Origin of the sequence: Meiothermus sp. (genome assembly GCF_026004075.1) — a bacterium.
Lineage (GTDB): Bacteria > Deinococcota > Deinococci > Deinococcales > Thermaceae > Meiothermus.
Genome location: NZ_BPIK01000001.1, coordinates 2,335,104 through 2,387,621 on the forward strand (window position 1 = coordinate 2,335,104; position 52,518 = coordinate 2,387,621).

At 62.0% G+C, this 52,518-nt stretch carries 56 protein-coding genes and 3 pseudogenes (2 of these 59 running past the window's edge); 20 read left to right on the forward strand and 39 right to left on the reverse strand.

Translation table 11 applies throughout. From position 1 onward, the window contains the following. Positions 1 to 509: the 5' portion of an alpha/beta hydrolase gene (locus Q0X18_RS11255; protein WP_297562437.1), read on the reverse strand. 319 nt of this gene lie to the left of the window's left edge; the window shows 509 of its 828 coding nt (coding positions 1-509); the start codon lies at positions 507 to 509; the stop codon falls past the left edge of the window. Positions 510 to 632: 123 nt separating this feature from the next. Between Q0X18_RS11255 and Q0X18_RS11260 the strand changes: the two genes are divergently transcribed. Beyond that, positions 633 to 1,259: a hypothetical protein gene (locus Q0X18_RS11260; RefSeq protein WP_297562440.1), complete on the forward strand. Its 627-nt coding sequence runs from the start codon at positions 633 to 635 to the stop codon at positions 1,257 to 1,259. Positions 1,260 to 1,289: 30 nt separating this feature from the next. Here Q0X18_RS11260 and Q0X18_RS11265 read toward each other — a convergent pair whose 3' ends face one another. The 8 genes from Q0X18_RS11265 to Q0X18_RS11300 all read right to left on the reverse strand — a co-directional run bounded on the left by Q0X18_RS11265 (position 1,290) and on the right by Q0X18_RS11300 (position 8,085). Beyond that, positions 1,290 to 1,730 (reverse strand): nucleotidyltransferase family protein, encoded by a 441-nt coding sequence (locus Q0X18_RS11265; RefSeq protein WP_308446050.1) that lies wholly within the window; start codon positions 1,728 to 1,730, stop codon positions 1,290 to 1,292. Further along, positions 1,727 to 1,870, reverse strand: a complete 144-nt coding sequence (locus tag Q0X18_RS11270) for a hypothetical protein (RefSeq protein WP_297562446.1) — start codon at positions 1,868 to 1,870, stop codon at positions 1,727 to 1,729. The genes Q0X18_RS11265 and Q0X18_RS11270 overlap by 4 nt, the downstream gene beginning before the upstream one ends. Before the next feature lie 106 nt (positions 1,871 to 1,976). Then, positions 1,977 to 3,143 (reverse strand): glutamine-hydrolyzing carbamoyl-phosphate synthase small subunit, encoded by a 1,167-nt coding sequence (gene carA, locus Q0X18_RS11275; RefSeq protein ID WP_297562450.1) that lies wholly within the window; start codon positions 3,141 to 3,143, stop codon positions 1,977 to 1,979. A gap of 103 nt (positions 3,144 to 3,246) precedes the next feature. Beyond that, on the reverse strand, positions 3,247 to 4,341 hold the full coding sequence (locus Q0X18_RS11280; RefSeq protein ID WP_297562453.1) for a type II toxin-antitoxin system HicB family antitoxin: 1,095 nt from the start codon (positions 4,339 to 4,341) through the stop codon (positions 3,247 to 3,249). A gap of 59 nt (positions 4,342 to 4,400) precedes the next feature. Then, entirely contained in the window at positions 4,401 to 4,946 is a 546-nt protein-coding gene (locus Q0X18_RS11285) for an N-acetyltransferase (protein WP_297562456.1), read from the reverse strand. Positions 4,947 to 4,974: 28 nt separating this feature from the next. Then, the gene (argH, locus tag Q0X18_RS11290; protein WP_297562467.1) at positions 4,975 to 6,369 is read right to left on the reverse strand and encodes an argininosuccinate lyase; all 1,395 of its coding nucleotides are present in this window, start codon (positions 6,367 to 6,369) and stop codon (positions 4,975 to 4,977) included. A 13-nt stretch (positions 6,370 to 6,382) separates the two neighbouring features. Further along, positions 6,383 to 6,880 carry a GNAT family N-acetyltransferase gene (locus Q0X18_RS11295; protein WP_297562470.1) on the reverse strand — a complete coding sequence of 166 codons (498 nt, stop codon included), beginning with the start codon at positions 6,878 to 6,880 and terminating at the stop codon, positions 6,383 to 6,385. Positions 6,881 to 6,891: 11 nt separating this feature from the next. After that, positions 6,892 to 8,085 (reverse strand): argininosuccinate synthase, encoded by a 1,194-nt coding sequence (locus tag Q0X18_RS11300; protein WP_297562472.1) that lies wholly within the window; start codon positions 8,083 to 8,085, stop codon positions 6,892 to 6,894. A gap of 287 nt (positions 8,086 to 8,372) precedes the next feature. Here Q0X18_RS11300 and Q0X18_RS11305 point away from each other — a divergent pair, with 287 nt between their 5' ends. After that, a complete protein-coding gene (locus tag Q0X18_RS11305) occupies positions 8,373 to 8,960 on the forward strand; it encodes a glycerol-3-phosphate acyltransferase (RefSeq protein ID WP_297562476.1) in 588 nt (195 codons plus the stop codon). On the opposite strand, the gene Q0X18_RS11310 is transcribed toward Q0X18_RS11305, so the two are convergent. From Q0X18_RS11310 to Q0X18_RS11340, 8 genes and pseudogenes are all read right to left on the reverse strand, one after another. Further along, entirely contained in the window at positions 8,923 to 9,060 is a 138-nt protein-coding gene (locus tag Q0X18_RS11310; RefSeq protein ID WP_297562480.1) for a hypothetical protein, read from the reverse strand. The two genes, Q0X18_RS11305 and Q0X18_RS11310, sit on opposite strands and share 38 nt — an antisense overlap. A gap of 30 nt (positions 9,061 to 9,090) precedes the next feature. Next, positions 9,091 to 9,478: pseudogene (locus tag Q0X18_RS11315) on the reverse strand (ATP-binding protein); the annotation flags it as partial. 11 nt (positions 9,479 to 9,489) lie between these two features. Further along, positions 9,490 to 10,008 (reverse strand): GNAT family N-acetyltransferase, encoded by a 519-nt coding sequence (locus Q0X18_RS11320; RefSeq protein WP_297562482.1) that lies wholly within the window; start codon positions 10,006 to 10,008, stop codon positions 9,490 to 9,492. Beyond that, on the reverse strand, positions 10,005 to 11,249 hold the full coding sequence (locus Q0X18_RS11325) for an MFS transporter (protein WP_297562484.1): 1,245 nt from the start codon (positions 11,247 to 11,249) through the stop codon (positions 10,005 to 10,007). Before Q0X18_RS11325 ends, Q0X18_RS11320 begins: the two co-directional genes overlap by 4 nt. 294 nt (positions 11,250 to 11,543) lie before the next feature. Next, positions 11,544 to 12,197, reverse strand: coding sequence for an ABC transporter ATP-binding protein (locus Q0X18_RS11330; protein WP_297562493.1), 654 nt, complete (start codon positions 12,195 to 12,197; stop codon positions 11,544 to 11,546). A 771-nt stretch (positions 12,198 to 12,968) separates the two neighbouring features. Further along, positions 12,969 to 13,166, reverse strand: a complete 198-nt coding sequence (locus Q0X18_RS16185; RefSeq protein WP_374707530.1) for an ATP-binding cassette domain-containing protein — start codon at positions 13,164 to 13,166, stop codon at positions 12,969 to 12,971. Between the two features lie 6 nt (positions 13,167 to 13,172). Continuing rightward, the gene (locus Q0X18_RS11335) at positions 13,173 to 13,943 is read right to left on the reverse strand and encodes an ABC transporter permease (RefSeq protein ID WP_297562496.1); all 771 of its coding nucleotides are present in this window, start codon (positions 13,941 to 13,943) and stop codon (positions 13,173 to 13,175) included. Continuing rightward, positions 13,922 to 14,128 carry a hypothetical protein gene (locus Q0X18_RS11340; protein WP_297562498.1) on the reverse strand — a complete coding sequence of 69 codons (207 nt, stop codon included), beginning with the start codon at positions 14,126 to 14,128 and terminating at the stop codon, positions 13,922 to 13,924. Before Q0X18_RS11340 ends, Q0X18_RS11335 begins: the two co-directional genes overlap by 22 nt. 137 nt (positions 14,129 to 14,265) lie before the next feature. Between Q0X18_RS11340 and Q0X18_RS11345 the strand changes: the two genes are divergently transcribed. Then, a complete protein-coding gene (locus tag Q0X18_RS11345; protein ID WP_297562500.1) occupies positions 14,266 to 15,030 on the forward strand; it encodes an IS5 family transposase in 765 nt (254 codons plus the stop codon). Positions 15,031 to 15,063: 33 nt separating this feature from the next. On the opposite strand, the gene Q0X18_RS11350 is transcribed toward Q0X18_RS11345, so the two are convergent. Beyond that, on the reverse strand, positions 15,064 to 15,747 hold the full coding sequence (locus Q0X18_RS11350; protein WP_297562502.1) for an ABC transporter ATP-binding protein: 684 nt from the start codon (positions 15,745 to 15,747) through the stop codon (positions 15,064 to 15,066). A gap of 10 nt (positions 15,748 to 15,757) precedes the next feature. Next, complete coding sequence (locus Q0X18_RS11355; protein ID WP_297562504.1) at positions 15,758 to 16,738, reverse strand: hypothetical protein; 981 nt, start codon at positions 16,736 to 16,738, stop codon at positions 15,758 to 15,760. A gap of 462 nt (positions 16,739 to 17,200) precedes the next feature. Here Q0X18_RS11355 and Q0X18_RS11360 point away from each other — a divergent pair, with 462 nt between their 5' ends. Then, complete coding sequence (locus Q0X18_RS11360; protein WP_156113836.1) at positions 17,201 to 17,341, forward strand: hypothetical protein; 141 nt, start codon at positions 17,201 to 17,203, stop codon at positions 17,339 to 17,341. Here Q0X18_RS11360 and Q0X18_RS11365 read toward each other — a convergent pair. Continuing rightward, positions 17,322 to 18,911: a hypothetical protein gene (locus Q0X18_RS11365; protein ID WP_297562511.1), complete on the reverse strand. Its 1,590-nt coding sequence runs from the start codon at positions 18,909 to 18,911 to the stop codon at positions 17,322 to 17,324. The two genes, Q0X18_RS11360 and Q0X18_RS11365, sit on opposite strands and share 20 nt — an antisense overlap. 135 nt (positions 18,912 to 19,046) lie before the next feature. Here Q0X18_RS11365 and Q0X18_RS11370 point away from each other — a divergent pair, with 135 nt between their 5' ends. Then, positions 19,047 to 19,316, forward strand: coding sequence for an AbrB/MazE/SpoVT family DNA-binding domain-containing protein (locus tag Q0X18_RS11370; protein WP_297562518.1), 270 nt, complete (start codon positions 19,047 to 19,049; stop codon positions 19,314 to 19,316). Continuing rightward, positions 19,313 to 19,711, forward strand: coding sequence for a type II toxin-antitoxin system VapC family toxin (locus Q0X18_RS11375; RefSeq protein WP_297562520.1), 399 nt, complete (start codon positions 19,313 to 19,315; stop codon positions 19,709 to 19,711). Before Q0X18_RS11370 ends, Q0X18_RS11375 begins: the two co-directional genes overlap by 4 nt. On the opposite strand, the pseudogene Q0X18_RS11380 reads toward Q0X18_RS11375, so the two are convergent. From Q0X18_RS11380 to Q0X18_RS11400, 5 genes and pseudogenes are all read right to left on the reverse strand, one after another. Beyond that, a pseudogene (locus Q0X18_RS11380) lies at positions 19,708 to 19,794 on the reverse strand (ATP-binding protein); the annotation flags it as partial. The gene Q0X18_RS11375 and the pseudogene Q0X18_RS11380 overlap by 4 nt on opposite strands. 22 nt (positions 19,795 to 19,816) lie before the next feature. Continuing rightward, on the reverse strand, positions 19,817 to 21,508 hold the full coding sequence (locus Q0X18_RS11385; RefSeq protein WP_297562525.1) for a hypothetical protein: 1,692 nt from the start codon (positions 21,506 to 21,508) through the stop codon (positions 19,817 to 19,819). A gap of 80 nt (positions 21,509 to 21,588) precedes the next feature. After that, the gene (locus Q0X18_RS11390; RefSeq protein WP_297562528.1) at positions 21,589 to 22,293 is read right to left on the reverse strand and encodes an ABC transporter permease; all 705 of its coding nucleotides are present in this window, start codon (positions 22,291 to 22,293) and stop codon (positions 21,589 to 21,591) included. Next, positions 22,283 to 23,212, reverse strand: coding sequence for an ABC transporter ATP-binding protein (locus Q0X18_RS11395; protein ID WP_297562531.1), 930 nt, complete (start codon positions 23,210 to 23,212; stop codon positions 22,283 to 22,285). The genes Q0X18_RS11390 and Q0X18_RS11395 overlap by 11 nt, the downstream gene beginning before the upstream one ends. A 298-nt stretch (positions 23,213 to 23,510) precedes the next feature. Next, positions 23,511 to 23,966 (reverse strand): annotated as a pseudogene (locus Q0X18_RS11400) (ATP-binding protein); the annotation flags it as partial. A 35-nt stretch (positions 23,967 to 24,001) separates the two neighbouring features. On the opposite strand from Q0X18_RS11400, the gene Q0X18_RS11410 reads away from it, so the two are divergent. Continuing rightward, a complete protein-coding gene (locus Q0X18_RS11410; RefSeq protein WP_297562533.1) occupies positions 24,002 to 24,514 on the forward strand; it encodes a transposase in 513 nt (170 codons plus the stop codon). A gap of 21 nt (positions 24,515 to 24,535) precedes the next feature. Here Q0X18_RS11410 and Q0X18_RS11415 read toward each other — a convergent pair whose 3' ends face one another. Both Q0X18_RS11415 and Q0X18_RS11420 read right to left on the reverse strand, forming a co-directional pair. Next, entirely contained in the window at positions 24,536 to 24,823 is a 288-nt protein-coding gene (locus Q0X18_RS11415) for a cytoskeletal protein beta 5 (RefSeq protein ID WP_297562536.1), read from the reverse strand. Continuing rightward, positions 24,813 to 25,463 carry an excalibur calcium-binding domain-containing protein gene (locus tag Q0X18_RS11420; protein ID WP_297562539.1) on the reverse strand — a complete coding sequence of 217 codons (651 nt, stop codon included), beginning with the start codon at positions 25,461 to 25,463 and terminating at the stop codon, positions 24,813 to 24,815. Before Q0X18_RS11420 ends, Q0X18_RS11415 begins: the two co-directional genes overlap by 11 nt. A 209-nt stretch (positions 25,464 to 25,672) precedes the next feature. Between Q0X18_RS11420 and Q0X18_RS11425 the strand changes: the two genes are divergently transcribed. The 5 genes from Q0X18_RS11425 (at position 25,673) to Q0X18_RS11445 (ending at position 37,145) form a co-directional block, all read left to right on the forward strand. After that, entirely contained in the window at positions 25,673 to 26,200 is a 528-nt protein-coding gene (locus Q0X18_RS11425; protein ID WP_013012882.1) for a hypothetical protein, read from the forward strand. Positions 26,201 to 26,556: 356 nt separating this feature from the next. Continuing rightward, positions 26,557 to 30,672, forward strand: coding sequence for a DEAD/DEAH box helicase (locus Q0X18_RS11430; protein WP_297562546.1), 4,116 nt, complete (start codon positions 26,557 to 26,559; stop codon positions 30,670 to 30,672). Beyond that, the gene (locus Q0X18_RS11435; RefSeq protein WP_297562549.1) at positions 30,669 to 34,214 is read left to right on the forward strand and encodes a DEAD/DEAH box helicase; all 3,546 of its coding nucleotides are present in this window, start codon (positions 30,669 to 30,671) and stop codon (positions 34,212 to 34,214) included. Before Q0X18_RS11430 ends, Q0X18_RS11435 begins: the two co-directional genes overlap by 4 nt. After that, positions 34,207 to 35,154, forward strand: coding sequence for a hypothetical protein (locus Q0X18_RS11440; protein WP_013012879.1), 948 nt, complete (start codon positions 34,207 to 34,209; stop codon positions 35,152 to 35,154). The genes Q0X18_RS11435 and Q0X18_RS11440 overlap by 8 nt, the downstream gene beginning before the upstream one ends. Next, positions 35,154 to 37,145 carry a 3'-5' exonuclease gene (locus Q0X18_RS11445; protein ID WP_297562551.1) on the forward strand — a complete coding sequence of 664 codons (1,992 nt, stop codon included), beginning with the start codon at positions 35,154 to 35,156 and terminating at the stop codon, positions 37,143 to 37,145. The genes Q0X18_RS11440 and Q0X18_RS11445 overlap by 1 nt, the downstream gene beginning before the upstream one ends. A 350-nt stretch (positions 37,146 to 37,495) precedes the next feature. On the opposite strand, the gene Q0X18_RS11450 is transcribed toward Q0X18_RS11445, so the two are convergent. Next, positions 37,496 to 38,431 (reverse strand): transcriptional regulator, encoded by a 936-nt coding sequence (locus tag Q0X18_RS11450; RefSeq protein WP_297562553.1) that lies wholly within the window; start codon positions 38,429 to 38,431, stop codon positions 37,496 to 37,498. Between the two features lie 593 nt (positions 38,432 to 39,024). On the opposite strand from Q0X18_RS11450, the gene Q0X18_RS11455 reads away from it, so the two are divergent. The 4 genes from Q0X18_RS11455 to Q0X18_RS11470 all read left to right on the forward strand — a co-directional run bounded on the left by Q0X18_RS11455 (position 39,025) and on the right by Q0X18_RS11470 (position 43,388). Continuing rightward, positions 39,025 to 39,291, forward strand: a complete 267-nt coding sequence (locus Q0X18_RS11455) for a hypothetical protein (RefSeq protein ID WP_297562555.1) — start codon at positions 39,025 to 39,027, stop codon at positions 39,289 to 39,291. A 386-nt stretch (positions 39,292 to 39,677) separates the two neighbouring features. After that, positions 39,678 to 40,991 (forward strand): HAD hydrolase-like protein, encoded by a 1,314-nt coding sequence (locus Q0X18_RS11460; RefSeq protein ID WP_297562557.1) that lies wholly within the window; start codon positions 39,678 to 39,680, stop codon positions 40,989 to 40,991. 43 nt (positions 40,992 to 41,034) lie between these two features. Continuing rightward, a complete protein-coding gene (locus Q0X18_RS11465) occupies positions 41,035 to 42,018 on the forward strand; it encodes a DNA-processing protein DprA (protein WP_297562559.1) in 984 nt (327 codons plus the stop codon). A 626-nt stretch (positions 42,019 to 42,644) separates the two neighbouring features. Continuing rightward, positions 42,645 to 43,388 carry a tyrosine-type recombinase/integrase gene (locus Q0X18_RS11470; RefSeq protein WP_297562561.1) on the forward strand — a complete coding sequence of 248 codons (744 nt, stop codon included), beginning with the start codon at positions 42,645 to 42,647 and terminating at the stop codon, positions 43,386 to 43,388. A gap of 12 nt (positions 43,389 to 43,400) precedes the next feature. On the opposite strand, the gene Q0X18_RS11475 is transcribed toward Q0X18_RS11470, so the two are convergent. Next, positions 43,401 to 44,207 carry an IS5 family transposase gene (locus Q0X18_RS11475; RefSeq protein WP_297562563.1) on the reverse strand — a complete coding sequence of 269 codons (807 nt, stop codon included), beginning with the start codon at positions 44,205 to 44,207 and terminating at the stop codon, positions 43,401 to 43,403. Between the two features lie 111 nt (positions 44,208 to 44,318). On the opposite strand from Q0X18_RS11475, the gene Q0X18_RS11480 reads away from it, so the two are divergent. Genes Q0X18_RS11480 through Q0X18_RS11495 form a run of 4 tightly spaced genes read left to right on the forward strand, consistent with a single transcriptional unit; the run spans position 44,319 to position 48,231 of the window. After that, a complete protein-coding gene (locus tag Q0X18_RS11480; protein ID WP_297562565.1) occupies positions 44,319 to 44,654 on the forward strand; it encodes a DUF5131 family protein in 336 nt (111 codons plus the stop codon). Beyond that, positions 44,641 to 45,915 (forward strand): hypothetical protein, encoded by a 1,275-nt coding sequence (locus Q0X18_RS11485; protein WP_297562567.1) that lies wholly within the window; start codon positions 44,641 to 44,643, stop codon positions 45,913 to 45,915. The genes Q0X18_RS11480 and Q0X18_RS11485 overlap by 14 nt, the downstream gene beginning before the upstream one ends. Beyond that, a complete protein-coding gene (locus Q0X18_RS11490) occupies positions 45,897 to 47,654 on the forward strand; it encodes a hypothetical protein (protein WP_297562569.1) in 1,758 nt (585 codons plus the stop codon). The genes Q0X18_RS11485 and Q0X18_RS11490 overlap by 19 nt, the downstream gene beginning before the upstream one ends. Before the next feature lie 25 nt (positions 47,655 to 47,679). Continuing rightward, entirely contained in the window at positions 47,680 to 48,231 is a 552-nt protein-coding gene (locus tag Q0X18_RS11495; protein ID WP_297562571.1) for a hypothetical protein, read from the forward strand. 59 nt (positions 48,232 to 48,290) lie between these two features. Here the strand turns inward: Q0X18_RS11495 and Q0X18_RS11500 are convergent, their stop codons facing one another. From Q0X18_RS11500 to Q0X18_RS11545, 10 genes are all read right to left on the reverse strand, one after another. Beyond that, complete coding sequence (locus Q0X18_RS11500) at positions 48,291 to 48,800, reverse strand: Rad52/Rad22 family DNA repair protein (RefSeq protein ID WP_297562573.1); 510 nt, start codon at positions 48,798 to 48,800, stop codon at positions 48,291 to 48,293. Positions 48,801 to 48,967: 167 nt separating this feature from the next. Further along, complete coding sequence (locus Q0X18_RS11505; RefSeq protein WP_297562575.1) at positions 48,968 to 49,243, reverse strand: SWIM zinc finger family protein; 276 nt, start codon at positions 49,241 to 49,243, stop codon at positions 48,968 to 48,970. Between the two features lie 48 nt (positions 49,244 to 49,291). After that, positions 49,292 to 49,753, reverse strand: a complete 462-nt coding sequence (locus Q0X18_RS11510) for a hypothetical protein (protein ID WP_297562577.1) — start codon at positions 49,751 to 49,753, stop codon at positions 49,292 to 49,294. After that, positions 49,750 to 50,121, reverse strand: coding sequence for a hypothetical protein (locus Q0X18_RS11515; protein WP_297562579.1), 372 nt, complete (start codon positions 50,119 to 50,121; stop codon positions 49,750 to 49,752). Before Q0X18_RS11515 ends, Q0X18_RS11510 begins: the two co-directional genes overlap by 4 nt. A 78-nt stretch (positions 50,122 to 50,199) precedes the next feature. Further along, positions 50,200 to 50,406 carry a hypothetical protein gene (locus tag Q0X18_RS11520; protein ID WP_297562585.1) on the reverse strand — a complete coding sequence of 69 codons (207 nt, stop codon included), beginning with the start codon at positions 50,404 to 50,406 and terminating at the stop codon, positions 50,200 to 50,202. 51 nt (positions 50,407 to 50,457) lie between these two features. Continuing rightward, positions 50,458 to 51,219, reverse strand: a complete 762-nt coding sequence (locus Q0X18_RS11525) for an ATP-binding protein (RefSeq protein WP_297562587.1) — start codon at positions 51,217 to 51,219, stop codon at positions 50,458 to 50,460. Continuing rightward, the gene (locus tag Q0X18_RS11530; protein ID WP_297562589.1) at positions 51,192 to 51,602 is read right to left on the reverse strand and encodes a hypothetical protein; all 411 of its coding nucleotides are present in this window, start codon (positions 51,600 to 51,602) and stop codon (positions 51,192 to 51,194) included. Before Q0X18_RS11530 ends, Q0X18_RS11525 begins: the two co-directional genes overlap by 28 nt. A 250-nt stretch (positions 51,603 to 51,852) precedes the next feature. Then, positions 51,853 to 52,080: a hypothetical protein gene (locus Q0X18_RS11535; RefSeq protein ID WP_147075232.1), complete on the reverse strand. Its 228-nt coding sequence runs from the start codon at positions 52,078 to 52,080 to the stop codon at positions 51,853 to 51,855. Positions 52,081 to 52,282: 202 nt separating this feature from the next. Then, a complete protein-coding gene (locus Q0X18_RS11540; protein WP_147075233.1) occupies positions 52,283 to 52,492 on the reverse strand; it encodes a hypothetical protein in 210 nt (69 codons plus the stop codon). Further along, positions 52,489 to 52,518 carry the final stretch of a hypothetical protein gene (locus Q0X18_RS11545; protein WP_036198178.1) on the reverse strand. The gene runs 255 nt beyond the window's last position, so the window shows 30 of its 285 coding nt (coding positions 256-285); its start codon lies beyond the right edge, outside the window — the gene reads right to left on this strand; the stop codon is at positions 52,489 to 52,491. Before Q0X18_RS11545 ends, Q0X18_RS11540 begins: the two co-directional genes overlap by 4 nt.

Consider the following 52,518-nt stretch of genomic DNA (forward strand, 5'->3'; position numbering starts at 1 on the left):
AGGTAATAGGCACACAAGCTGATAAAGCCGCCCATCGAAGAGCCCATCACGCCGGTATGCTCGCGGCCCGGCAGGGTGCGAAACTCGTCGTCTATAAAGGGCTTAACGGTCTCGATTAGGAATTTGAGGTACTTCTCGCCCTTGCCGCCGCCGTGCTTGGGGTCGCGGAAGGGGCTGTATTCGTTTAGGCGCTCCACCCCCATGTTGGGAATGCCCACCACAATGGCTTCTATCCCCTCTCGAGCCAGCATTTCCATGCTCTCGTCTACCTGCCACTCGCCCACATAGCTGGTGGCCTCGTCGAAGATGTTCTGCCCATCGTGCATATAGAGCACCGGGTAGCGGCGGCTGCTCTTACGGTAGGAAGGCGGCAGGTAGACCAGGATGTCGCGCTGGTTGCCCAGTTGTGGGCTGCGCAGGCCCTCGTACACCAGTACCTCTCCTATCACAGTGTGGCCGGGGCCGGTGGGGTACGGTTTCCATACTTGTGCCTGAGCGGAATAGCCCATTGGCGTATTGTACGGGCTTACCGCCAAAAGTCGAGCTCAAGCGAACAGGCGCACCTGAACGATTTTTTGAGCAATGTCAGATGCTTCCACATTTCCCTGAAGCTAAAAGCTCACATTGGTGGTATGAAAGCCTGGGTTTTTGGCCTGGTGCTATGGTTGGGCGGTCTGGCGCTGGGCAATCTTTGCTCGAGCCCCTTCTATCCCACCGACCCCAGCCTGCGCTGGCGCTACCGCGACCTGAGCAGCAACCAAACCTATCTCCAAACCTTTACACCCACCGGCCCCAGCACCCTGCTCGAGCAACGCCGCTACCCCGACCGCACCGAGACCACCCAGTGGGTGTGCACCCCCCAGGGTTTGCGCACCTTGCCAGAGGGCGAGCGGGCCATTCCGGGGGGTAGCCTGCGGTTCACCAGGTTGACGGGGGTGATCATCCCCAGTGGTGAAACCTGGCTGGTAGGGGGGCGCTGGGCCTACCGCTACGAGTTGAAGGGAAGAATCGCGTTTTTCGAGCTGAGCGGGTTTCTCGAGGTGGAAAACCGCATCGTTGCCAGAGAAACCATCACCGTGGCAGCTGGCCAGTTTGAAGCCCTGCGGGTCGAGGCTGTGTTTCGGGGCGAGTTTGGCATCGGCCTCAGCAGCAAGGCCACCTACTGGTTTGCCGAGGGGGTGGGGGTGGTCAAGCAGGTCAGCGAGAGCAATTTGGGTGGGCAGAGCAGTGAGCTGCTGGAGTTCAGGCGCAGTGGATAGCTGAGTATGTCCTGAAAGTACAGATCTAGCCTACGCGACACACTTCATGTCTCCCTCGAGCTCCTTACGAAGCCGGGGTTTGAGGCTTCTAAGGGTAGCCAGATCAACAGCCATACCAAGCCAGTCCTCGAGGGCCAGCTTGAGCCCTACAAAATCACGCAACGTGTAGCGCTCGAGTTCAACCACAAAGTCAACATCGCTGCCGGGCCGTGCTTCCCCTCTAGCCACAGAGCCCACCACATAAAGCTGCCTGACGCCAAAGGTATCGAGCTCGGCCCGGTGGTCTTTTAGGATATTTTCCAGCTCCGAGAGCTTTACAACATCATTGTAGCAAGGCTGCGCTGGGCAAGCTCTCCACCTCTGATTTTTGCTTGTCATGGAGCCCCCGCGAGAAGCGAAATAGCTGTTCGAGCGGGAAAACGCGGTATGCGGCAACAGTACCCGACCGCGTATCCGCCAACTCCACCTCATGTTCGTTCAACAACTTCAAAAACTCTTTGTAATCGCTCGAAAGCTGCATCGCCATGGTTGAGCCGCCGCAGAAACTCGATGTGATGAATGTGCTCGAGCGGGGTCTTGCTCCACCACAGGGGGCGGTCTTGAATTTCCATTTCCTCAGAAGCTCGAGAATACCTGAAGTTTGCGCTCGAGCTTTGGTTTCATGCCATCAGTCTAGCAGAGGGCTTATGGCCCAAATGAAACCTGGGCGGGCCTTTCCTAAATCCCCAAACCCCCCACGCGCTGCTTCTCCACCGGCGTCCCGGTCAGGCCGTTGAAGGCGTCCACCTCCTCTAAGAAGCGGTGGAACAGGTAGATGGAGTCGTGGGGGCCGGGGCAGGCCTCGGGGTGGTACTGCACGCTAAACACCGGGTAGCGCAGGTGGGCCATGCCCTCCAGGGTGCCGTCGTTCAGGTTGATGTGGGTGGGCTTGAAGTCCTTGAGGGTGTCGGGGTCTACCGCGTAGCCGTGGTTCTGGCTGGTGATCTCGATCTTGCCGGTGAGCAGGTTCTTGACCGGGTGGTTGGCCCCCCGGTGCCCAAACTTGAGCTTGAAGGTGCGCCCCCCAGCGGCCAGGCCCAGAAGCTGGTGGCCCAGGCAGATGCCAAAGGTGGGCAGGAGGCCCATCAGCTTCCAGAGGGTCTCGTGGGCGTAGCGGGGCATGCTGGGGTCGCCGGGGCCGTTGGAGACAAACAGGCCGTGGGGCTCCAGGGCCATGATCTGCGCGGGGCTGGTTTTGCCCGGCACCACGATCAGCTCGAAGCCCAGCTCGGCCATGTAGCGCATCTGGGCGTGCTTGATGCCGAAGTCCATCACCACCACCCGGCGCTGCCCCTTGAAGGTGGGAAACTGGTAGGGCAGCGGGGTAGAGACCTCGGGGGTCATGTCGCGCCCGTCAATGTCGGTCCATTTGCGGGCCTCCTCGCGCAGGGCTGTGATGTCCTCGGGGGTGAAGCGGTAGCTGGGCGAGCCGAAGTGGGTGGCGTGGGCAATCACGCCTTTCATCACCCCGCCCTCGCGGATTTTGCGTACCAGGGCGCGGGTGTCAATGCCCTCGAGGCCCATCACCCCGGTATCACGCATAAACTCTTCCAGGCTTTGCTGGGCGCGGGGGCCGGCGGTGTACTTGCTGAACTCCCGCGCCACAAAACCGCGCACCCAGGGCCGGTTCGACTCCATGTCGAAGACGTTCACCCCGTAGTTGCCCTGGTGGGGGTAGGTCATGACCACAATCTGCCCGTTGTAGCTGGGGTCGGTCAGAATCTCCTGGTAGCCGGTCTGGGCGGTGTTGAACACCACCTCGCCCACGCTCTTACCGCGGTGACCGAAGGCGTAGCCGTGGTAGGCGGTGCCATCTTCCAGAACCAAAACTGCGCGTTCTCTCATGCCAGCGCCTCACTTCTCAAACGAACAATATACACGTTTTTTGCAAATCTATGCAATCTTAGCCTTTTAGTGCCCCACCCCAGACTTTTCTTCATCCTGGCAGCTAGCCCAGCAGGCGCTCGAGCCGCTCGGATAGGGTTTTCTCGTTGACGAAGGTAAAGCCCCACTGGCGGCTTAGCTCGTCCAGCACGGTTTCGGGCACGCCCAGGAGCAGGTACATCACCTGCCTAGCGGGAATGCGCAGGTCGGCAGCGATGCGCTGGTGGCGCTCGAGGTTCTCCTCGTAGCCCCCGGTCTTGCACTCCAGGAGCAGGAAGAGCTGGGGGGTGCGCAGCAGCAGGTCAACCTCGAAGCGGTCGCCGTTTGGATAGAGCAGCACCGGGTTCAGGAGCAGGTCGTGGGGGATGTTGCGCCGCCGCAGGGTGAGCTGCACCACCTGGCGGGCGTAGCGCTCGAGCCAGCCCCCCGTGATTAGGCTGCGGGTCTTGCCGTCGTCGGCCAGGCGGCCATAAATGCGGCGCTGCTTGGGGCTGTAGGTGTAGCTTTTGAGCAGGCCCCCCTCCTTGAGCAAGGTGCACAACTGGGTGTTGGCGCCGATGTCCTGCTGGCTGAGCGAGGCCAGCGAGTACTGGAACTCGCCGTTGTCCTTGTGGGTGGCGGCCTTGAGTTTCTGGTAGAGGCCCTCGAGCGAGCCGTAGCGCTCACCCAGGAAACTGCTCACCCGCTCGAAGATTTTTTCCTCGGCCTCGGTCAGGCCATTGTGGGCGGGCTGTAGCCCCAGTCCCACCTCCTGCACATACTCGGAGATGCGCAGCGAGGGCCGCCGGGCCTCCGGGGCCCGTGGCTTTTCCGGGCTTCCGCCCCCGCGCCGCAGCAGCCGTACTTCTTCCAGGATGGTACGCGCGGTCTGGAGAATGGTCTGCTCGACCAGGCTGGCGCTGGGGTGAATCTCCAGAGCAAGGGTCTGCAGGGCGTTGGAGGCCCCCGGTATCTCCGGCAGGGCCTCGTGGGCCAGCAGGGTGCGGGCCAGGTAGAGCTCGAGTTCGTCCTGCAAACGCTCGCGGCACTCTTCAAAGGTGCGCCCCCGCACCATCACACCGGCCAGCCCCGGCACGCTGGCCTCGATAAAGCCACCCTCGCTTGGTTTGTAGCGGGCCTGCCGCAACGCCGCCGAGAGGTATTCGGTAATCAATCCCATACCTCCCGATTCTAAAGGTTGGCCCGGGGGCGCTGCGTCATATACCGGGGTTGTTCGGTTCACGCCCCGGGCTTACGGTAGGCGTTGTCGGGATCCAGCACCTTGGTCACCCCGATCTCCCGGCAGTTGTCGTAGAAGGGGCAGGCGCTGCACTCGGCGAACACCTTGGGTGGGAGCTGCTCGCGGGTGGTGACCTGGTAGCCCAGCGCGGTAAAGAAGCGAACCTGTAGCGTCCAGGCGAAAATCTGGGGGATGCCCAGGTCTTTGGCCTCGCGCTCGGCGGCCAGGGCAATCCAGCGGCCCAGGCCCTGCCCCTGCCGCTCGGGGTGGATGGCCAGACCGCGCACCTCGGCGATGTCGTGCCAGAGGATGTGCAGGGCCCCGCTGCCCACAATCTGCCCGTCTTCGTCTTCCAGCACGAAAAAGTCGCGCAGGTTTTCGTACAGGTGGTTGTGGCTGCGTACCAGCATCAGGCCGCGTTCGGCCCAGTACTTGATGAGGGTGTAGATCGGCTCCACATCCTTCATCCGGGCCTTGCGCAGCTCCACCTGGGCATCCCATCTCACCTTGGGCAGCACGGTGGTTCCAATTTCAATCGTGCTCATCTCTTTCTAAAGCCTCCCCCATCCCGCTTCATCCTTCGACCTCGAGCCTGGCCTGCCGCAGGGCTTCCCGCACCACCTCGGGTGCGGTTCCGCCGTAGCTCCGTCGTCGGTGGATGGCGGTTTCCAACCGCGTGAGCGGCAGGGCATCCTCGCCAAACAGCGGATGAAACGCTTGCAGCTCGGACAGGCTCAGGTCGCGCAGCTCTTTGCCGTGTTCGGCGCAGTACCGCACGATGCGCCCTACCGCATGGTGGGCCTCGCGGAAGGGCAGGCCGCGCTCGGCCAGGTAGTCGGCCAGCTCGGTGGCCAGCGAGAAGCCCGACTCGGCGGCTTTGCGCATGGGCTCCGGTTTCCAGGTCAGGCCCGGCAGCATGGCGGCCAGCAGCTTGACCGAGGCCCGGTAGGTGTCCACCGCGTCGAAGAGGGGCTCTTTATCCTCCTGCAGGTCTTTGTTGTAGGTCAGGGGCAGGCCCTTGGTCAGGGTGGCCAGCGTGACGAAGCTGCCCAGCACCCGGCCTGCCTTGCCCCGGATGAGTTCGGCGTGGTCGGCGTTTTTCTTCTGAGGCATGATGGAGGAGCCGGTGGAGAAGGCGTCGGGCAGCTCGGCGAAGCCGAACTCGAAGGTAGTGTAGAGGACGATCTCCTCGGCCAGGCGCGAAAGGGTGATCTGGCCGATGGCTAAAGCCGCCAGCACCTCGAGCACGAAGTCGCGCGAGGCCACCGCGTCCATGGAGTTGCGCATAGGGCGGGTAAAGCCCAGGGCCCGCGCGGTGGCGTGGCGGTCGATGGGGAAGCCCGTACCGGCCAGGGCCGCCGCACCCAGGGGCGATTCGTTCAGGCGGTTTAGTGCGTCCTCGAGTCGCCCGGCGTCACGGGAAATCATCTCGTAGTAAGCCAGAAACCAGTGCGAGAGCAGCACCGGCATGGCCCGCTGCAGGTGGGTGTAGCCGGGCAGGATCAGGGGGGGCTCGAGGTACTTTTCGGCCTCCTGCACCAGAACCCTGCGCAGCGCCTTTAGTTCGTCCAGCAGGCGGGTTAGCTCCCCCCGCACCCATAGGCGCAGGTCGGTGGCGACCTGGTCGTTGCGGCTGCGGGCGGTGTGCAGCTTGCCCCCCACCGGGCCCACCCGCTCGGTCAGGCGGGCCTCGATGTTCATGTGCACGTCCTCCAGCTCCTCGCGCCACTGGAAGGTGCCCTGCAAAATCTCCTGCTGCACCGAAAGCAGGCCCTGGCGGATCTGGGCCTCTTCCTCGGGGGTCAGGATGCCCTGCTGGGCCAGCATGGCCGCATGGGCCAGCGAACCCTGGATGTCCACCAGGGCCAGGCGCTTATCGAAGCTCCAGGAGGCGTTGAACTCCTGGGCGATCTGGCTGGGGGCCTCGCTAAAGCGGCCACCCCAGGTTTTTTGGGTTTCCTGGCTCAAACCTTCCTCCTCGTCACGACTGCACCTCGAGCTTTTTCGACATCACAAAAGGGGGCGGGGTCTGGGGGTTGGGTGTGCTGTAGCGCAGGCTGGGGTCGTAGGTAAAGCCAAACTGGGTGTACCACTTCAGGAGTTTGGGCTGGTCGTGGCGCACGGCCAGGCGCAGCTCCCTGGCCCGCAGCTCGAAGGCCTGGCGCAGCAGGGCTTCCATCAGGCGGTGGGCCACCCCCTGCCGGCGGTACGCGGGCAGCACCCCCAGTTTCCGCACCTCCCACACCCCCCGCTCCAGCGGGTGTGGGTGCCGCACCAGGCGCACCGTGCCCACCACCGCTTCGCCGTCCAGGGCCACCCAGCCGTAGCCGCGCTCGAGGTCGCGCAGCACCTGCTCGGGGCTTTCGTGGTGCCCCGAGGAGTCCCTTGCCACCCGGTCGGCCCAGGCCTGCCGCACCACCAGGGCAATGACCGCTGCATCGGCAGGGGTCGCGGGGCGAATGCGTACCTGGGCGGCCATGCTGGGCTCCGCTAGTCCTTGGGCTGGGCCTTGGCCCGTACCCGCAGGCGCAGGGAGTTGAGCTTGATGAAGCCATCGGCATCGGCCTGGTTGTAGCCGCCTTTCTCGTCGAAGGAGACCAGGCTCTTGTCGTAGAGCGAGAGGGGCGACTTGCGCCCGGCCAGGATGATGTTGCCCTTGTACAGCCTGAAGCGCACCGTGCCGGTAACGGTCTTGGCCACGTGATCCATGTAGGCCTGCAAAGCCTCGCGCTCGGGGGCAAACCAGAAGCCGTTGTAAACCAGCTCGGCGTACTTAATCCCTAGCTGGTCGCGCTGGTGCAGCACCTCGCGGTCGAGGGTGAGGCTCTCCACCGCCCGCCGGGCATGGTAGATCAGGGTGCCGCCGGGGGTCTCATAAACCCCGCGCGACTTCATCCCCACGAAGCGGTTCTCCACCAGGTCTACCCGCCCGATGCCGTGGCGACCGCCAATTTCGTTGAGTCGGGCCAGCAACTGGGCGGGCGAGAGGCGCTCGCCGTTCACCGCCACCACATCGCCGCCCTCTACCTGAATTTCCACCAGCTCGGGCTCGTCGGGGGCCTGCCAGGGGTCTTTGGTCAGGCGGAACATCCCGGCGGGCGGCTCGGCCCAGGGGTCTTCCAGCACCCCGCCCTCGAAGGAGTTGTGCAGCAGGTTGGAGTCCACGCTGTAGGGCTTCTCCAGGGTGGTGGGCACCGGAATCCCGTGCATGGCGGCATACTCCATCATCTGGGGGCGGCTCACCAGGTTCCACTCGCGCCAGGGAGCGATTACCTTGATATCGGGCTTGAGCGCGTAGGCGGTGAGCTCGAAGCGCACCTGGTCGTTGCCTTTGCCGGTCGCACCGTGGGAGATGGCCTCGGCCCCCTCCTCCTGGGCAATGCGCACCAGGTGCTTGGCAATCAGCGGGCGGGCAATGGAGGTGCCCAGCAGGTAGTAGCCCTCGTAGAGCGCCCCCGAGCGCATCATGGGAAAAACAAAGTCGCGCACGAACTCCTCGCGCAGATCCAGGGCGTAGGCCTTGCTGGCCCCGGTCTGGAGGGCTTTGCGCCGGGCCTCCTCGACCTCCTCGCCCTGGCCGATATCGGCGGTAAAGGTGATCACCTCGGCGTTGTAGTTTTCGATGAGCCACTTCAGGATGATGCTGGTGTCCAGACCGCCGGAGTATGCAAGCACGATTTTCATTCATTCACCTCGGAGTGGGCCACAGGCCCCACACAAAGCCATACAGTACCGCCAAACCGCCCTGGATACAACCCAGGCGTGAAGTATAAGGATACATACCGTGCCTGGCCAGGTCAAGGTGGTTTTGGCCGGAAAATAGCAGGCCGTGCGGCAGTGGTCTGCAAAGTGGGGTTGCATCAAGATACCGTCGTTTGTCCATGCCCACACGCATAAGCAGGGGGCGGGGTTGCATAAATGTTCAAAACTCCGGCGCGCCCAACTTGCCGCCGTTTGATAGCCTGAGGGCTATGGAATGGCTTTATGCGGCCCTGGCCGGTTATCTGCTGGGTTCACTGCCTTTTGCTTACTGGTTTGGGGTGCTGCAAAACAAAAACCTGCTGCTCGAGGGCTCGGGCAACGTGGGGGCCACCAACGCCTGGCGGGTGCTGGGGGCCGTGCCGGGGCTGATGGTGCTGGTGCTGGACGTTTCCAAGGGCATTATGGCGGTGGCGCTGGGCGAGTTTCTGGCGCGCGACCCTGGCGGCGGGCTGCTGGCCGGGGCCCTGGCGGTGCTGGGGCACTGCTACTCAGTGTGGCTGCTGGGGCGCGGGGGCAAGGGCATCGCCCCTTCGGTGGGGGTCTTGTTCGCGGTTCAGCCAGCGCTGCTCGCGGCCGCTTTGGGGCTGTTTGGGCTGGCTTTTTTGCTAACGCAGAGCCGCTACCGGGGCGTGGTGCTGGCGGCCCTGGCCTTTCCGCTGGCGGCGCTTCTTATCGGGGGTAGCCTTCCTTATCTGTGGTTTGGCTTTGGCCTGGCTGCGCCGGTGGTGCTCAGGTATCTGGGCGACTGGAACCGCCAGCCTACCGCAAGGCCTCCACAAAGCGGGCCGAGGTCTTAGCCCTGACCTCCTCGAGGGTCGCCCCCGGCATCAGCTCCAGCAGGGTCAGGTGCCCGTCGGGGTAGCCAAACACCGCCAGCTCGGTAATGACCAGATCCACCGCGCCCACCACGGTGAGCGGCAGGGTGCACTAGAGGAGGCTCCTCCGATACGTCAGCGCCTCGGCCAGGTGGGCCTCCTGGACGTGTTCGGCCCCTGCCAGGTCGGCGATGGTGCGGGCCACCCGCAGGATGCGGTCGTAGCTTCGGGCGCTGAGTAGCCGCCTGCAAGAGGGCTTCGCAGGCTGGGGACAGCGCGGTGTGCTGCCGCAGGGCCCGGCCAAAAAGTTCGCTGTTGAGCTTCCCCTGCCGGGCTTTCATCCGCTCCCGGGCCGCAAGCACCCTCTCCCTGACCACGGCAGTGGATTCTCCTTCCGGCGCGCGGGCCAGCTCCTCCGGGGTGAGGCGGGGGACTTCCACCACCAGGTCGAAGCGGTCGAGCAGGGGGCCACTGATGCGGCCCGCGTGGGGCTGACGAGTACAGATAAAATTCATGGATGAAGATAGCCGTAGATTCGCAAGTCCTGATACTGCCCGTGGCGAAGTACCGCTTGCCGCATCAGGCCCTCTTGAACAAAACCCACCCGCTCGAGGCATCGGATCATGGCATGGTTGGTGGCCAAGCAGTTGGCTCCCAGGCGGTGAAGTCCCCAGTCGTGACAACCCAAATGAATCACGCTGCGGAGCGCGGCTTGGCCTATGCCGAGTCCTCGCAGGTTGGGCTCGCCTATGAGCAAGGCAATTTTCGCAGCCCGGTTTTTCCAGTCAATGTGCTCTAGGAATACCAGGCCTGCATCACAATCCCGCTCCAAGGCTCTCAACACGTATAGCTTGCGGTCATCGCGGCCAAGCCACTTCTTGATCAAATCCTGTACCTCACTGAGGGAATAGCCCAGGAATGGCTGGATGATGGCGTACTCCACCACCTGCGGCGCGGCGTACCATTTCTGGATTGCAGTGGCATCGCCGAAATCAACAGGCCGCAGATACACACGCTCCGGCGTTGTCATCCCGAAGGTTCCTCCTTTTTCTCTACCGAGCTGACGCGAACCTTTGCAGCAATAAACAGCAGAACTCCCATACCGCCCACAAGGAGTGAAACGATTTGCAAGGTTCCCGCAGAGCCGAGCCAGCGCACCAGCGGATCAACCAGCGCCAGCACGGGCAGCACCCCTAAGGCCAGGCTCACGTTCACCAGGCTGAACACCCGCCCCAGAAACTGTTTTGGCACCACCGCCTGCAACAGCGACTGGGTGGCGACACCCGAGATGTCGAACAGGATACCGCTCAGAAAGAAAACCGCCAGAAGCATCGGAAACGTGGGAAAAGTCGCTCCCAGCAGCATGGGGACGGCCAGCAGGGTGTTGAGCAAGACCACCCAGGCAAGGCCAGGGATGCCCTTCTTGAGTGCTCCCAGGAAGGCCACCCCCAGCACGCCCCCCAGGGTGAGGCTGGTGTACAAGAGCCCCATGCCCGCAGCCCCAATCTGGGCCACCTCCAGCGAGATGGGCACCATCACGATCTCCACCACCCGCCAGAACAAGGAGGTGAGCAAGGAGAGCAGCAGGATGATCAGCACCGTTCGGCTGTTCACCGCGAAGCCCACCCCCTCAGCCGCCTCGGCCCAGAGGGAGGTACCCCGGCGGCTTTGGGCCGCCCCCAGGGTCGCCGGGAGGCCGCGCACGGCGTAGGCCACACCGGCAAAGGTAAGGGCATCGAAGAGGAAGAGCCAGAGGGGGCCTACCAAACCGTACAGCAGCCCCGCCAGGGCCGGGCCCAGCGAGGCCGTTACCTTGGTAAGCACCACCCGCAGGGCGTTGGCCGAGACCAGGGCTTCCTTGGGTACCAGGGAGGGCACCGCGGCGGCCATGGCGGGGCTCACCAGGCCCTCTACCGTCTGGATCAGGAAGACCAGCGGGTAGACCCAGAGCGGCTCGTGGAGCACCAGCACCAGGCTGGCCGCGAGCAGGGCGCTCAGCAGGTAGCCCCCCACCAGGGTTCTACGACGATCCCAGCGGTCGGCCAGCGCGCCGGTGAAAGGCTGCAGAAGGAGCCTCGAGGCCACCCGCACCGCCCAGATACCCGCCAGCGAGGCCACCGAGCCGGTGGCACTATAGACCGCCACGCTCAGGGCCAGCACCGTAAACTGGCTGCCCAGGCTGGAAAAGGCTGTGGCCCAGAGCAGCCGGACGTAGGAGGGGTGGGCCAGGGCGGGGTAGTGCTGTCTGAGGAAGGCACCGATTTTGCTCATATGGCAGCCTTCGCTATTTTCAGTGCTGCCACCAGCGGCAAAAAATGAGCCTGGAGAGATTCTTCGTTTCGCAGGGATGGTATTATTCTCTTTGAGAAAAACCCACTCAACCCCACGCGGCCTACCATCACCCGCAAGTCGTCGCGGGCGGGTACATCGTATTACCCTCACAAACCTTCTTTCTTCCCCAGTGTAGACCTGGCCCACCACAGGCTAAACCAACCCAGCAGAACGAGATAAACCCCGAGAAAAGCAATCGCGGCGCGTGAGCTAACTTGATTGCTCCAATTTTCCTCATTTGTCGGCCAGGTCGGGGCGGTAGAGGTCGGCTTGCAAGCGCCAGAGCTCCGCGTAGGCACCCCCACGGGCCAGCAGGGTGGCGTGATCGCCCTCCTCCACCAGGCGACCCCCGCTCAGCACCAGGATGCGGTCGGCCATCCGCACCGGGCCCAGGCGGTGGGTGATGAGGAGCACCGTTTTCCCCTTAGCCAGCTCGGCAAAGCGGGCGTAGAGGTGGGCCTCCTCTTTGGGATCCAGGGAGGCCGTGGGCTCGTCCAGAACCAGCAGCTCGGCCTGGCGGAAGAAGGCCCGCGAGAGCGCCACCCGCTGCCACTCCCCCAGGGACAGTTCGGTGCCCCCAAAGGCCCTGGAGAGCAAAGCTTCCGGCCCCAGCCGGAGGAGCAGCCCCTCGGCCCCTCCGGCCCGGGCCGCCTCCTCTAAGCGCTTTGGGTCGTGGAGGTGCTTTAGGTCGGAAAGGGCGATGTTTTCCTCAAGGGTTAGGGCATAGCGGCCAAAGTCCTGGAAGACCGCGGCCACCAGGCGGCGCCAGGCCGCAAGATCCAGCTCACGCAGATCCACCCCGTCCACCAGGATGCGCCCCTCGCCGGGATCGTAGAAGCGCAGGAGCAGCTTGACCAGGGTGGTCTTGCCCGCCCCGTTCTCCCCCACCAGGGCCAGGCGCTCCCCCGGCGCAGGGTGAAGCTAACGTCCTGCAAGGCCCGCCTCCCGTCGGGGTAGGTGAAGCCCACCTGCTCAAAGCGGATCTCCTCAAAGGAGCGCACCTCCTTGGCCGTGTCGGCCTCGAGCAGGGCCTCGGCAAAGTAGCGCATCCGGCGGGCCTCGGGCGCGGTGAACAGCACCGCTTCCCACACCCCCTTCTGCAGCCGGAAGGTTAGGATGGCCTGGGGCAGGGTGGCCAGCAATAGCAACAGCGGGAAAAGGGGCGCCGCGCTCAGCAAAAGCAGCAACACCCCGGCCACGGTGATGCTCCCCCGGAAGGCGCTCCCCAGAAAGATGAGCAGGTTCAGGGGCTGGTAGGGGGCCTGATCGCGCAACACCTGCAGCTCATCGTGAAAGCTGGGGTTCTCGAAAGGGGTCAGGTCGGGCAGGCCGCCCACTTTATCCATCAGCAGAAGGTGCACCCGGGCCGTGAGCCGCTCGTTCACCGCCCCCTGCAGATAGGCCACCCAGGGGGCCAGCAGGAAGTCCAGGGCAAAGGCCAGGGCCAGCCCCAGCAGGGGCCACCAGAGCCAGGGGCTCCATACGCCCTCCCCCAGACCGGCCACCAGGCCGTCCACCAGGGCGCGGGTAAAGCCCAGAACCCCCACCGGCACCAGCCCCCCCAGGGCCAGCAGCAGCAAAAGCAGGGTGGCCTCGAGGGGGGCCGCCTGGATCACCTGGCGCAAAGCCAGCCCAACCAGGCGCCATCGAAAAGTTCTCCTATCCAGCTGCAACCACCTCCTGCCGGGCTTTGAACACAGTACCACCCATCTGGCGCACCAGGGCGGTCTTCCCGGCCCCGTTCGGCCCGAAGACCCCTAGAACCTCCCCCTGGCGGATCTCGAGGGAGATCGCACCGCTAACCAGTACGCCCCACGCCCCGTAGCGTTTGGTGAGATTACAGATCGCATTATGGATACGCTTTCAGTAGGTTCCCAGCACACCTCGCCGCCGTGCTGTGTGGAGGGTGAGCTTGAAGAACCCGATTCCCAAAGCCAGATAGGCCAGGGCATTGACCCCAGCGAGGAGTAAAAGGCTCCATACTGGGTTCTCTCCGTGTCCTAAAAGCAGACGCAGGGTTGCAACTGAGGGAGTAAGGGGCAAGAAGTAACCCAGATTACCCCAAGGCCAAGCCAAAGCTTCAAAACGCACGAGGAAAAGACCTAGGAAGACAAACTGAAGAAGGCCCAGTAGTTGGCTGACGCGCTTGTAAACCAGGGTCAACCCTCCAAAAATTAGGCCTAAACCCAAACTTCCTAAGGCTAGAGTTCCAAGCGGTAGGAGGGCCAGGGGCTGGAATTCAAGCCGAGCCCCAGAGGTTAGGAGAATGGCCAAAAAAATTGGTATGACCAGGGGGGCAACCTGGATAACAGATAAAAATGCCCTTATCAACACCACACCCAAAAGCCCAGGACGGGTAAGGGCTAATTGTTCTAATAACCCTGCTAATGCCTCTTCTGCTATGTTGGAGGCAGTATGTGAAAGTAGAGAAAAAGCCAGTGACCAGGCAACAATGCTCACCACCAAAGCCTCCAGCCGCTCCCCGAAAAGGGTGGGGCCAGCTAAGTAGTGTGCCCCGGAAAAGAAAAGGGAAAAAACCACAACTGCCCCCAACACGCTCCCTACAAGCTCCAGGGGGTAGCGGGTGAGAGCTTTTAGGAAACGCCAAAACTCTATGTAGAAAACCTGGAGCACTGCCTCCTCCTTTCACTGAGCATGCGCCAGAAGAGCCCTGCAAGCGAGATGCTCTCCCGTTCCACCTTCTCTAAGGGTAGAGGATCGATGATTCTGAGAACCTCCCAGAGGGTTTCCTCCCCTACCACCCGAACCACCTTCCCCTCTACCTCCGCCCCGACGGCCTTAAGTTGAGCCTGGCGCAAAGTTCCTTCCTCTAGAGGAATTCCGAGCTCTACCCGGTAGACAGCTTGAGGAGAACCTTGGAGTACCTCCTGGGTTCTTCCCTCTAGAATCTACAAACCACCTTACCCAAATCAGGCACTGCAGTTATGTTTAGAGCATGAACCGCCGTGCTTACCCATCGGACGTCCGTGATGAGGAATGGGCTCTGGTGCTGCCCTATTTGACCCTCGCCCCGCTGGAAGCACCCCAGCGCAAGTACGACCTGCGCGAAGTGTTCAACGCCCTGCGCTGGATGGTTCGAACCGGTGCTCAGTGGGACTACCTGCCCCACGACTTCCCACCCCCCCATATCGTTCAGGCGCAAGCCTACCGCTGGATGAACCGGGGGGTCTTCGAAGACCTGGTACACGACCTGCGCATGACCCTGCGAATGCTCCAGGGCAAAGCCGCCCATCCCAGCGCTGCCATCTACGATGCTCGCACCCTACAGTCCACCCCGCAAAGTGGGGAGCGGGCCGGATACGATGGGTACAAACGACGCAAGGGAAGCAAAGTTCACCTGGCGGTAGATACCCTGGGGCATCTGCTGGCCCTGGTAGTAACGGCGGCCAGTGAACAGGAACGGGCCCAGGTGGGAGCCCTCAGTCAACAGGTGCAGGAAGTGACGGGGGAGCAGGTGGAAGTGGCCTTTGTGGATCAGGGTTACACTGGGGAGGAAGCGGCACAAGCGGCAGAGGCGGAAGGCATCGCCCTGTGTGTGGTCAAGGTGGAAGGGGCCAAACGAGGATTCGTGCTGCTGCCGAAGCGTTGGGTGGTGGAACGTTCGTTTGCCTGGACATCCCGGTTTCGCAGGCTGGCGCGAGACTATGAGCGGCTGGCTGAGACCTTGCGAGGTTGGCACTGGTTGGCTTTTCGATTCTGATGACAGCGAAAACTGTGGAGCTTTTACGAACAGCTAGTTAGCAGGCTCTAGAGCAACTTCGCCCTCCAGAAGGATGACCACCCGGTCAGCCACTGACTCGGCTAGATCGAGTTGGTGGGTGGTGAGGAGAATCGCCTTGCCAGCCTCCTTGAGCCGCAGGAGCCAGGAACGGATGACTTCCAGCGCCTCTAGATCAACACCTAAGGTGGGTTCATCCAGGAAAAGAACGGGTGGGTCATGCACCATTGCAACAACCGAGGCTACCCTCTGCTGTTGGCCCCGAGAAAGTGTGCCAACGTTCTGATTAGCCTTATCCACGAGCCCAACCATCTCCAATAGCTCCAGTCCTCGCAGCCGGGCCTCCTTAGGACTGAGACCGCGCAGGGTGCCGAAGTAGATGAGGTTCTCTAGAGCGGAAAGGCGCCAGTACAGGTTCCGACTACCCTCCAGCACTGCTCCTATCCAGGTTTGTTTTCCTTCAGCCTTGACTTCTACCCGCCCCTCGCTGGGCTCCACCAGACCCGCTAGGATTTTGATCAGGGTGGTCTTGCCTGCCCCATTGGGACCCAGGAAAGTCAGGATCTCCCCCCGGCAGAGTTCCAGGTTGATTCCCCTCAAAGCCTCGATCCATCCACTTCCTTTGGGATAACGCTTGCAAAGACCGCGGGCCACGATAACTTGTCGGGATGGATCGGCTTCCAATTCTTGCAAGTGCATGAATCCCTCCCTATGAGGGGACTACCACGTCCATGCCAGGACAAATGAAGTCGATATGGGCCCCAGTGACCCCGTCTCCCACAGCAAAGTGGATACCACGGGCGCCCTCATTGAGCACAGAGTTGATTCCCCAATCAAGGCTGTGAGCGTCCAAACCAGGATTGTTACTAATCGCCATCTCCACCAACATAAGCTCGAGCTGAGGATTGGAGAGTTCTCGTATCTCAACCGAAAGGTCAGTCCCGTTTTTTGAACGCACCTCCGTTAGCTGTGAGTTTTCTATCTTGACCTTCAATGGGAGTTCTCCTTCCCTGGCGAGTCCACCCAGCAATTGCCATGCTCTTTGGGGCAGATAAGTGAGTTCCTTGGGCATAATTCTATGGTGGGCAACTGCTACTCCTGAAACCTCTACTTCTCCATTCACCACAAATCCTGGGTGGAAAAAGTCTTCATTATCTGGAATCATGGCTATTTCAAAGAACATACCTATTGCTTCCCACTCGCCCGGCAGTAAGCCTTCCTGTGTGCGGGGGAGCATCATATCCAACCTCTCCTTCAGAATGATCTCCAGCTCACCGTATGTACCCGTACATACAAGACGCCGCACCTCGCTATCCTCCAGAATCGAAATCCACCTAGCATTGTCTTTGGTGGCCCGTACAAAATCTGAGGAAGCCAGCAGCTTTATCGTATAAATGGACGCCTCGAAGGAAGGATCAAAGGCAACCAGGGGTACGATCAACACTTGGCTACCTTTGAAAAACCGCTCGAGCCGAAAAAAAGACATTCCGTCCACTGTAGTAGGCAAAAGAACTATACTTTTGCGCCGATGTTTGGGAAAGCCAGCGACCTCATCAAATAGGTGAGCTTTTAGATCGTGAGTTCTTAGCCAGGAGACAAGGGTTGAATCTTCTGTAACAAAAAGTGGCTCAGATGAGCCAAAAACAGGTGCCAAGGATTGCTTTAGCTTGCCCTTCAACTCGCCTTCCATCAGAACCTCCTGGGGCTACAGCCGCAACAACACGACTGAAAACTCTTACTCTATATCCCCACCCCGCAAGGACAGCCCGTCAAAGGGACGCGAGTAGGGGCGGGGTCGAGCCCTGATGCTTTGGGAATCCAAGTATAGGATACGGAGTATCCAAAGAAGCCAGTAACAGGCTTGTTAGAGGACGCCTCGCCAAGGTTGCTCATTGGATCGGCGTAAGGCTTTGAAGCCCTCTTGTGATGACCTTCTGACACAAATCTAAGCAGGCGTGGAGCCTTTAGCGTAACCTGAATTGCCTTCTCCAATTCGATCACCTCCCATGAAACGAACTGTGTTACGGCTGTAGCCAATGTTGTTTATAGCACCCCCCAGGTAACCAAACCCCCTCTCAGAATGGTTACCTTTCCTCTCATTTTGGTTACCTTCTGACCGTGTTGGTTACCTCCCCTGGGTTAGGGTGGAAGCATGCGGAAGGTTCGGCTGTTCTTAGTTTTGCTGGTTTTTCTGGTTCTGGGCCTCAGGGAGACCGCCCGCGCCTGCACCCACCCCGACTGCCCCCCACCGGGGGTGGTGCGCTCCGGGGTGCCTAGCGGTACTGGGCGCTGAGCCGCCGCACCCAGGCCCGCACCGCCGGGCGGCGGGGGTCGGGTTCGGGCAGGCGTTCCAGCAGGGCCTCCCAGAGGATGAGGTCATCCGGGATGCGCTGGGCCAGGCGGTAGAGAGGCTCCGGGTCGGGCTGCCGGAGGACGGCCTCTCTGAGCTGTTCCTCCAGGTGGTTCCGCAGCAGCTCGATGCCGGGGGCCTGGCTTTTGGGCAGCAGGGGGCCCTGGTAGAGGCTGAGAGCCTCGGCCAGGCGGTGGTGTTGCAGGGCTTCCTGGAGCTTCAGGAAGTCGGCCTCGATGGGGGTACAAAGCCGGTAGGGGCGGGGCTGGACTTCGAAGCCCTGCTGACGCAGGCGGCAGAGCTCGCTCTTGAGGGCCTGGGGGTTGGGCGCGGGGTAGAGGGCCCGGGCCAGGGCCTCGCCCGAGAGGCCTTCGGGGTGGGCCAGCAGCAGGGTGAGGAGTTCTAGGCTGCGGGGCCTGAGGGCGGGGAAGCCCTCCAGGTGAGCCGCCCCCAGGGTGCGCAGGTAGGGGGTGGCGGGTGGGGGGAGTTCGGGCGGCAGGAAGAGGACCCTGGCCTCGGGCCGGAGGGCCTGGGCCATCCGGCGGTAGGGCGCGGGGAGGGGGACTCCTTCCAGGGCTGCGAGGTGGGCGGCGGCCCGCAGGGCCTCCTCGGCCCACTCGGTCTGCAGGGTGGGGAGGGCGGCTTCCAGGAGCGGGCGGGCCTCCGGGCTGGGGTAGTGCCAGAGGCCCTGGGCCAGCGATTGGAGGGCCTGGGGCAGGGGGTCGGGGGAAGGCCCGGCGGCCGCTGCGCGGAGCCAGCGGGAAAGAAGGGGCCGGGCCGAGGGGCGGTGCTTGAAGAGCAGCACCAGCAGGGGCAGGTCGTAGGGCTGGTGGGGGCTGGAGTTCTGCCGCAGGAGGGCCTCCAGGAGTTCGGGGCTTTCCTGGCCCTGCATACCCTGCAGGAGCAGGCTGAGCCAGAGGGCATAGTAGCGCACCCCGGGGGCTGCGTGGGCCAGCAGGGGTGGGAGGGATCGTTCCAGGGCGGGCAGGGGCTCCTCCCCCCCCAGGGCCAAAAGGGTGAGCTCCTCCAGCCGGTAGTGGGGCTGCTCCGGGGCTTGCAGGACGGCCCGGCTGGCGTAGGAAAGAGCCTCGGCCAAGCGGCCCAGCCGCCTATGGGTGCGGGCCAGGGCGTAGGCCAGGCGGGCCTGTTCCTCGGGTGGGCCCTCGCAGCGGTCAAGCGCCGCTTGCAGGGCCAGGAGTCCATCGGCGGGCGGAAGCGAGAGGCCCAGGTGGTAGAGCGTGAGGGGGGTCTGGGCCTGATGTGCGGCAGCCAGGGCCCGCCTGCGGTAGGTGGCCGGATCGCCTTTGCGGAAAGCCGCGAAGCCCAGGAGTGCGAGGCGTTCGGCCTGGGCGACGCTCTCTTGGGGCTGCCAGCTTTCCAGCAGGGCCTGAGCCTCGGCCACCTGGCCCAGCGCCAGAAGTGACAGGGCCACGGCCTGCACCCGGGCTTGTTGCTGGGCCAGCGAAAGGGCCTCCCCATAGCGGCCCTGGGCGTAGAGGGCCAGGGCGTCCATGGAGGGAGTATAGCCTAACTAGATGACCGGAGGTCGGCATTACGGGCCGTGGCCGCGCCTGCCGGATGAAATCACCTGAACCGCCGGGCCCGTATCAGCAAAGTGGGATATTTCAAAACGTGGTACGATTCAATTATGAAACACCCTGTGGTTCAACAAGCCGTGCAGCTAGGAGGCAAAGGACGCCTGGTGCTACCGGCCGGGGTACGTAAGGTTTTGCAGTTGCGGGAAGGAGATCGTCTGCTGTTGCGGCTAAGAGACGATGGGGTGATCGAGCTGATCAAGGCGGAGGAAGTTGTACGGGGGAGCAAAGGGCTTCTGAAACGTCTTTATCCTGCCCTGAAGGGAAAAACACTGGCTCGAGAGCTGATCCAGGAACGGCGCCGGGAGGCCCTGCAGGAATGAGCGTGGTACTGGATGCCTCGGCCTTGCTGGCCTACCTCAACCAGGAGGCGGGGGCCGAGGAGGTCGCTGAGCAGATGGTTGGAGGCGGCTATATCAGTGCCGTCAATCTGGCCGAAGTCTACAGCAAGATAGCCGAGTGGGGCCAGGACGCGCACCTGCTGGAGCAGACCTTGGTGCGTCAGGGTTTGCTGGGAGGTGTTTTAGAGGTTGTGCCCTTTGGCCCCCAAGACGTCCAGCTCGTGGCAGCGCTGCGACCCCTGACCAAAGCCCAGGGGCTATCCCTGGGGGATCGGGTCTGTCTGGCCTTGGCTATGCGGCTGAGATTGCCAGCCATCACCACCGACAGCGCCTGGAACTACCTGGAAGCAGGGGTTGAGGTGCGGGTCGTGCGTTAGGACAAACCCCGCCGATACGTCAGCACCTCGGCCAGGTCGGCGATGGTGCGGGCCACCCGCAGGATGCGGTCGTAGCTTCGGGCGCCGGGTGCAGAGTTCATAAGGTCACACAGCAGACCAGAAGCGCTGCCAACGTGCTTCCAAAAGAACCCGGCGGGGATCACCAGGGTGTAGTTGGGTCAGGATAGCTTGCCAAAATTCCGGGTCTTCCTCTTGCATGGCCAGCTCAAAAGCTTGCTGGATTGCGCCCTGGGAAAGCAGCGTCTTCTTGAGCAGCGACGAGGTCTCCTCGCGGGCTTCGGTCACCACCGGGGCCTCCGAGCCAGGCAGGAGCGGCCCGCCATAAAGCGCCATTGCACCCTGCAGATTGCCGCGCAAGAGCCGCTCCCGAAGCTCGACGAAATCGGCCCAGACCCGGCCTGAAAGCCGGTAGGGACGGCCCACCACCAGGGGAAGCCGCTGCCGCAGCCGCTGTACCTCGGCCTTCGCCACCTCGGGCCTGCCCCCCTCGCCCCAGACCCGGAGGGCCAACTGCTCTGCGCTCAGGCCCGCGGGGTTGAGCACGAGGGCCACCAGAATCTCCCGATGCCGTGGGGTGAGCTGGAGCGGAGCACCCTCGAGCCAAACCGTCTCACCCCCCAGAAAGTGCAGCCGGAGCTTCGGGGCTGGCTCGAGCAAGCCAAAAACCTCCCGAAAAAAAGCTGTCGGCCCGGCCAGAAATGCCCGCCCTTCCGCGCTCAAACCTTCGAGCGCCCACGACGCCTCGGCCAGGGTAGCGCGGGCTCTGGCTTCCAGGCCCAGGCTAAGGTAGGCCCTGGCCAGGTGCAAAGCCGCCATGGCCGCGCGGGGCGCGCTGGGTCGCCGCAGGAAACGCCCCAGAAGCTCTGCTAGGGGCTCCACAGCCTCCGAAGGGTTCAGCAGCGAAACCGGCAGCAGGTAGGCCAGCTCACCCCAGTCGCGAAAGGTGTCCAGGGTTTCCGTACCTAGCACCCTGGCCTCGAGGCCCAGCACCAGGGCCTCTTCCAGCCGGCCCAGTTCCAAAAGTGCCCGCACCTTGCGGGCCAGGATGGGCAGCCGGCGGGCCCGGATGGGGGACAGTTGATCGTCCATTGTCGCGTAAGCCTCGAGGGCCGCCTCGGCCTGCCCCAGGGCCAGCCAAAAGTCCCCCTGCGCCAGCAGGGCGTCTGGATGCTTTATTTCCAGCGGCGGAGGCACCTCCAGCCGTCCCCCTAAAATCTGGGCGTAGCCCCACGCTATGTTCAAAGTGTTGCGCAGGGATGGATGCTTTAGCCCGATGGATTCGGCCACCCGCAGGCCCCAGGCCGCCCAAACCTCAGCCTGGGCATAAACACCCAGGGCTACCTCGAGCAGCGCCAGGGCCGCTGCCGCCTGAACGGCCCGCTGCGGCTGGCCCGCGGCTTCGGCCTGCCGCAAGGCCTCGCGCAGCCAACGCTCAGCCTCGTGCGGGCTGCGCAAAAAGGTTGCCGTGGCCAGGGCATAGGCGGTCAGGAAGCCGGGGCTTTGCTGATAGGCTTGCTGGGCCAGTTCCAGGGCCTGGGAAAGCTGGCCGCGCTGCCAGGCGATCTGGCTCAGGAGCGCCTGTATTTCCGGGCCGGGATTTTGGGTCAGACCGGGAAACTGCTCCAGGAAAGCGCCCTCCTGCCCGAGCTCGAGGGCAAACTCGAGGGCATAGCGCAAAAGCAACAGGTCGGAAGCAGGGCTCTGTCCAAGCCGCTCCAAGCACCAGGCCAGCCCTTCCTGGTGCTGGCCTGCGCCCCAGGCAGCTTCCAGGTTCATGGAAGCATCTTATGAAAGGCACAAGTCCAATGGGTGAGTCAGGGCACCCCGGCGCAGAAGGGACAACCACAAGCCGCCGCTCACAACGGCCGGGACAGCCGTCGGGCCGCCACAGCAGCTCCCAAGACTGCCCAGCAAAGCAGCGTCAGCAACGGGTACAGCAGCATCCCATCGCCTTTGAGGGCAGTCTGGATCAGGAGGGCCAGGTTTTGTAGCGGTAGCAGCGGGGTAAGGGCCGCCGCCCACTCCGGCAGCATCCCGCGCTCGGCTGCCACTGAGAGCAGAAACAAGGGAAAGAGGGTAGCGTTAACCAGATACGAGGCTGCATTCGCGGTGCGAACCAGACTGCCCACCACCAGCCCCCAGCTCCCAAGTGCCGCAAAGCCCAGCACCAGGCCCGGCAGCAAGCCAGTGAAGCCAGACAGGCTGAGGGACAGGCCCAGCCAGAAGGCTCCCAGCCCCAGGGTAAGTATTAGCGCAAACGTCCCCAGCAGCGCACAAGCCGCCACCCTGGCCGCGATGTGTACGAGCATAGGTAGGGGTGTGCTCCTTAGCCGCTTGAGCAGGCCGACCTCCCGGGCCGAGGCAATGCCCATCGCCAGGCCCGCGTACACCGCCATAGCCAGCGCAAGCGCGGCCACGAAGGCCGTTGCCGAAAGAACATCCTGCTGGGACTGCCGGCTCCAGAAGAGCAGTACCAGCGGCGGGAAAGCAAAGGTGAAAAAGGTGGCAGCCCGGTCCCTGAGATAAAGGCGAATCTGCCACCGGGTTTCATTAACTAACAAGCGAAGAGATGCTGGCGTTCGGACGCTGATGGTCATTCGATGCTCCTTTCAACAGGGCCAGGTACGCTTCCTCGAGGGTGGGGCTTTGCACGCTCACCTCCTCGAGCCCCACCCCGCTCTTGCGCAAGACCAGAAGGTCTTCGTCGGGCTGCAAGCTCGCAAGGGTGATCCGATCCCCCTCAACCTTCGCCCGCACGGCCAAAGCAGGAGGCAGCGCGGCGTCCGCCCGCCGGAAGCTGATTCGGTAAGGAAGGCCGGCCTGGGCGATCATTGTCTGGGGGGGGCCGTCGAAGATCAGCGCTCCTTCTCGCAACAACAGCACCCGCCGACCCAGCCGTCCAGCCTCCTCCAGGTTGTGGGTGGTCAGAATGAAGGTCACCCCGCTCCCCGTTAGCTCCTCGAGAAGATTCCAGATACCGAGCCGGGCTTCCGGGTCAAGATTGGCGGTGGGTTCGTCCAGAAAGATCAGGCGGGGCCTGCCCACGATGGCTACGGCGAGCTCGAGCCGCCTGCGCTCGCCCCCGCTCAGGTTGCGCACCCAGCGATGCTGCTTGTCCGCAAGGCCCAGCTTTTCCAGAAGCTCCGGGGTTGGAAGGGGGTTGGGGTAATAGCTGCCGAAGAGCTCGAGGCTCTCCCGGACGGTCAGCTCTGGGTAAAGCCCGGCTTTATCCTGGAAGACAAATCCCATCTGCCTCCGCACGTTGGGCGGCAGGTGCGGGACATCGGCCCCCAGAACCCTGGCCCGGCCCGCAGTGGGCCGCAGAAAACCACCCAAAATATCTAGAGTAGTGGTTTTGCCCGATCCGTTCGGCCCCAGTACCACCGCCCGCTCAGCCACCTCCACCGTAAAGCTGATACCTTTCAGCGCTGGGATGGAGCCGTACTGTTTGCGCAAGTCGGAGACCTCGATGATGCCCACTTCAAACACCTCCAAAAGGCCAAAGGACTGAACTCCGGAGCTGCCTGGGGGGGCTTGACACCGACAGCAAACATCGCCATCACCCCTGCTGGCCGACAAACCCCAGAAAACCTCGGCTGTCTTTCGTCTTTCGAGCAACTGTGCCCAGCACCCTCAATTCCCCTGGTTTCTCAGGCTAGCCCGCCAGGGGTAGCAAGCGGGTAGCATCTGGTACAGCCGCTGCACAGCCAGGAAGAGGCGCTATTGGGCAATTTCTGGGGCGGATCGGCCGGCAGCAGGTTTCCAAAGGAGCGATCCGCTAGAGGAGGCTCCTCCGATACGTCAACGCCTCGGCCAGGTGGGCTTCTCCGATCCCCTCTGCCCCCGCCAGGTCGGCGATGGTGCGGGCCACCCGCAGGATGCGGTCGTAGCTGCGGGCCGAGAGCGCCAGGCGCTGGGTAGCCGCCTGCAAGAGGGCTTCGCAGGCTGGGGACAGTGCGGTGTGCTGGCGCAGGGCCCGGCCAAAGAGTTCGCTGTTGAGCTTCCCCTGCCGGGCTTTCATCCGCTCCCGGGCCGCAAGCACCCTCTCCCTGACCACGGCGGTGGGTTCTCCTTCCGGTGCGCGGGCCAGCTCCTCCGGGGTGAGGCGGGGCACTTCCACCACCAGATCGAAGCGGTCGAGCAGGGGGCCCGAGATGCGACCCACGTAGCGTAGGCGCTGGGTGGGGGTGCAGACGCACTGCTTCTGGGGGTCGCCGTGGTGGCCGCAGGGGCAGGCGTGTGCAGGGCAATCGGGGTATTTCCGGTAATGTGAACCACATTCTCCCCCGACGGAAGCCGGGGCCGCCGGGCAAGGTCGCGCTGCGGGAGGCTTTGGTGGCGGAACACCGGCGGACGGGAGCCAGCCCCCACAGCCTGGCGAGGAAGTACGGGGTAAGCAGCGGGACGGCGTGGAAGTGGGTGTACGGGAAGCCCTCCCGGCCCCGCCGGGGGCCCGACCCCCGCTATCCCCATCCCCTCCCGGATGCGCTGTGGCAACGCCTGGAGCCCCTGCTCCGCCCGAAGGGGAAAGGAGCCCCAGCCCGCTACGCGAAGCGCTCCATCGTGGAGGCCATCTTCCTGGTGCTGCGGGAGGGGCGCTTCTGGGAGGACCTCCCGCCCGGCTACCCGCCGGGGAGGGCGGTGGGCGAGCACTACCGCGACTGGGTGCGCCGGGGGGTGTGGGCGGAGGTGGAGCGGTTACTGAATGACCCGCGGGACGATCCCCTATCGGGACGGGCTCTGCCCGTACACCATGCGGACGATCCCCTGCGGGACGGCTGACGCCGTACACCCAGGTGAGCCCTACCCGCCCTCGTCCAGCACCTCCCCCAGCGTCTCCCGCAGAGGGCCGCAGAGCGCCTCCAGCCGTGGCCCAATCTCCCGCAGGATTTCCTCCAGGACGCGATGGCCCAGCCAGGGTACGCTGGCATACAGCGTGCCCAGGGCGCGGTCCTCCTTTTCCAGCGCGACCAGCGCCTCCAGGGCCCTGCTCAGGACTCGTTCCAAGTCCTCTGCCCTGAGCAGCGCTTCCCGGATGGCCCCCTCGAGCCGCCGCCGCTCCTGTAGGTCGAGAAGCCGCTCAGCGCTCACAGGCTATCCCGTCCCCGTCCCGGTCCAGCCCCGGCCGATAGCCCGGCTGCCCCCGGTAGATGGGCGCGGCTCCCGCCGCCCGAGCCTCGGCGCAGTTGCGGTAGTAGACGCTCGAGGGCGAGGGGGCAGGGGAGGGGCTCTGGGGACGGGGGCTGCCCGCCGTGGGCGGGTTGGCCGGGTTCCTGCGGTACTCCCACGGGGCCTGGAAGCTCCCCTGCCAGATGCCCCGCTTGCCGGCCCTGGCCCGGTCCTGGCTGTCGAGGTAGACCCCCCCGCCGTACTGGACATAGGCCAAGGCCCAGCCCTGCTCCACCAGCCAGCGGTTGACCTCGACACCTGCCACGCCGCACACCGCCACCACCCGCCCGTAGCGGTCGGTGTCCCGCCGGGTGCAGCTCACCGTGCGCTGGCCCAGGAAGTCGGCCAGGGCGAAGGCGGCGCGGCGGCCACATGGGTAAACCTTCCCCTGGGCGTCCAGGCAGGTCTGGCCGCTCTCTACGGCGTCCACCCCCCACAGGCGGATGCGAACCCCCTGGATTTCCAAAGAATCGGCGTCTATCACGCTGGCACGCCCTGCCACGGTGTCCTGGGCCAGGGCCAAGCTTAGAGCAAACAAAAAGCAGGTCAAAAGTCGCAACATAGCATTAGCATCTCACTAAAATAGTGGTGTCATCGTTTGCCCCAGCGAGGGACAAATTTTGATGAGCTACCCCGGTGACCATTTTATGGACTCAAGGAGGTACGTAACGAAAAGGTAACCTCAGATTCGAAAGTTAAGACTCTGGTTCTAGAACTCGACAAAAACACCCGCGTATGTGCGGAAGTAAGGTTTTCTAGCTTGTTCTGAATATGCACAACCTCTTCAATGACGTTCGCAGCTTAGAGCAGGAAATCAAAGCATATCTCGTCCATGTCCACAGCGCCAAAACCCTGGCGAGTTCCGACAACATCATCCTTGAGAACGGAGCCCAGCACCTCCAACGCCTCCTGGAGGAGGTCACTGATTATGACCCAGACCTGAGCAAGCCCCTTGAGTCTCTCCAACAACGTTTCACGAACCTTAAACGGCGGCTAGACCCACTGCTCCCCTCCGGCGAAGTTGTGCGCGTACAGGTTACAGCCAATCCTCCGTCCCCGATTCCTGATCCGGAAGCCAAGATTTACAAGACTGAACAAGGTTGGTGGCTTGAGCGCACCGGCGAGCGCACCCTGTATCGGGACCTTGGAACCCTCGCTAACGCCGTGGGTATGGTATCCACCCTCACCGACGATCTAGATCTCTGGCGTGCAAGCCTCTTTGGCAACACCTTCACTATCTCTAAGGCGCGACCCTTCTCCGGCTTCCGTGTTTCGCTAACCCTTCCCGATGACCGCTGAACCTCCCTCAAGCCTATCATTCTTACCGCTCGCGCAGCCTACAGGTGCAACATCTGCACCTACCTACCCTCTGAGTTGGGGGAGGCGGATCCAGCATGGATAAAGGACGTGAGGATCTACCGGAGACCCCTATGCATCAGTGGCAGTACCTTATCTACGATGAAAAAGCTCAGGGCTTCCTTAACCCAATCTCAGGCCAACGCGTGCCATCTGAGGGAGCCTTTCCACATGACACGGTAGTCGTCTGGGACGGCACTACAGCCTTTCCGGTGTGGTTGGTTCCCACTGATGCACTCCCACCTGGGCTGCCAAACACCTGGTGCACGGCGGTTGCACAAGCACGGACGGTAGCAGAGTTGCAACGTGCGGTGGTATCCCTTGCTCCGGCCCAGGCCGAGGAAGTACTGCGCACCCTACCGGACGAACTCATCCACGCCTGGACTGGTGAGGCGTGGCCTCGAACCCTGGCCGAGTTGTTGTACCAGATGAGTCTCGATCGCTACTGCCAGCGGCTGAGAGAGCGGGGGGTCGAATTGTGCCAAATACCTGCGATCTCGGATGAGCCGCTGAGTCTCGACCAGGCCGAGGTGCTCAACCCCCGGCCACAGCTAAGGCCCGGCCAGGTCGTCCCTCTTGATGCTCTCGGCCTCGACGAGCATCTGGCCCGGGCGCTGGCAGCTGCAGGCGCTAAGGAAGGTCTCTTCACTCACCAGGCACTGTCACTGGAATTCCTGCGCGCCACCCGTCACGAGCCATTCGACCTCGTGATTACCACCCCCACTGCCTCAGGCAAGACTCTGGCCTTCGCCCCGGGCATCCTCGAAGACCTGTTGCAGCGGAATAACACTGCGCTGTTTATCTACCCGCTGCGTGCACTCACTACCGACCAATACGACAAGCTCACGCGGATATGTAAGGGGCTGCCACTCAAGCTGCGCCCCTTCTTCGGTAGCATCAGCCTCGAGGAACTACTCCAGGACGGGCTTCCCCACGTTGTAGTGGCTACCCCCGATAAGCTCAACCACTATCTCGACCGCCCGGAACTGGCCGGGTTCTTTAGCCAGATCCGTTACATCGTCCTTGATGAAGCCCACGCTTACCGCGGCTACTTCGGCATAAATATGGCTCTGTTTCTGCGACGACTCATGGCGCTGGTGCACAGCGACGTGCGGTTGGTACTGTCAACTGCCACCCTTGACAACACCGCCGACTTCGTGCGTCGCCTGACCGGGCGTAATCGCTTCCGCGTGGTGGGTGCGTCAGGGGCGCCGGTTCACGCACGCTTTTTCTACCGTGGTGTCGCAAAAAACGTGCCCAGCCTCATCCATGTTGTCCAGCGTGAGAGGCGCAAGGGAATCGCCTTCGTGGAAAGCCGGGCTGAGACCCGGCGTCTGGCAGAGACCTACCGCCGCCAGCGTGGCACGCAAGTACACCCTCTCTTCAGTGGCCACCGGGACTACGCCAACGTCCTGCATCAGTTGCGCCAGGGCAATGAGTCGATGTTCGTCTTTTCTACGACCACACTAGAGGCTGGTATTGACATTGGTGACCTCCAGCACGTCGCTATCCTGGGGTTCCCTGGTAGCCGCAACAGCTTCAAGCAAATGGCTGGACGGGCCGGGCGCTCAGGGCCGGCGCACGTGGTCTTCATCCCACGTACTGGCCGTCTCGGTGTAGCGGCAGACGAGTACTATTCTCGCCTTGATAACCTGAAACGGCTTGTAGAAGCCCAGGCCGATCCGGTATATATCAACCCCGCCAACCCGGTTTTGCTACGGCAGCACCTACAGCGCATGCGTTGGGAGGCACATCGCATGGGGCTGCGAGGTGGCGAGGAACTGCTCGAGCAACTCCTGAGTCCAGCAGCCGTGCCCGAGACGGTGAGGAAGGAGCTCAAACGGAAGTTCGCCCCGCTACTTACAGAGCCGCTTGCAAGGGTCGAAGCGCCGCCGTTGCGGTCGATGCCGGGCCTGACGTACCTGGTGATCAGGCTAGGCGAGGGGGCTCCGATCCAGGGTATCGGCGAGCTAACGCTGGAGGCGGAGACGACCCCGGAGTGGATGCTTGGGGAGTTGCGGCAGGAGGCGGCTCATCGGGAGTGGGCGCTGGGCCTGGTGTTCCCACATCAGGGCCGCTACTACCGCAGCATCGATTGGACGCGCGCCCGCGTTACCCGGAACCAGCGCACTGAGGAGGCCGTGCTGGTATGGGTCGAGGACGTCACCGACAGCCTGATGGATCCTGAGGATTACAACCGGGCGTACTACGGCGCCAAGCAGGTGGATCAGTCCGACTTCAAGCAGGTGAAGCATTACCACAGTCCGTGGCTTGTCGTCTACCCTCGGCTCGAGGAGGTCGAAGCCCGCACAGCTATAGGTTCGGTTATCGCAGAAGCAGGACGGGGGCGGGTACGGGTAGGCCTGGAGTTGGTTGTCAAGCGCCTCACTAAGACCGTGCAATTCCGCTGCCCGTCACTGCGAAGCACTCGGGGAATCAGAGGGATCCATGGTGTTGAGGAGTGGGTAGTGGAAGACTGCGACGGGCGGAGAGTGCTCTTGGATCCGCTGGAGAAGCGAGAACTGCTCAAAAGCGGAAGCGTGGTGGTGCCGGAGTCCGCGCGAGACGGAGAGGAGCCGATACAGGGGCGAGGGTACGTCCTGCAGAGCTATTCCAAACGCCAGGCCAGGGTGAGTACTCATGCCTTCAACTTTGTGCTACCTGGTACCTGCTCGTGCGGGGAGGAGACGGAGCCACACTATGGCTGGAAAACTGGGTTCGAGAACGTCCCGGACACCTGGAAGAATCACCCGGTGTTCTCGCCTCTCGCTCGCGAATACGAGACCGATCTCGGCCAGATCCGCTTCAGCGACGGCTCAACAGCGGCGTACTGGGCCTTGAGCAATGCACTGGCCAAGGCCATTCCCGACGTACTCGAAACCGACCTCTCCGACATAGGCTTCGCCTTGCAGGCCCCGCGGCACGAGCTGGTATTCACCGCTTACGACGCTGTTGAGGGCGGCATCGGGGTTGCCACCCAGTTGCCTGCCAAGCTGCCGGAGATCCTGGCGGAGGCCCGACGGCTGCTGGAGCTGAGCCTGCGCTGCGACTGCCAGGGTCAGGGGTGCTTCGGCTGCATCTTGCCTTTGCGCGAACTCAGGCTTCCCCAGGACATCCCTGCGACCAGCGGCGCGGTAGAAGCGCCCCCGGCCGAGCAGGCGCGGCTGCTTCTGGAGGAGACCCGTCCGTACAAGCCCGAGCCCAATACCACGGCTGCAGCACACCTGCTACGCAACCTGCTCGAGCCACCCTCCCGGCCAGACACCAACACCACCCTTCTGCCCAAACTCACAGAATACCCTGTCTTTCGGCGACTGATTTTCGTTCTCGACAGCCTGCTGCTCGACAGCTCCAGCGTCTCCAAAGCGCAGCGTCTACGTGAAGATCCCGACCTGCTGGTCGAAAATTTGCGCCCGATCCCCCGCGTCATGGAGATTTTGGAGGAACTCCTGGGCGGCCGGGTCGAGGTGGTGCTGGTCAGCAACAACTCAATGCGCTACGTCGAGACTGCCTTAAAGCGGCACTTCCCCGCGAGTGTGGCAGCGAGGCTCCTGGGTAGCGCTGTGGCGTCGGCCAACAAACCAAGCACCGGTCGGCTGCAACCGCTGATTGAGGATCTGAACCCGCAAGAGGTGCTTCTGGTAGGAGACCGGCTAGAGGACGTGCTGACAGCACGACGGCTGGGGATCGTCTCCGCTCTGGCGACCTGGAGTGCAGCGGACGCAGCCCACGCCCTCAACGCAGGGCCAGATCTTATCTTCTCTGCTCCAGAAGACCTCCTCTACGCACTGGGCGACTACCGGGCTTACCTGCACCCCCTGGAGCAGGAGGGCGTCCCAGCCGAAGTAATCGCGGCCCCGCTGCGACTGAGCCGGGCCGGGCGGGTTTGGAGTGTCCTCGGGCGCTACCTCCCTGAGCGGCCCAGGAGCAGGCGAGCCAACGACCTCCTAAGCAATGCACGTTACCAGATCCTCGATTTCAAGCGCTCTGGCAAGCGTGTTCGTGCAGTTGCAGATTACCTCGTGCGGCGTTTTCCGGATTTACCGGTGGCCTATGTGCCTTCACGACAGCCCGTCCAGGCCGGATTGGATGCCCTGGCCGAGGAACTCGAAGCCCGTGGACATCCCGTGCTGAGGGTGCTGCAGTGGCAACGGGTGCCTCCCCTCCGCCAGCATGACGCTGGAGGGGAGGCGGAGCGGCGCGCCAACGTGGCCGGAGCCTTGCGGGTGGCCGATCCCGCCGCCGTGCGCGGGCTACGCTTACTTCTGCTCGATGATCTGATCAGCAGCGGCCAGACCCTCATCGAGGCCGATCGTGCCCTGGTCGAGGCGGGGGCCAGACCCGAGGCGCTGGCTCTGGCCTACAGCCTGTGGGAGCGTGACCGGGCGGCCGGCCCGGAGGAGGAGATGGCGTGAGGATTGACCGCCTTGCCTATCTGGTCGGCTGGGATCCCAAGGGTTGGCCCCACCACAACCCGTTGCAAGGAGTACCTTACTTCTTGCAGCAAGCCCTGCTCGTACTTGCCGAAGCAGAGGGGCTGCAGTTGGATTGGGTTGAGGGTGATCTGCGCACCGCCCAATTACCGGAGTACGCGGACGCGTTGGAACTGTGGCCTGCCGAAGCCTACAGCCGCTTCTCTCTTCTTGACCCAATGGCTCCAGAGCGCCAGGGTGCTTTCGGCAGGCTTTTGCTCCCCTTTTTCGAGCGAGCGATGCCCGATTCCGCGGCGCTAGATGCACCAAAGCCCGGCCCAGAGCACTGGCGCCTGGGCGGCGCGCCGGTTACCGTCGATGCTCTAGAGGCCCTACAAGCCTCATCGCGCTGGACCCTGGTTCAGGCAAAACGGCAAGGGATAGCCGTGCGGAGCGGTGATCCGGCCTGGGGACGCTGGCTGGTGCTGGGACCGGCAGCGCTGCGGCTGTGGTCGGCTGCCTGGCTGGCCCGGCTGGGCACAGGGGAATCGGGCGAGTTGCGGGTGCGGATTCGCGGCGACCAGCCTCTACCGGTGCTCGCACTCCTGGACAGCCTGGAATTGCTGGAAGTGGTGCGGCGGCTTTACGGCCTTAAGCAGCGATTGCCGCGAGTCCGGCTGGAGGCCGATGGGCTGGGAGAAGCGTCGCAGCGGGCACTCCGGGCCTACCTGGGCGACCCCGAGGGCCAGCTTAGACGCTTGCTGCTGGCGGAGGTGGAGTTCGGATCCGTGAGTGAGGTGGACGTGCTCATCGACGACCCCCAAGACCCACTCTTGCTGGCGGATTGGCAGCCGGACGAGGTTCTGGAGGCCGCTCGGGGGTTAATTCAGGATCCGGCGGGCATTGACCCGGGCTACCACATCGTCGATCCGGCGCCGGAGGTGCTCGACCACCTGTTCAGCCGGTTTTTCCGCCACCACCGCCTGAGACCGGAGCAGGCCGAGGCCGTGCGGCGGGTGCTCGCTGGCGAGAGTCTGCTGGTGCTGCTGCCAACGGGCTACGGCAAATCAGCAATTTATCAGCTAGCTGCCCTGATCCAGCCGGGTACTGCCCTGGTGGTCTCTCCGCTGGTCTCACTCATTCTTGATCAGGTTGACCACCTCTACCGCGACGGGATCACCGGGGTGGGCTTCATGAGTGGACGCAAGCACGCTGCAGGAACCGCAGAGACCACGTTGGAGCACCTTCGCAATGGCCGCTACCGTCTTTTCTACATCGCTCCTGAGCGCCTCGACCTGGCCAACTTCCGGCGGGAGCTGGGGGAGCTCATCCGGGGCCACCGCTTCTCTCTAATAGCCGTTGACGAGGCCCACTGTGTGTCAGAGTGGGGGCACGATTTCCGCACCTCTTACCTCCATCTCAAGGGTCTACGTCAGTACATAGAGCAGCAAGGAGTGACCGAGCGTGTACCGATGCTGGCCCTCACCGCCACTGCCTCACCGGTGGTGCGTGCAGATATCCTGCGTCTGCTGGGCATCAGTCCAGACAGTGTGGTGCAGAGCCGCAGTAGCGACCGGCCCGAGCTTAGCTACAGCGTCCACGTCGTCGATGGCCGCCAGGGCTTCGCTGGACGACTGCAAGCACTGGACGAGGTGCTGACCCGGGTCGCGCCTACCGTGTTGGGGGCAGGGAGCGAGGGGTTGCTCGAGCGCGACTCCCGCGGCCGCCACCGCCACGGCGCAGTGGTTTTCGCCCCCTTTGCCAACGCTCACAGCCGTGCCTTTTTCGCCAGCAACGCAGCGGCGGTGGCAGAGCACCTCCGGCGCAACAGGGTGCTGCCAGAGGGAGCGGTAGGCATCCACTCCAACTCTGCCCCGGGCCACTGCCCGCGCTGTGGCTCTACCCGTTACTACAGCGACTACGGCCGTTATCGCTGCGCTGAGGCGGACTGCGGGTTCGTTGGGAAAAGGGACGACTTCACCAGCCCCAGCGATTGGGACGAGCATCTGCTAGAGGTTCAGGCCCAATTCCTCGACAACCGCCTGCCGGTGCTGGTCTCGACCAAAGGCTTCGGGATGGGTATCGACAAGCCGAACATACGCCTGGTGGTGCACTACGTGATGTCAGGCAGCCTGGAGGGCTACTACCAGGAGGCTGGCCGGGCTGGACGTGACCGCGCGCACGCCCACGTTGCGCTGGTCACAGTTCCTCCGGATCCCACCTGCGCCGAGCAGCACCTGGGCGACCGGGCTATCTTCGGACTGGGAGCGGACGACCCCCTACCGCTCCCCTGTCTGGAACGCGACAGGCGGGGTTTCCCAACGTTACGGTGTCCCTTCGGCTTGAAGGAGCTTTGCGACGTGGGCCAGCAGGCTTATTTCATCAACCAGAATTTCCCCGGTGCCCGGGATGAACTAACCCAACTTACCGAGGCCTACAACAGGGCGCTGACCGGGAGGCTGCTGGTGGAGTCGGCCGGGGCTGGTGACAGCAAACCGGTGGAGAAGGCCCTCTCCCGCCTGCGAGTGTTGGAGGTGCTTCACACCTATACCCGCCAGAGGAGCCACGCCTACCGAGCGACGCTCAATCAGGACTGGACCTGGGCTCGCGGCGTCGCCGCTCTGGCTGACTACGTGCGCGGCTACGGCGAAGCCACGGGCACCCCGGACGCGGTGCTGATCGAAGTCGAAGAACTGGCCCGCTCCGAGGGAAACCAGGCCGAGTTCGTGCAGCGAGCCGGGAAGATCCTCATCGAGGCGCTCTATACCACGATCCGGGCCATGCGGCTAGCAGGGCTGCGCAACCTCTACCACTATGCAGCCCTGCCGGCGGGCAGTTGTCGGCGCGTATATCTTCGGCGGGCCTTCGAGCTACGCCTGCCACAGGACTATAGCTGCGGTTTCTGTGACACCTGCGTACCGGACATGAAATTCGGGCGTGAGCGAGCTCTGGTTCCCGAGGAGGCAGCGCGCGAGCGGATCCTGGCCGAGGGTCTTGAGAACGTGCTTACAGGCTACAACCTCACGGCGCTGAGGACATACGCCCGCGAAGTGGTCGAGGCGGGATTCGTGGGCGCTGTGCGCGGCCGGGCGGAGTATCTGCTCGAGCAACGACCCAACGACCTGGCGGTGCTGTTTCTGGCTGCCCTGTGCGCGGGCCTCGAGGGCGAGAGGGCCACCGCCAAGGTGCTGACCGAGCGTGCTCTGGACGTGATGCTGCGCGCACGGATGGGCTTGACGAACCAGCTGGCCTTCGTGCTAGCCCTGGGAGAGTGGGTGCCGAGCCTCGCTGACGACCTAGCAGGGGATCCCCAGGGGGTTCTGGGACGCAACCACCCCCGCCTCACCCTGCTTGAGACCCTCCGGCAGCTTGACCCTGCTCGTGCAGCGCACGTTGAACGTGCCTGGGCGCTTGAGGGACTGGTGGAGGTTGCCGAGCGCCTGAGCAAGTTGCTGCCTGCAGAAGTGCTTAAGGCTTTCACCACTGCTGTTGAGCACGTCACGCCCCCACATAGAGATAGAGGTATAGGAGGAATGAATGGCTGACTACCTGACCGACGAATGGATCACACAGCAGCAACAACGACTGGACGCCGCCCACGAACAGGTGGCTCATGCCATCGCCTTGTTCGGGCGTGCTGGGGACTCTCTGCCCCGGCTGGAGGCAGCTCTGCAGGCTTCTGAGGAGCACGTATCCCGCTTGAGGATGGAGTTCGAGCAGGCTCGTGCCGGATTCCACAGCGAGGTGAATGGGTTGCTGAAGCGCCTCAAGGAGGAAGGCAAAGTCCAGATAGAGCGCCTGGGCCAGCACCTGAGCGAGACACTCAAGGATCTGGAGGGGTTGCGCGATCAGCGCCTGCTCTGGGAACTGCGTGAGCGAGTTGAGTCACTCAAACAGCAGTGGTCCGCCACCCAGGAAGAGTGGCTTGAAGCCCTCCGCGAGGAAGTAGCGGCAGTTGAGGCTCGAGTACAGGAACCGCTGCGAGACCTTGACCAGAATCTGCGCGGGGGGCTGGAGGCGCTTCAGAGTGAGGTATTCGGGGCCCAGACAGCCCTGCGCCAGGAGTTGAGCAGCCAGCTTGACCAGCTTCGGGCGTTGTTGGGACACATGAACTCGCAGATAAGTGCCGTTTCCCAGAGCCTGGAGCAGGAGGTGAGGGAACGGCAGGCCCTCGGCCTCGCCCTCGATACCGAGCGATCGGCCCGCGAAGCGCTGGGTCAGGAGTTGCACACGCTGCAGCAGACCCACGCCTTGCTGCAAGAGGAGTTCGGCGTACAGTCGCGGAGGCAGCAGGAGCTCGAGCGGCAGGTGCAGGAACTGGCTCAGACCCTGGAGCAGATGGGCGAAACCATCTCGAATACTCAGCAAAACAATGCAACACGGCTTGATCGACTCGAACGATACATACGCTCGCTGCTGGCCTGGTTCAGCTCTGTTCGTGGGCTCGCACGTCTATTTAAAAATCCCCAGGGGGTCGAGGGCTGATGCAGCGGCACACGATCTTCACTATCACCGCTCTGAGGGAGTTGCAAGCGGTTCCCGCTCGTGAGCGAGATGCCCTGTTGAGCGACATCGACCTACTGGCAAGGGATCCACGCTCGGGGCGGCTCAACCTGAGTCCACTACATAAGTACCCTGGTTTTCATCGATTGAAAGTGGGTAACTGGCGGGTCTTCTGCCGCCTGGATGAGTACGTGGAGATACATGCGGTTCGCCGGCGTAGCGAGGACACCTACAGTCTGCCCTTTAACCCCCGCACGCTGAACACGCCCAGCGAGCTCACTACGCCACACCCCGATGATTGGGACGAGGAGGACGAAAAGCTCGCCGCAGGAGGCCCGCCGAAGGAGCAGGTCTTCCCGCTACGCCCCGAGCAGCTCGAGGGCTGGGGCGTACCACGACTTTACTTCCCTCAGTTCTTGAGCTGCACTAGCGACGACGACTTGCTTGCACTCGATAGCGTGGTGCCTGCCGAGTGGGTTGTGCACGTGATCAGCATGCTATATCAGCCTGGCCTGGATCAAACGCAGTCCGAGGCGCAGTACGTGGTGCACTCGCGGCAGGAACTGGAGGACTACCTCAGCGGCCGCCTCAGCGACCTACTGCTCCGCCTTGATCCCGAGCAAATTCACGCCTCGGAGTGGCGGCTGGAGGGTCCAACCCTGGTGCGCGGCGGTCCCGGCACCGGAAAGACCGTTGTGGCCCTGTACCGGGCCCTGGCCTACGCCCAGCACCGGCCCGGCTCGCGGATCCTGTTCGCCACCTACACCACCACCCTCGCCCACTACGCCGAGCAGCTGCTCTCACGCCTGATCGAAGAGCGGGGCCTGGACGCTGAGGTCGAGGTTAGCTGGGTGGATAGGCTAGTGCGGCAGAACCTGAAGGCCGCCTCCTGGAAAATTGCTGGCGACTCAGAGTTGCTCGACGCCGTGCGGGTCGTGCTGGGCGAGCTACGGGATCCGTTCCTGCAGGGTTTGGGCCCGCGCTATCTGCGCGATGAGTTCCATGACGTAATTCAGGCCTGGGATCTCGATCACAGGGAGTACCTGAGCTTCGCACGTCATGGGCGGCAGCTCCCGTTATACCCCGAGGAGCGAGAAAAGGTGTGGGTAGCCTACGACCGCTGGCGCAGGTTGCTCGATCAGCGCCGGCTGCTGAGTTGGAACCGGGCCCGGTCGGCAGCACGAGCCAGTGCACAACCGAACTACGATGCGGTAATAGTTGACGAGGCACAGGATCTCCCGCCCGTCGCCCTGCGCTTCCTACTGCGCCTCGTCAAGCACCCGAAGGGCTTCTATCTCACCGCCGACGCCAACCAGAGCCTCTACCAGCAGGGGTTCTCTTTCAAGGCGGTGGACCAGGCGCTCGACATGAGGGGCCGGAGCCTTCTGCTGCGGCGCAATTACCGCTCGACACGGCCTATTCATGCAGCGCTGGCAGCGCTGGCCCGCCACCCGTCGCTGGAGTCGGAGGACCTGCCTGAACCGGCCCACCGCGATGGCCCCAGGCCGCTGCTGGTGGGGATCGACCAGGGCACGGAGGCCGGCACGCTCCGCGAGCTGGTCTACCGGCTGTGCCGGCAGCTGCGGGTGCCACTGAGCGGGGTGGGCATCCTTTGCCCGAGCGAAGCCCGCGCGCGCGAGGTGGTCGCCGCGCTCAACCGGCTGGACATGCCCGCGGCGTGGTCGAAGGGGGAGGACCTCGAGCTCGACCAGCCGGCGGTCAAGGCGCTGACGCTGCACTCGGCCAAGGGCCTGGAGTTCCCGGTGGTCGTGGTGCTCGACGTCAACCAAGGCACGCTCCCCCGCCAGGCCGCGGTACCTGCGGAGGAGGTGGAGGCCTACGAGGCCCGTGACCGCCGGCTGTTCTACGTCGCCTGCTCGCGGGCCATGCAAGCCCTGGTGGTCGCCTACGACCCCCGCCGGCCGAGCCCCTTCGTGCGCGAGCTGCCGCCGGAGCTCTGGGAGCAGCGATAGGGAGCCGCCGCCCGCGGCGGCGCGGGCCGGTCAGGGGGCAGCTGCTCCCCCTGAGGGGCGGCTTATAGCGCTCTTCAGATGAAACGAGCCGGTGGAGAGGTGCCAAAGCTCGAGGTGGCCGTAAAAATCGCTGGCGTACTTTGCCAACGATTCCGATGGCCGCTGTACCCGCCTCTCCTCGTCCCCCTGGCTCACGCCCTATGGCTTTCCCGCGGGGCTGCCTCGCTCGGCCGGCTCGACCCTGAAACCCTGGCTCGATCAGCGCCGAATTGCGCGCTCGCGCCTCTACAACCTCACCAAGCCGTCCCTGACGAGAAGCAACCCCCCCGAGCGCTCTCCTTTCCCGCCGCTCAGCGGAGTGCCTGCGCCCCCTGGTACAGCGCCTGTCCTCCCTCAATGGATGCTTGGGCGTGACTCGTGGGAACGTAGCTCGAGCCCTGCTTCACCAATAGCCCCATGCGCTCCAGCTTCTTAAGTCGGTCCCCGGCGGAACTCTTGGCGATCCCCAGCGCCCGGCTGATCCCCGAGGGGCCGATTGGCCCCTCCGCCGCCAGACGGAGTACTTCCTTATCCCCCTCGGAGAGGAGCAGGGTGGGTTCCTGTTGACGTTCTTCCGTGCGGGTCGAAATCTCCGACAGGGGTTCGCTCCTGGCTTTCTGTGGAACCGTGGCCGTTTGGACTGCCCGCACCGACTGCCTCACCTGGCTGATCTTGGTTTCCACAGCCTCCGCTGAGAGGAGCGTCTCGAGGATAGCTTCGTACTGCGAACGCTCCTGCACCGGATCCACCGCAGCGCGAAAGGGTTGTGCCTGGACTACAGGCTCCTCGCTCGCTGCAGGGGCTTTGTCAACCACCCGGCTATCGCCGGGAAAAGACGCCACGCTTGACGAAGCGCGAAGTGTGGCAGTTTGGACCCGGGCCTCGTACATGCTGGAGAGGTTGCCCCAGAAGACCACGAAGGCCCCGATGAGGCTGCCCCAGAAGGCCCAGGCGGAGTGGATCACCACGTAGGAGAAGCTCATGTAGAAGGTCGCGACCTCCACCGCCAGCGCCAGCGCCCACGAGGCCCGCACCCCCTGGGCCTCGTAGCCCCGGTAGTAGTGGCGCAGGTGCGAGTAGGAGGAGGCCAGGGCCAGGGCGTACACCAGCACGCCGAAGGCTGCTCCAACCGCGCCGGTCAGGTCTCCACGGAGGAAGAAGTCCCCCACCACGCGCCCCGTGATGAGCCCGACCACCGGCAGGGCCAAAGCCGCGATAACCGAGAGCAAGGCCGCTTTCCAGTGCATGACACCATGTTACAGAGCATATGGAATATAGTGTGCCTTCCTGATGTCGCGGGAATCCAGGGGGCCACTATCGCCAGAACTCCCAACAATCCCAACATTCCCAACAAGGACATAAATAACGAGTCCTGAACGACATTCCTGGCGTTGGGAGTTTTTGTTTTTTCCAAAAGGGAATTCCCAACATTCCCAACAGAAGAGACTCTCCGGAAGAGGAAGATTTTTTTCTCTTCCGGGGAGTCTTCTGTACCAGGGCTCGCTTGGGTGACCGCCAGGAGGTTGCTCAGTTCAGGAAGTTCTCCCGCTCCCACCTCTCCATCTCGCGACTGCGCCCCAGCAGCTCCCGGCGTAGCCCCAGCAGGAGCCCCACCCGCGCTCCGAAGCGCCAGGCTGCGAGCCACATGGCCCAGGCCGCCCCCTCCTCCAGGGGGAGTGCGAGTTCAGATTCAACTACGGTAGTCCCAAAGAGCAACTACGGCTGCTCAAATGTTGGCTCAGGGAGGAGGGGTAATCTAGGGCTTATCTAGGACAGCCCCTTTCGCAAAGCCTCCCACAGCGAACTCACTGCCATCGCCTTCTGCATCACTCTCCTGGTCATGAACCTTTACCGCGGCTACTTTCTCGTTCGAACCGCCTACGCTCACCTCTTTTCCCAAACTCCCCACTACACCTGTCTGGCCCGCTTCTTCAAAAACGCCCATGCCGTCCGGGCCTTACTGGCCCAACGCCTGATCCAGGCTCAACCCCTCCTACACGTGGTAAACCTCAAATGCCTCTCCCTAGCCCATGGCCACCGTATCCACAGCCTCAAGCTGCCGGAGGGTGCGGTAGGGGTAGGCCCCTGGGCGCCTTTGCTGGGTTAGGCCTTGATGGCGGTGATGGATGCGCGGGGTACCTTTCATCGCTGGACGATCCTACCGGGGAACGCCCGGGAACACTGGGCTTTGGAGCTTTTGGATGGGCTTGCCCCCGTTTTGGGGAACCGAGGGTTTCGCTTTGTACCTGGGGTACTGACGCCACCTTACCGGTTGCGGGGAGGGAAGGTGGTTCAGACGGGGTGGCCAGGGTGGATGAGTCGGGTGCGGGGCTGGATAGAGACTCACTTCAGCGTGCGGGTACGCTCGTTGGATTTGCACCAGATTGAAGCCAGGAGCTACTGGGGCTTGGCGGCCCGGGTGAACCTCATCCCGGTTGATTGTGGCTAGGCGGTGAGTTTTCCGTAGGTAGAGTGTAATTGGAGGAGCTTGAAATGCCCGTCCTTCTTCACCTTATGTTCGATCTTGACGACACCCTCGTGGCTACCGCGCACTTGAAGGACATCCGCGAGAAGCACCTGTCGGATAAGTTCGAGAAAGCCCTTCCCCAACTAAAGCCCTACGTAGGGCTCCTCCCGGCATTGCACTACCTTCAGGGAAAGGTAAGTTTGAGCGTGGTTACCCGCTCGCCCGGTTGGTACGCCAAGCCAATCCTAAAGCACTGCTTTCCGGACATTCGCTGGAACGCGGTCGTGACTTATGAGGATGTGGATCGGCATAAGCCTTATCCGGATGCACTTAAGCAGGCGATGCAGACTGTGGGGGTCACAGAATTTTCCCAGGTTGCTTATATCGGCGATAGTCGGGACGACATTGAAGCGGCTTACCATGCCGGGGTGCGCCCAGTGCTGGCCACCTGGGGTGGCACTCAGGGCGTAACCAACCAGCTACTGCCCGAGGTAGTTCTGAACAACCCTACCGCATTGTGCGATCTCCCGACTTCCTACACCCGGTATCTGCACGTCCTTGAGGCCTATCTTGCTGAAAAAGATGAGAAGTGGAAGGAAGCTGGCAACGTCCAACCCACTCGCATCTCCGTTCCCATTCAGGGCAAAGAAATGGTAGTCTGGGTGCTCGGGCGTTACTTTGCTAAGGAGGGGGTGACGCTCACACTTCACAACAATCACACGCTATCTCAGCAAATCGAGCGCAAAAAAAGCTCTGGTGTTTTCCCGATTGAAGACAGCTGGGTATATGCGATCGCGGCGGTGCTCGGACACATGCAGGTAAAGTACGGGGCTGACTTGGTAACGGTGGTCCCAGCTAAGCCTGGGCGCGACCGCCGTTTAGAGCGGCTGCTTGAGGTCTACGATAGGAGCACCTATCCCTTCGTAAAACTTGCATCCGCTCCTGATCTCCTAGCTTTTAGTGAAGATGCCCAAACAGTCAAGCATGCAACCTCGCCTGAGCGCTACCAGATGGTTAAAGAGGCCATCCGAGCCAAGAACAACCAGCTGGTGGTGGGCGAAAAGGTAGTGCTACTTGACGACGTATTAACCACTGGGAGCACGCTGCAGGCCGCCAAGGAAACGCTGATCGAGGCGGGAGCCAGTTCGGTCTACCCCATCGCCCTAGCCAAGAACATCAGCAGGTACAGTTTTGAGGTCACCCCAGAGCACAAACTGTGCTCCAAGTGCGGGCGGTTGATGGTTTACCGCAAAAACCGCACCACCGGAAATGTATTTTGGGGGTGTACCGGATACCCCGAACATTGCCGGCACACTGAGGACATCCCAATAGCTCGCTAGTAACGCTTACTCCATAAGGGCTGATGTTTGGTATGGTGAGGGCATGCCTGAGCCCAGCGAAGTGACGCGGAAGCTGCTCACCCTGAGCAAATTGAGGGGAGTAGGCGCTTCGAGCCTCCTCAAGCTGGCCCAAGCGGAGGGGTTTGTCAAGTGGGACTATGACGAGATCGCGTCTAGGTTCCCCAGCATAGGTCGTGCCCTCACGCAAGAGAACCTCAACCAGGCGCAAGCACTCGCCCAGCGCGACCTCGCCGCCTGCAAGGCGGACGGCTCGGAGATCATCTCCGTGCTGGATCCCCAGTACCCCCCGCTGCTCCGGCAAACCCCGGACCGACCGGCGCTGCTCTACGTCAAGGGCAATCTCAAGCCTACCCATCACCGGGCTGTCGCGGTTGTCGGTACCAGAGAACCCACCGAACACGGCAAGGTCATCACCCAGCGCATAACGACCTACCTTGGTCAGCAGGGCTGGAGCATAGTGAGTGGCTTGGCCTTGGGGGTGGATGGTATCGCCCACCAGGCAGCTCTAGAAGTGGGAGGGCACACCGTGGCCATACTGGCTCACGGGTTGGACACCATCACCCCGAAGTCCCACACCGTGCTGGCCAAGTCCATCCTTGAGGCGGGTGGAGCTTGGGTTAGCGAATACGCATATGGAATCCCCCCTTTTGCCCCGCAATACGTCAAACGGGACCGCATTCAGGCTGGTTTAGCCCGAGGGGTGGTATTGATCCAGACCGGACTTGAAGGAGGAAGCCTCCATGCTAGCCGGGCGGCTTTACGGTATGGGAGGGTGCTAGCTGTCCCCGCTCCAACCAAAACAGACATTGCTGCGGGGGAGGAGAAGGTACAGGGAGTGCTCAAAATTCTCCAAGGCTCACGTCAGGAAGTGGCCCGCTACTTGCAATGTAATCCGGCAGACCTCGACCGTATCCTAGTAATTCGATCCCGCGAGCAGTACCCTCAATTAGAGGATGCCCTCAACGCTATAGGAGAGGGGGTTAATCCACAAAAAGCCTTATTCTAGGCTCATTAGCGAGGACAGCCCGATTCAAACCGACGACTGCCCCCCAAGGGACGGCTGAGGGAGTTTGCTCCAGCCTTTCCCACCCGAGTTATTCGCCTGGGGGAGGCTGACTGGGGGGTTCAGCCTCAGACCATCATGCTCCGGGGTGACTTGGGCCGTACCCTCAAGGGCACCACCCGAGTGGGCATGATCGGTGGCGCGGGGCTCATCGGGGTAGGCGGTACGGTGACCAGTACCAAAGGCAGCATCCAGGTGCTCCTCGCCATACCCCCCAGGGGCAAGACCCCATCTCGCTCCTCGGCCCGCCTCCCACCGAGCGGATCGTCCTACCAAATCAGCGGCTACAGCGTGGCCATCGAGTGCACCGTTCCCGGTAACTTCACTGGTAACGACACCGTCCGCATCGAGACCTGCTTCGGCAACCTGGAGGTGCGGGTAGGCTTAGCCGTTCGGCTCGATGCACTCAAGACCTGGCGCCGCTGTCGCTGTCAACTATGCTGCACGAAGCGGTGGTGTGTGGGACCATTTGTCTTTTTAGGGATTAGCGGGTGCAGTCCAACCACCATCGGGCCGAAACTTCGCACAAGCCCCCTACAGCGAACTTTCCCGGTTAGACTGAGGGACAAATGGAGAGCGCAACCCCCCTAAAGCTGGCTGAAGTGCGTGGTAAAAAAGCAAGGGCGAACTCTGAACTCGAGGCGGTGATTCGGGAGACGGCCAGGCTCTGGCGGAAGGCTCACCTGGACTACGACGGGAGCAAGTATGTGGTGGAGCGGGTGCGCCGCCTGATGGAGCTCTCTCCACCTACCAAGCGCCGCCGGGTGGTGGAAAGGCTTTCCCCGGAAGAGGTCGAGCGTCTGCTCCAGGCGGCTTACCGCATGAACCCCCGCAAGCCGGTCTTTGGCCTGATGCTCAAGACCCTCTTCTACACCGGAGTCCGGGTGAGCGAGTTTGTCCACCTGCGGGCTCAGGACATCCACCTGGACGGGGAGGCCCCCTACATTTACGTCCACAAGGCCAAGAAGGACTCGGTGCGCTACGTGCCCATCCTGCCCGCCCTGGCTCAGGAGCTTCGGGTGCATCTGGCGGGCCGGACGCGGGGCCACCTCTTCGAGTCCAACCGCCACGACCGCTACTCGGCTCGCGCCATCCAGAAGCTCATCCAGCAAGCGGCACAGGTCTCGGGGATTGAGAAGCGGGTCTATCCCCACCTGCTGCGGCACTCGGTGGCACAAACGCTGCTGGATCGGGGGATGCCCCTCGAGCAGCTTCAGAAGTTCCTGGGGCACCAGGATCCCAAGACCACCCAGATCTACGCGGAGAGTTCGCTCGAGCAGGTTGCGGAAAGTTACCGGCGGGTGTGGGGTTGAGATTAGAACCTGCTAACTAGCTGTTCGTAAAAGCTCCACAGTTTTCGCCCTCATCAGAACTGAGAAGGCCAACCAGTGCCAGCCTCGCAAGGTCTCAGCCAGCCGCTCATAGTCGCGTGCCAGCCTGCGAAACCGGGATGTCCAGGCAAACGAACGTTCCACCACCCAACGCTTCGGCAGCAGCACGAATCCTCGTCTAGCACCCTCCACCTTGACCACACACAGGGCGATTCCTTCCGCCTCCGCCGCTTGTGCTGCCTCTTCTCCGGTGTAACCCTGATCCACAAAGGCCACGGCCACCTGCGCCCCAGTAACTTCCTGTAGCCGTTGGCTCAGTGCCCCCACCTGGGCCCGTTCCTGTTCGCTGGCCGCCGTCACCACCAAAGCCAGCAGATGGCCCAACGTATCCACCGCCAGGTGAACCTTGCTCCCCTTGCGTCGCTTGTGCCCGTCATACCCGGCCCGCCCCCCACTTTGCGGGGTGGACTGCAGGGTGCGAGCGTCGTAGATGGCAGCACTGGGGTGGGCGGCTTTGCCCTGGAGCATTCGCAGGGTCATGCGCAGATCATGTACCAGGTCTTCGAAGACCCCCCGGTTCATCCAGCGGTAGGCTTGCGCCTGAACGATATGGGGGGGTGGGAAGTCGTGGGGGAGGTAGTCCCATTGAGCACCGGTTCGGACCATCCAACGCAGGGCGTTGAACACTTCGCGCAGGTCATACTTGCGCTGGGGAGCCTCTAGCGGAGCGAGGGTCAAATAGGGCAGCACCAGGGCCCATTCCTCATCACTGACGTCCGATGGGTAGGTACGACGGTTCATGATCTAAACATAATCGCATGGCCTGATTTGGGTAAGGTGGTTTGTAGATTCTAGTCGGGTGTGTTAATCCCCATAGACATATCGGTTTATCCGTGTTAAGGTTACAGCGTAATGGCCAACGTCGGTACTGCAATCGAGTGGACGGATGCCACCTGGAACCCTACCACCGGATGCAACAAGGTCAGTCCAGGGTGCAAACACTGCTATGCCGAGCGCATAACTGAGCGCTTCTCACAGCATTTCCCCCAGGGATTTCGCTTCACCCTGCACCCCGATTGGCTGATGGAGCCTTACCATATGCTCCGCCCCCCTCACCGGAAAAGCCACGCAACCTCTACAGGGTGTAATGCGCGATCAGCATTGAGGCCATTGCCTAAGGGCTTTTACACGCCCCTTGACGAAGCCCCTCGTTGGGTTACACTTACACCTCAGTATGACAGATCATGACCCAATAGAGTCGTTTCTAAGAGATGTGCGGAGAAACTCAGCCCCAGAAAAGGACAGCAAGTGGGAGCTTGATCTTATAAGGCAATTGGTGAATGAATCTTATAATCTCAAAACCGCTAAGCCGGAGGCCTCACTGGGCCGAATTCTGGCTGCAGCCTTTGATCTTGCAGTATCAGCGGCCTACTATAGATACGTAAGTCAAAGGGGGTGGTTTTACTGTCCTTCCCCATCTCCAAGGTTGTACTTTCACTTTACAAATTGTTGTCCTCGGCATGCACTGGACAATAGTTTCTACTTTAATAAGTCAAATAAACCAGAGTCTGCGAATATAGGTGAAGTAACCTCGCGAATTCTACGGCGATTTATTAGCGTGCTGTTTGAAAAAAATAATGTAAAGGCACAGGTTCTAAAGGGGAAGGAACCTATTGACATAGTTATTTTGGAAGATGCCGGTCAAAATCTATTTTTTGGTGAAGTTAAGGCAGCACCTCTATTGACTCTGCCACTGGCAAAGGACGCAGAGCCGTTTAAGGACGAGGAGGGGAATCTATTGAAGGATCATGATGCTCCAGTCGCTGTTAGCCCAATCTATAAAACTCCGATAAAGTTATTTGTGCCAAAACGTGATGACAACTCAAAGTGGACTGAACACCTTTTCACCCTTGGTTCTATAGAAAATGAAGATGATTCGTTTTGGGGATACCGCTCCCTTCTTTCTCTTTTATCGAGCGATAAAACATTTTTTTCTACATTCTTTGATTTTTGGGACAATGCGTTAACATTTTATCATCCAAAGCGTAAACAATCTATCTTTTGGCTAACTAATGGATCGGGTGAACCTAATCCCGCACCGCCTCACTGGCCTTCTAGAAAGGGAGGTAATGGAAAGAATCCTGAGAGCGTGTCTGATTCTAAGACAAGCGTTGGGATGGATAGGACAGACGATATAAAGAAGGGCATATATCAAATTCTAAAAATTGGAGTAGAAAACAAACCTTCTAAATCTAAATGGAAGCTTAGACTGGGCATTATATCAAATATCCACGCCGCAAGGCATTTTGAGGAATACTTATCCTCACTTCAGAATTTGGTATGGACTCTTGATGAAACAGGAAAAGCTCAAAAAGCAAGCGATCTTGATGATAATCACCCACTGTACAACCTATTTGATGGCATAATTACCTTTACACAGTCGCATATTCGAGACCCTTGGCTAAAGAGTATGTTTGACTTTGAGGCAAAATGGAAGATCCAAAACTAGCCTACTACTTGAAGCTTAGGTCTAACATACTTCTGGAAGGGGATGTTTCCCTTGCTGAGGAAGAGGCAAAGCACTTCTTTGAGAGTGTGACGAGAGTATTTGCTCCATCAATCGTGAGGGATGTGATTGGCCTGCCAGAGACAATCGCAGATCTTCATGCAAGGGGATGCCAACCTATAGGTTTCATCGCACGTGGCACACTCTATACGATGGAAATGCTCGTACTGCAATTCAACTTTGTGCAGGAGATATGGCGAAGGTACACTCCAGAAGATGATGAACTTATTGGACGCGTTCCGTGGGTCACCCGCATAACCTACGGGGAGGCTGATTTCATCTGCGCTGTGCCGCTCATGGCAGCCGGGGAAATTCTCAGTCAGAGCAACCTAACCCAGACCACTCAAGAGACGCTTCGGGCGCTGGTCACGTTTCTAGCCACTGGCCGCCAAGGAAAGTTTCACCTAGTCAAACCAAATGGAGGTTCAACCTCAACCCAACATGTGCATGGTTTGCATGCCTATAAGGCTAAGTTCTTCCCGCGGCTAATTCGGTCACTAATAGTCACGTCCCTACCATCATTACCCCGCACCCCGGCAGGGAATGTATCACTCCTAGATCCTTTTGTGGGCAGTGGCACAGCCCTGGTTGAGGGGTCGATGCTTGGGTTTGAGAGTCATGGGATAGATATTGACAAGCTATCCTGTGCCATTTCCCAAGCCAAGCTAGACGCTCTAAGGCTCGATCAAAAGTTTCTTTCGCAGAGCATAGCTGAACTAAGTTCTCTGATCGAGCTTAGTCAGGAAGATGAAGGGTACACTTTCCCACCCATAATTGCTAAGAAATTCGATAGGAAGGGTAAAGTCGATGAAAAACGGATGTATGAAGTATCCATAGCCAGATGGAAACGGGCTATCACAGGGATTGCCAATCCGGATGCTCGACGCCTGTTCGAAATCTGCTTAAGTGATGCCTTGACCCGAAAGTTCAATGTTCGAATGATGGGCACAGGGGTTGGTCGGTTCGCTCTGGAGGTAAGCAAGAAGTCAATTGATAGCATCATGCGCTCGAATCTCTCTAACTTATTGCGTGCTGCCTCAGTCGCGAAAACTATTGTCGAAGGATATGGATTGAGGTTAGCTCCCTCGAGCGTTCGTAGTGCAAATGCAGCCAAGCTCCCGTACGAGCCAGGTAGATTCAGCCTCATTGTCACATCTCCCCCATATTTGCCTGCATCATCGGGACGTGAGGACTATCTGGTCGGCAAATTGATTTCTATCACAGCGCTCGGATTAATGTCTGAAGAGGAAATACATCATGTGGAAACCGAAAGCATTGGATCGATGAAATCTACTCCTCCTGCTGGTGATGGTCTCCCCGACTCAGTACACAAACTTTACAATTGGTTGTTGACAGATAGCCTTCGGAGTATCAAGGCTCAACCTATTCTTGCCTATTACGAGGGACTGAAGAAAGCCCTGGAAGAGAGCTATCGGGTTCTTTTGCCTAATGGCTTGGCAATCTATGTGATTGGGAAAGAGAGTGTATTCTATACCTACAGGACGCGAGAAGTGTTGTACAGGGTGCCCTGTGATGATATTTTTGGCGAACTAGCAACCTCCTGCGGCTTCATCGTGGAAAAAAGGGTAGATGTAGAACTCGATAAAAAAAATCGGAATGCAAGGCCGCGTTCAATGGATAAATACTACGAATCCATTTTTTTTCTGAGAAAACCCCGCTAGCCCCCCGGCCCGCATCCTCAAGGAATTGGGGCGGCTGGCGGATGCCAAGGTGAACCCCCACCACTTCATCGACCTGGCCCTGGCCGCCGTCAGGAACACCCTCGAGGAGCTGATGGTGGAGGGCATCAAGTACGAACGGCTCGAGGGACAGGCCTACGACATGATGCTCTTCGAGAGCAAGGAACTCATCGGCTATCTGGACAAAATCGTCGAGGTGAACAATTCCATCTATGACGGGGTGATCTTCCAGTCGGAGGTCGAGCGGGGCTTCGCCGAGGCCCTAGACAGGCGTGAGGACGTGAAGCTCTTCGTCAAGCTGCCCGACTGGTTCGAGGTGGACACCCCGCTCGGCAAGTACCGCCCCGACTGGGCCGTGGTCATGGTAGATGGGGAGCAGGAAAAGCTCTACTTCATCTGCGAGACCAAGGGCAGCAAGGACCCAACCAAGTTACGTATCAGCGAGCGCCTCAAGGTCGAGAGCGGCAGGGCCCATTTCCTGGCGCTCGAGGTTCCTTATGTCGTGGAGACCTCCGCAGCCGAACTGAGCCCTGAGCGCGTTCGATTAGATCGCGAATGACACCTGCCCGGCCCGGCTGACCGCGTTTGGCGCGGAAAACAGGACGGGGCGGTGGGTCCTTAGCCTTTCCGCACGCTTTCCCCTTCAGTGGTGAGCCGGATCACCTCGGGCAGCGGTCTGCCTTCAGCCACAGCCTTGGGCAACCCCTTGAGCCGCTCCAGCACCTTCCAGGGGATGTACTTGTGCTCCCCCTCCACAATCACCCTGGGGTAGGTGTAAAGCTCCCGCCCAATCCCCCAGACAGTGGCAGCCCGCTTCAGGGCCCCCGAGATGCCGCCCTTGAAGGGCTCCATGTCCGAAGCGCCAGAGCCGTCCTGCTTCTCCACCCACTCCCCGGTCTCGGGGTTCTTGATAGTTATGCCTGCGATGACCCCGTGCTCGTTGCCTACCTGCGCTGGGGCGTAGCGCACCTGCCAGCCAAACGGCCCGAAGGCCCGGTCCAGTCGGGTCATGACGGCACGAGCGTCAATGTAGGGGGCCAGGGTGGTGCTCCCGTTTTTGGAAGAAATGATCTTCCACTCGATTTCATCACTGGTGAGAGGCGCGGTCAAGATGTTGATGGCTTCCATGTTTCCTCCTTGCAAGAAAAGCAGAGGGGTGGCCGAAGCCACCCCCTGGTGCTGTCTCCCTTCCTCAGAAGAGGTTCTCGTCCAGCAAGAGCTTCATCCGCCCCGCCCTTCCAACGCTCGCGCAGGGGGGTGGAGCGGTGGCTCCCGGTCTTCCCCATAGCCGTTGCTCATGCATCTTTAGCGGCCATCGTCTGAACCCCTGCCTTCTTCTCCCCCCGCTCGAGCAACACCGCCGCCAGCAGGTGCTTGCAGGTGTGTCCTTTGGCAGCGTCGGGGCAGGTGCAGGTCTCCCGTTCAAGGTCTACCAGGTAGTTCTCGTTCCCCCGCACCACGTAGGTATGGGAGAGGCCCTCCACCCGGTGTACCCGCCCCTCTAATAGGATACCCTCGGCCCGCTCCAGCCGGTTCAGAAAGCCCTCAATGCGCTCGCGGATGTTTTTCATGGTTTTTCCTCGCTCAAAGAAGTGGGGCGGCATGAGCCGCCCCCTGGTTCAGCCCTTGGCCAGCAGTGCCTTGATCATCTCAAAGCGGCTACGGGCAATCTCGGCCTGGGCTTTGGCATGGGTCAGGCGTTCCTCAGCCAGGCGCAGGTTCTGATATTGCTCGGCCAGGAGGGTGCGGGCATGGGCCTCGCGCTCCTCGGCGTTCTTGCCCTGGATGCGCCCTTCCAGGATGGCCTGGGCGCGGGCGATCTCCAGGGCCTCGCGGTAGCGGTCGCGGGCGATCTGGGCCTCTCCCAGCTCCTCCAGCGCGTACTCGTGCTCCTTGAGGGTGTCCTCCAGATCCACCAGGCGGGTGGGCACCAGGCGCTTCCGGTAGTGGTTGACGAAAAACCCGTAGAGGTCGCCCGAGACCCGGTTCAGATCCTGGGCCTCCTCGTCGGTGAGCAGGGCCAGGTGGGTGGCGTTTTCCAGGGTTTGGGATTCCAGGTTGACAGCAAAAACCACGCTCATGCAGCCTCCTTTTCGATAGACATAACCAGTTGTTCGATGGGGACGTTGAAGACCAGATCCCCGCCGGGCGTGAGCAGGGTGGCGTGGGTGGGCCAGTCCCACTCGGGGTCGCGCACCACGCTGAGGACATGGGCTGGGCGGGGGTGGATGACCTGGGCGCCGGGGCCGATCTGCCAGGGGCGCAGGGTGGCCTCGAGGAGTTGCAGGTCGCGCTCGGGGGCGCAATACCAGGCCACCCCCTGTTGCCAGAAGACCCAGCTCCCCTCCTCCTGGGGCGAGGGGTGGGGCAGCGGCCAGGCCAGGCCAAAGCTGCCGGGCTGGGGTGACTCGGTGGGGCGGAGCCAGAGGGCGCGGCGGGCGATGGGCATGAGTCCTCCTTGGGGTGAAAGCACCTTGCCCCCTATTCAACCGCCTATGGGCCGAATCGGGGCAAGAAACTGAATGAGCTACTGCATAACCTGCCAGAAAAGCCACATGTTGATCGGAAAAAACGCGATGAAGAAGGGCTTTTCCGAACTGATGTAAACACTTGCGCTAAGATCGTCTATTTCTATCCGGGCATAACCGTGGCGCTGTCTAAGAACCTCTTCCAGTCTTTCCCGTAGCTCCATCATCTGCGCCGGGGTTTCGATGCTTTCAGGGTCAGAGAGCATAACAGAACTCCTTTCCATGCTCACCTGGGGGGCCCTCGAGGGCCCCCTGGTTCAAAACCGCCTGTCCGGCCCCTGCACCTCCGCCACCAGCCCACCCCGGATGCGCGACAGCACGGCTTCTCCCACCTCGCCCAACCGCGTGGCGAAGACTTCCGGGGCCAGGTTGGAGGTGAGGATCAGGTCGTAGCGGCCTGCACTGGCCCCCTCCACCAGGGCGTAGAGGCGTTCGGCGCTGAAGGGGGAGAGGCGGCTCTTGCCCCCGTCGTCGAGCACCAGCCGCTCGTACTGGGGCAAGGCCCCTTCCCCCGCCGCCGCCAACCGCTCCTCGGCCAGGAAATCCAGCTCGCTGCGGAAGCGCACGAACCGCCCCTCCTCGCACAGCCGCGCTGCCAGCCGCAAGGCCAGGTGGGTCTTGCCCACCCCCGGCGGGCCGAAGAGGAAGAGGATGCCCCCGCCATAGGCCCGCACCGCATCCACGGCCTGCTGGTTGCCGCCGTGGATCTCGAGGGGCTTTTCCAGGTACTCCCGGTAGCGGGGGTAGCCCTCCAGGTCGGCCCGCAGGAGCCGGGGGGCGGTGTAGCGCCGCCAGGCCTTGAGCAAAGCGGCCTGGTAACGCTCGGGCTCGAGGTAGCCGCAGTCGCAGTCGTGCTCGATCTGGCTGGGCCGGGCGAAGGCGTACCCGCTCAGGGCTGCTGCCCCGCACAGCGGGCAGGGGGGCAGGGCGGGGTCGGTGGGGGGTTCTTGCCCCCCTTTGGCCTTCATGGCCGCCAGCCAGGGGGCAAGGTCTAAAACTGCTCGCCGGTCGGTGTCCATACCTGCTTCTCCTCCCGCTTCTGCCCGGCCAGCACCCGGGCCGCATAGCTCAGGGGGTTCTCCGCGCCCCGCTTCCGCACCTCCAACAGCACCTTCTGCACCTCGGCGTCCCCCAACCGCTCGAGCTCCTTCGCAAACTCCCCCAGCCAGGCCAGGGTGGTGGGGATTCGCCGGGGCAGTGGCAGGCCCTCGGCCAGGTTCAGCAGTTCCAGCAGGCTCTCCCGGTGCTCATGGGCCAGCCTTTGGATCAGGGGGTTCTGCTCCTTGCGAGCGCGGAACAAGAGCCCGGCCCGCCAGCCGCCGAGTGTCTGGGCCAGCGCCCCGGCGGGGTCGGGGTAGCGGGGACGTTCTGTCCCCTTTTTCCGTGGGATTTCCGGGGACACTTTGTCCCCCTGTTTCACGTTTTTTGCGGGGGTTTTTTCCGCTGCTGTACGCAAAGGGGCAGGACATTTTGTCCCCTCGTTTCGCGGGATTCCGGGGGACATTTTGTCCCCTCGAATCCGCTGTTTTGCCTTTTTCAAAGCGGCGGGCTTGCCCAGTGGAAAAGCCCTGGGGTCTTCCCCCAGGGCCTCCCACAGCAAAAGCCCGTCCTTGAGGGAGAGCCGCTCGAGCAACGCCGTCAGGCGGCCCGCCTCAAGCCGATACCAGCGCTTCGTCCGGGGCATGTTGTGCCAGGGCCAGAAAGCCCTCCTCCGAGAGAGGATGCCGCCAGAGTTCGGCGGCTCGCTCCCCCACCGCCACCGGCACCACCCGGTAGCGCCTGCGGTCAGGGAAGATGACCGCCAGCTCAGGCCGCCCGTGATCCGGGGCCTTCTCCAGGTACGACAACCCGATCCGCTTCAGTTCCTTGTACTGCCGCATCCTCCACCTCCACCAGTCCGCTCCCACCGCAAAACGAGCACCGCACGCACTCCTCGCTGGGCAGGTAGTTGCCAAACGCGCTGCTGTAGTAGCCGGGGCCGCCCACATAGACCAGGTAGCCGTCGCCCCCGCATTCCGGGCAGATTTCCTCTCGCATATCCCACCTCGGAAGAAGGAAGGGGGCGGCCCACCGCCCCCTGGTTCATTCCTCAGCCGCCATTTCCGCAATGTCGAGGTGGAAGGCCCGCAACTGCTCATAGAGCGTTTCCTCGTCGAGGGTTGTCCCCTCATCCACCGCCTCGCTGATGAAGTCCCCGATCTTCCACAGCGCATCTTCCTGGAACTCGGGGGACTCGCCCTTCAGCCGCTCGAGCACTCCGATCAAGACTTCGATGTTCTTCAGCGTTCTCATATCCGCTCCCTCCGCAACCGCTCCAT

What these genes read in the sequence shown, in the direction of transcription:
- Q0X18_RS11260 (WP_297562440.1), top strand. Translation starts at nt 633, where the DNA reads ATGAAAGCCTGGGTTTTTGGCCTGGTGCTATGGTTGGGCGGTCTGGCG.
- Q0X18_RS11265 (WP_308446050.1), bottom strand. Translation starts at nt 1,730, where the DNA reads ATGAGGTGGAGTTGGCGGATACGCGGTCGGGTACTGTTGCCGCATACC.
- Q0X18_RS11270 (WP_297562446.1), bottom strand. Translation starts at nt 1,870, where the DNA reads ATGGAAATTCAAGACCGCCCCCTGTGGTGGAGCAAGACCCCGCTCGAG.
- carA (WP_297562450.1), bottom strand. Translation starts at nt 3,143, where the DNA reads ATGAGAGAACGCGCAGTTTTGGTTCTGGAAGATGGCACCGCCTACCAC.
- Q0X18_RS11280 (WP_297562453.1), bottom strand. Translation starts at nt 4,341, where the DNA reads ATGGGATTGATTACCGAATACCTCTCGGCGGCGTTGCGGCAGGCCCGC.
- Q0X18_RS11285 (WP_297562456.1), bottom strand. Translation starts at nt 4,946, where the DNA reads ATGAGCACGATTGAAATTGGAACCACCGTGCTGCCCAAGGTGAGATGG.
- Q0X18_RS11295 (WP_297562470.1), bottom strand. Translation starts at nt 6,880, where the DNA reads ATGGCCGCCCAGGTACGCATTCGCCCCGCGACCCCTGCCGATGCAGCG.
- Q0X18_RS11300 (WP_297562472.1), bottom strand. Translation starts at nt 8,085, where the DNA reads ATGAAAATCGTGCTTGCATACTCCGGCGGTCTGGACACCAGCATCATC.
- Q0X18_RS11305 (WP_297562476.1), top strand. Translation starts at nt 8,373, where the DNA reads ATGGAATGGCTTTATGCGGCCCTGGCCGGTTATCTGCTGGGTTCACTG.
- Q0X18_RS11320 (WP_297562482.1), bottom strand. Translation starts at nt 10,008, where the DNA reads ATGACAACGCCGGAGCGTGTGTATCTGCGGCCTGTTGATTTCGGCGAT.
- Q0X18_RS11325 (WP_297562484.1), bottom strand. Translation starts at nt 11,249, where the DNA reads ATGAGCAAAATCGGTGCCTTCCTCAGACAGCACTACCCCGCCCTGGCC.
- Q0X18_RS11345 (WP_297562500.1), top strand. Translation starts at nt 14,266, where the DNA reads ATGAACCGCCGTGCTTACCCATCGGACGTCCGTGATGAGGAATGGGCT.
- Q0X18_RS11350 (WP_297562502.1), bottom strand. Translation starts at nt 15,747, where the DNA reads ATGCACTTGCAAGAATTGGAAGCCGATCCATCCCGACAAGTTATCGTG.
- Q0X18_RS11355 (WP_297562504.1), bottom strand. Translation starts at nt 16,738, where the DNA reads ATGGAAGGCGAGTTGAAGGGCAAGCTAAAGCAATCCTTGGCACCTGTT.
- Q0X18_RS11360 (WP_156113836.1), top strand. Translation starts at nt 17,201, where the DNA reads ATGCGGAAGGTTCGGCTGTTCTTAGTTTTGCTGGTTTTTCTGGTTCTG.
- Q0X18_RS11365 (WP_297562511.1), bottom strand. Translation starts at nt 18,911, where the DNA reads ATGGACGCCCTGGCCCTCTACGCCCAGGGCCGCTATGGGGAGGCCCTT.
- Q0X18_RS11370 (WP_297562518.1), top strand. Translation starts at nt 19,047, where the DNA reads ATGAAACACCCTGTGGTTCAACAAGCCGTGCAGCTAGGAGGCAAAGGA.
- Q0X18_RS11375 (WP_297562520.1), top strand. Translation starts at nt 19,313, where the DNA reads ATGAGCGTGGTACTGGATGCCTCGGCCTTGCTGGCCTACCTCAACCAG.
- Q0X18_RS11385 (WP_297562525.1), bottom strand. Translation starts at nt 21,508, where the DNA reads ATGAACCTGGAAGCTGCCTGGGGCGCAGGCCAGCACCAGGAAGGGCTG.
- Q0X18_RS11420 (WP_297562539.1), bottom strand. Translation starts at nt 25,463, where the DNA reads ATGTTGCGACTTTTGACCTGCTTTTTGTTTGCTCTAAGCTTGGCCCTG.
- Q0X18_RS11425 (WP_013012882.1), top strand. Translation starts at nt 25,673, where the DNA reads ATGCACAACCTCTTCAATGACGTTCGCAGCTTAGAGCAGGAAATCAAA.
- Q0X18_RS11440 (WP_013012879.1), top strand. Translation starts at nt 34,207, where the DNA reads ATGGCTGACTACCTGACCGACGAATGGATCACACAGCAGCAACAACGA.
- Q0X18_RS11445 (WP_297562551.1), top strand. Translation starts at nt 35,154, where the DNA reads ATGCAGCGGCACACGATCTTCACTATCACCGCTCTGAGGGAGTTGCAA.
- Q0X18_RS11450 (WP_297562553.1), bottom strand. Translation starts at nt 38,431, where the DNA reads ATGCACTGGAAAGCGGCCTTGCTCTCGGTTATCGCGGCTTTGGCCCTG.
- Q0X18_RS11455 (WP_297562555.1), top strand. Translation starts at nt 39,025, where the DNA reads ATGAACCTTTACCGCGGCTACTTTCTCGTTCGAACCGCCTACGCTCAC.
- Q0X18_RS11460 (WP_297562557.1), top strand. Translation starts at nt 39,678, where the DNA reads ATGCCCGTCCTTCTTCACCTTATGTTCGATCTTGACGACACCCTCGTG.
- Q0X18_RS11465 (WP_297562559.1), top strand. Translation starts at nt 41,035, where the DNA reads ATGCCTGAGCCCAGCGAAGTGACGCGGAAGCTGCTCACCCTGAGCAAA.
- Q0X18_RS11470 (WP_297562561.1), top strand. Translation starts at nt 42,645, where the DNA reads ATGGAGAGCGCAACCCCCCTAAAGCTGGCTGAAGTGCGTGGTAAAAAA.
- Q0X18_RS11475 (WP_297562563.1), bottom strand. Translation starts at nt 44,207, where the DNA reads ATGAACCGTCGTACCTACCCATCGGACGTCAGTGATGAGGAATGGGCC.
- Q0X18_RS11480 (WP_297562565.1), top strand. Translation starts at nt 44,319, where the DNA reads ATGGCCAACGTCGGTACTGCAATCGAGTGGACGGATGCCACCTGGAAC.
- Q0X18_RS11485 (WP_297562567.1), top strand. Translation starts at nt 44,641, where the DNA reads ATGACAGATCATGACCCAATAGAGTCGTTTCTAAGAGATGTGCGGAGA.
- Q0X18_RS11490 (WP_297562569.1), top strand. Translation starts at nt 45,897, where the DNA reads ATGGAAGATCCAAAACTAGCCTACTACTTGAAGCTTAGGTCTAACATA.
- Q0X18_RS11500 (WP_297562573.1), bottom strand. Translation starts at nt 48,800, where the DNA reads ATGGAAGCCATCAACATCTTGACCGCGCCTCTCACCAGTGATGAAATC.
- Q0X18_RS11505 (WP_297562575.1), bottom strand. Translation starts at nt 49,243, where the DNA reads ATGAAAAACATCCGCGAGCGCATTGAGGGCTTTCTGAACCGGCTGGAG.
- Q0X18_RS11510 (WP_297562577.1), bottom strand. Translation starts at nt 49,753, where the DNA reads ATGAGCGTGGTTTTTGCTGTCAACCTGGAATCCCAAACCCTGGAAAAC.
- Q0X18_RS11515 (WP_297562579.1), bottom strand. Translation starts at nt 50,121, where the DNA reads ATGCCCATCGCCCGCCGCGCCCTCTGGCTCCGCCCCACCGAGTCACCC.
- Q0X18_RS11520 (WP_297562585.1), bottom strand. Translation starts at nt 50,406, where the DNA reads ATGCTCTCTGACCCTGAAAGCATCGAAACCCCGGCGCAGATGATGGAG.
- Q0X18_RS11525 (WP_297562587.1), bottom strand. Translation starts at nt 51,219, where the DNA reads ATGGACACCGACCGGCGAGCAGTTTTAGACCTTGCCCCCTGGCTGGCG.
- Q0X18_RS11535 (WP_147075232.1), bottom strand. Translation starts at nt 52,080, where the DNA reads ATGCGGCAGTACAAGGAACTGAAGCGGATCGGGTTGTCGTACCTGGAG.
- Q0X18_RS11540 (WP_147075233.1), bottom strand. Translation starts at nt 52,492, where the DNA reads ATGAGAACGCTGAAGAACATCGAAGTCTTGATCGGAGTGCTCGAGCGG.